Source organism: Sphingomonas sanguinis NBRC 13937 (assembly GCF_001591005.1).
Lineage (GTDB): Bacteria > Pseudomonadota > Alphaproteobacteria > Sphingomonadales > Sphingomonadaceae > Sphingomonas > Sphingomonas sanguinis.
In genome coordinates this window covers 1-57,047 of the sequence record NZ_BCTY01000008.1, presented here as the reverse complement: position 1 = coordinate 57,047, position 57,047 = coordinate 1, and the positions used below count along the sequence as shown (strand labels likewise).

At 67.5% G+C, this 57,047-nt stretch carries 52 protein-coding genes and 1 riboswitch (1 of these 53 running past the window's edge); of the genes, 28 read left to right on the top strand and 24 right to left on the bottom strand.

The annotated features are described in order from the left end of the window. The 16 genes from fliF to SSA01S_RS06065 form a co-directional block, all read left to right on the top strand. A protein-coding gene (gene fliF / locus SSA01S_RS06140; protein WP_061779654.1) for a flagellar basal-body MS-ring/collar protein FliF crosses the window boundary here: on the top strand, nt 1–1,604 show its 3' portion. 247 nt of this gene lie to the left of the window's left edge; 1,604 of the gene's 1,851 nt are visible here — the last part of the coding sequence; its start codon lies off the left edge, out of view; it ends in the stop codon at nt 1,602–1,604. Further along, entirely contained in the window at nt 1,601–2,623 is a 1,023-nt protein-coding gene (gene fliG, locus SSA01S_RS06135) for a flagellar motor switch protein FliG (protein WP_272867545.1), read from the top strand. The genes fliF and fliG overlap by 4 nt, the downstream gene beginning before the upstream one ends. Then, nucleotides 2,616–3,419 (top strand): FliH/SctL family protein, encoded by an 804-nt coding sequence (locus SSA01S_RS06130; protein ID WP_061779653.1) that lies wholly within the window; start codon nt 2,616–2,618, stop codon nt 3,417–3,419. The genes fliG and SSA01S_RS06130 overlap by 8 nt, the downstream gene beginning before the upstream one ends. Beyond that, nucleotides 3,413–4,750, top strand: coding sequence for a FliI/YscN family ATPase (locus SSA01S_RS06125; protein WP_061779652.1), 1,338 nt, complete (start codon nt 3,413–3,415; stop codon nt 4,748–4,750). Before SSA01S_RS06130 ends, SSA01S_RS06125 begins: the two co-directional genes overlap by 7 nt. 17 nt (nt 4,751–4,767) lie before the next feature. Beyond that, entirely contained in the window at nt 4,768–5,208 is a 441-nt protein-coding gene (locus SSA01S_RS06120) for a hypothetical protein (protein ID WP_061779651.1), read from the top strand. Between the two features lie 132 nt (nt 5,209–5,340). Continuing rightward, entirely contained in the window at nt 5,341–6,915 is a 1,575-nt protein-coding gene (locus SSA01S_RS06115; protein ID WP_061779650.1) for a flagellar hook-length control protein FliK, read from the top strand. Nucleotides 6,916–6,926: 11 nt separating this feature from the next. Further along, nucleotides 6,927–7,634, top strand: coding sequence for a flagellar basal body-associated FliL family protein (locus tag SSA01S_RS06110; protein ID WP_061779649.1), 708 nt, complete (start codon nt 6,927–6,929; stop codon nt 7,632–7,634). Nucleotides 7,635–7,706: 72 nt separating this feature from the next. After that, complete coding sequence (locus tag SSA01S_RS06105; protein ID WP_244885585.1) at nt 7,707–8,618, top strand: flagellar motor switch protein FliM; 912 nt, start codon at nt 7,707–7,709, stop codon at nt 8,616–8,618. Further along, on the top strand, nt 8,615–8,905 hold the full coding sequence (fliN, locus tag SSA01S_RS06100; protein ID WP_007406148.1) for a flagellar motor switch protein FliN: 291 nt from the start codon (nt 8,615–8,617) through the stop codon (nt 8,903–8,905). Before SSA01S_RS06105 ends, fliN begins: the two co-directional genes overlap by 4 nt. 8 nt (nt 8,906–8,913) lie before the next feature. After that, complete coding sequence (locus tag SSA01S_RS06095; RefSeq protein ID WP_058717966.1) at nt 8,914–9,267, top strand: FliO/MopB family protein; 354 nt, start codon at nt 8,914–8,916, stop codon at nt 9,265–9,267. Next, nucleotides 9,264–10,157 (top strand): flagellar type III secretion system pore protein FliP, encoded by an 894-nt coding sequence (fliP, locus tag SSA01S_RS06090; RefSeq protein WP_058733631.1) that lies wholly within the window; start codon nt 9,264–9,266, stop codon nt 10,155–10,157. The genes SSA01S_RS06095 and fliP overlap by 4 nt, the downstream gene beginning before the upstream one ends. Before the next feature lie 299 nt (nt 10,158–10,456). Further along, on the top strand, nt 10,457–10,726 hold the full coding sequence (gene fliQ / locus SSA01S_RS06085; RefSeq protein WP_058717964.1) for a flagellar biosynthesis protein FliQ: 270 nt from the start codon (nt 10,457–10,459) through the stop codon (nt 10,724–10,726). 4 nt (nt 10,727–10,730) lie between these two features. Next, nucleotides 10,731–11,504, top strand: coding sequence for a flagellar biosynthetic protein FliR (gene fliR / locus SSA01S_RS06080; RefSeq protein ID WP_058733632.1), 774 nt, complete (start codon nt 10,731–10,733; stop codon nt 11,502–11,504). Next, nucleotides 11,504–12,628, top strand: a complete 1,125-nt coding sequence (locus tag SSA01S_RS06075) for an EscU/YscU/HrcU family type III secretion system export apparatus switch protein (protein ID WP_061779648.1) — start codon at nt 11,504–11,506, stop codon at nt 12,626–12,628. The genes fliR and SSA01S_RS06075 overlap by 1 nt, the downstream gene beginning before the upstream one ends. 100 nt (nt 12,629–12,728) lie before the next feature. Next, on the top strand, nt 12,729–14,192 hold the full coding sequence (gene fliD, locus SSA01S_RS06070) for a flagellar filament capping protein FliD (protein ID WP_061779647.1): 1,464 nt from the start codon (nt 12,729–12,731) through the stop codon (nt 14,190–14,192). A gap of 1 nt (nt 14,193) precedes the next feature. After that, nucleotides 14,194–14,610: a flagellar export chaperone FliS gene (locus tag SSA01S_RS06065; RefSeq protein ID WP_058717960.1), complete on the top strand. Its 417-nt coding sequence runs from the start codon at nt 14,194–14,196 to the stop codon at nt 14,608–14,610. A 43-nt stretch (nt 14,611–14,653) separates the two neighbouring features. Here the strand turns inward: SSA01S_RS06065 and SSA01S_RS06060 are convergent, their stop codons facing one another. From SSA01S_RS06060 to argH, 5 genes are all read right to left on the bottom strand, one after another. Continuing rightward, a complete protein-coding gene (locus SSA01S_RS06060) occupies nt 14,654–15,607 on the bottom strand; it encodes a zinc transporter ZntB (protein ID WP_061779646.1) in 954 nt (317 codons plus the stop codon). Next, the gene (locus tag SSA01S_RS06055; RefSeq protein WP_061779645.1) at nt 15,604–16,377 is read right to left on the bottom strand and encodes a precorrin-2 dehydrogenase/sirohydrochlorin ferrochelatase family protein; all 774 of its coding nucleotides are present in this window, start codon (nt 16,375–16,377) and stop codon (nt 15,604–15,606) included. Before SSA01S_RS06055 ends, SSA01S_RS06060 begins: the two co-directional genes overlap by 4 nt. A gap of 141 nt (nt 16,378–16,518) precedes the next feature. After that, nucleotides 16,519–17,781, bottom strand: a complete 1,263-nt coding sequence (gene lysA / locus SSA01S_RS06050; protein WP_061779644.1) for a diaminopimelate decarboxylase — start codon at nt 17,779–17,781, stop codon at nt 16,519–16,521. Next, nucleotides 17,781–18,017: a hypothetical protein gene (locus SSA01S_RS06045; protein ID WP_042487426.1), complete on the bottom strand. Its 237-nt coding sequence runs from the start codon at nt 18,015–18,017 to the stop codon at nt 17,781–17,783. Before SSA01S_RS06045 ends, lysA begins: the two co-directional genes overlap by 1 nt. Beyond that, nucleotides 18,014–19,381: an argininosuccinate lyase gene (gene argH / locus SSA01S_RS06040; RefSeq protein ID WP_082794955.1), complete on the bottom strand. Its 1,368-nt coding sequence runs from the start codon at nt 19,379–19,381 to the stop codon at nt 18,014–18,016. The genes SSA01S_RS06045 and argH overlap by 4 nt, the downstream gene beginning before the upstream one ends. Before the next feature lie 16 nt (nt 19,382–19,397). On the opposite strand from argH, the gene SSA01S_RS06035 reads away from it, so the two are divergent. The 3 genes from SSA01S_RS06035 (at nt 19,398) to mdoH (ending at nt 23,784) form a co-directional block, all read left to right on the top strand. Then, nucleotides 19,398–20,000 (top strand): TlpA family protein disulfide reductase, encoded by a 603-nt coding sequence (locus SSA01S_RS06035; protein ID WP_061779643.1) that lies wholly within the window; start codon nt 19,398–19,400, stop codon nt 19,998–20,000. A gap of 455 nt (nt 20,001–20,455) precedes the next feature. Then, nucleotides 20,456–21,976: an OpgD/OpgG family glucan biosynthesis protein gene (locus tag SSA01S_RS06030; RefSeq protein WP_061779642.1), complete on the top strand. Its 1,521-nt coding sequence runs from the start codon at nt 20,456–20,458 to the stop codon at nt 21,974–21,976. Continuing rightward, on the top strand, nt 21,973–23,784 hold the full coding sequence (mdoH, locus tag SSA01S_RS06025) for a glucans biosynthesis glucosyltransferase MdoH (RefSeq protein WP_240954533.1): 1,812 nt from the start codon (nt 21,973–21,975) through the stop codon (nt 23,782–23,784). Before SSA01S_RS06030 ends, mdoH begins: the two co-directional genes overlap by 4 nt. 18 nt (nt 23,785–23,802) lie before the next feature. Here the strand turns inward: mdoH and SSA01S_RS06020 are convergent, their stop codons facing one another. Next, the gene (locus SSA01S_RS06020; RefSeq protein ID WP_061779641.1) at nt 23,803–24,801 is read right to left on the bottom strand and encodes a ligase-associated DNA damage response exonuclease; all 999 of its coding nucleotides are present in this window, start codon (nt 24,799–24,801) and stop codon (nt 23,803–23,805) included. 19 nt (nt 24,802–24,820) lie between these two features. Between SSA01S_RS06020 and SSA01S_RS06015 the strand changes: the two genes are divergently transcribed. The 4 genes from SSA01S_RS06015 to SSA01S_RS06000 all read left to right on the top strand — a co-directional run bounded on the left by SSA01S_RS06015 (nt 24,821) and on the right by SSA01S_RS06000 (nt 32,454). After that, on the top strand, nt 24,821–27,232 hold the full coding sequence (locus tag SSA01S_RS06015) for a ligase-associated DNA damage response DEXH box helicase (RefSeq protein WP_170171302.1): 2,412 nt from the start codon (nt 24,821–24,823) through the stop codon (nt 27,230–27,232). A 152-nt stretch (nt 27,233–27,384) separates the two neighbouring features. Next, on the top strand, nt 27,385–29,484 hold the full coding sequence (locus SSA01S_RS06010; protein ID WP_061779640.1) for a RelA/SpoT family protein: 2,100 nt from the start codon (nt 27,385–27,387) through the stop codon (nt 29,482–29,484). Between the two features lie 527 nt (nt 29,485–30,011). Continuing rightward, nucleotides 30,012–31,427 carry a M48 family metalloprotease gene (locus SSA01S_RS06005; RefSeq protein WP_061779639.1) on the top strand — a complete coding sequence of 472 codons (1,416 nt, stop codon included), beginning with the start codon at nt 30,012–30,014 and terminating at the stop codon, nt 31,425–31,427. Between the two features lie 34 nt (nt 31,428–31,461). Further along, nucleotides 31,462–32,454, top strand: coding sequence for a glycosyltransferase family 2 protein (locus SSA01S_RS06000; RefSeq protein WP_061779638.1), 993 nt, complete (start codon nt 31,462–31,464; stop codon nt 32,452–32,454). A 3-nt stretch (nt 32,455–32,457) separates the two neighbouring features. Here SSA01S_RS06000 and SSA01S_RS05995 read toward each other — a convergent pair whose 3' ends face one another. After that, nucleotides 32,458–33,606, bottom strand: a complete 1,149-nt coding sequence (locus SSA01S_RS05995; RefSeq protein WP_061779637.1) for an AAA family ATPase — start codon at nt 33,604–33,606, stop codon at nt 32,458–32,460. 128 nt (nt 33,607–33,734) lie between these two features. On the opposite strand from SSA01S_RS05995, the gene SSA01S_RS05990 reads away from it, so the two are divergent. Beyond that, the gene (locus SSA01S_RS05990) at nt 33,735–34,526 is read left to right on the top strand and encodes an alpha/beta hydrolase (protein WP_206378799.1); all 792 of its coding nucleotides are present in this window, start codon (nt 33,735–33,737) and stop codon (nt 34,524–34,526) included. Nucleotides 34,527–34,803: 277 nt separating this feature from the next. On the opposite strand, the gene pnp is transcribed toward SSA01S_RS05990, so the two are convergent. The 4 genes from pnp to SSA01S_RS05970 all read right to left on the bottom strand — a co-directional run bounded on the left by pnp (nt 34,804) and on the right by SSA01S_RS05970 (nt 39,208). Then, nucleotides 34,804–37,143, bottom strand: a complete 2,340-nt coding sequence (pnp, locus tag SSA01S_RS05985; RefSeq protein WP_061779636.1) for a polyribonucleotide nucleotidyltransferase — start codon at nt 37,141–37,143, stop codon at nt 34,804–34,806. A gap of 247 nt (nt 37,144–37,390) precedes the next feature. Next, nucleotides 37,391–37,660 carry a 30S ribosomal protein S15 gene (gene rpsO, locus SSA01S_RS05980; RefSeq protein ID WP_007406197.1) on the bottom strand — a complete coding sequence of 90 codons (270 nt, stop codon included), beginning with the start codon at nt 37,658–37,660 and terminating at the stop codon, nt 37,391–37,393. Nucleotides 37,661–37,672: 12 nt separating this feature from the next. Next, a complete protein-coding gene (gene truB / locus SSA01S_RS05975; protein ID WP_061779635.1) occupies nt 37,673–38,572 on the bottom strand; it encodes a tRNA pseudouridine(55) synthase TruB in 900 nt (299 codons plus the stop codon). A 27-nt stretch (nt 38,573–38,599) separates the two neighbouring features. Continuing rightward, nucleotides 38,600–39,208 carry a thymidine kinase gene (locus tag SSA01S_RS05970; protein WP_061779634.1) on the bottom strand — a complete coding sequence of 203 codons (609 nt, stop codon included), beginning with the start codon at nt 39,206–39,208 and terminating at the stop codon, nt 38,600–38,602. A gap of 54 nt (nt 39,209–39,262) precedes the next feature. Here SSA01S_RS05970 and SSA01S_RS05965 point away from each other — a divergent pair, with 54 nt between their 5' ends. Then, a complete protein-coding gene (locus SSA01S_RS05965) occupies nt 39,263–39,844 on the top strand; it encodes a YceI family protein (protein ID WP_061779633.1) in 582 nt (193 codons plus the stop codon). 327 nt (nt 39,845–40,171) lie between these two features. Here SSA01S_RS05965 and rbfA read toward each other — a convergent pair whose 3' ends face one another. The 6 genes from rbfA to rimP all read right to left on the bottom strand — a co-directional run bounded on the left by rbfA (nt 40,172) and on the right by rimP (nt 46,769). After that, nucleotides 40,172–40,579, bottom strand: coding sequence for a 30S ribosome-binding factor RbfA (gene rbfA, locus SSA01S_RS05960; RefSeq protein WP_061779632.1), 408 nt, complete (start codon nt 40,577–40,579; stop codon nt 40,172–40,174). Nucleotides 40,580–40,684: 105 nt separating this feature from the next. Then, nucleotides 40,685–43,540 carry a translation initiation factor IF-2 gene (gene infB / locus SSA01S_RS05955; RefSeq protein WP_061779631.1) on the bottom strand — a complete coding sequence of 952 codons (2,856 nt, stop codon included), beginning with the start codon at nt 43,538–43,540 and terminating at the stop codon, nt 40,685–40,687. Continuing rightward, entirely contained in the window at nt 43,537–44,340 is an 804-nt protein-coding gene (locus SSA01S_RS05950; protein WP_240954589.1) for a DUF448 domain-containing protein, read from the bottom strand. The genes infB and SSA01S_RS05950 overlap by 4 nt, the downstream gene beginning before the upstream one ends. Further along, the gene (locus SSA01S_RS05945; protein WP_061779630.1) at nt 44,321–44,557 is read right to left on the bottom strand and encodes a tautomerase family protein; all 237 of its coding nucleotides are present in this window, start codon (nt 44,555–44,557) and stop codon (nt 44,321–44,323) included. Before SSA01S_RS05945 ends, SSA01S_RS05950 begins: the two co-directional genes overlap by 20 nt. Next, on the bottom strand, nt 44,557–46,191 hold the full coding sequence (gene nusA, locus SSA01S_RS05940) for a transcription termination factor NusA (protein WP_061779629.1): 1,635 nt from the start codon (nt 46,189–46,191) through the stop codon (nt 44,557–44,559). Before nusA ends, SSA01S_RS05945 begins: the two co-directional genes overlap by 1 nt. Continuing rightward, nucleotides 46,191–46,769, bottom strand: a complete 579-nt coding sequence (gene rimP, locus SSA01S_RS05935) for a ribosome maturation protein RimP (protein WP_061779628.1) — start codon at nt 46,767–46,769, stop codon at nt 46,191–46,193. Before rimP ends, nusA begins: the two co-directional genes overlap by 1 nt. A gap of 172 nt (nt 46,770–46,941) precedes the next feature. Between rimP and SSA01S_RS05930 the strand changes: the two genes are divergently transcribed. Both SSA01S_RS05930 and SSA01S_RS05925 read left to right on the top strand, forming a co-directional pair. Further along, nucleotides 46,942–48,144, top strand: coding sequence for a PQQ-dependent sugar dehydrogenase (locus tag SSA01S_RS05930; protein WP_061779627.1), 1,203 nt, complete (start codon nt 46,942–46,944; stop codon nt 48,142–48,144). Between the two features lie 163 nt (nt 48,145–48,307). Then, complete coding sequence (locus SSA01S_RS05925; RefSeq protein ID WP_244885581.1) at nt 48,308–49,555, top strand: ROK family transcriptional regulator; 1,248 nt, start codon at nt 48,308–48,310, stop codon at nt 49,553–49,555. A gap of 114 nt (nt 49,556–49,669) precedes the next feature. On the opposite strand, the gene SSA01S_RS05920 is transcribed toward SSA01S_RS05925, so the two are convergent. Both SSA01S_RS05920 and SSA01S_RS05915 read right to left on the bottom strand, forming a co-directional pair. After that, nucleotides 49,670–51,112, bottom strand: a complete 1,443-nt coding sequence (locus tag SSA01S_RS05920) for a sugar porter family MFS transporter (protein ID WP_061779626.1) — start codon at nt 51,110–51,112, stop codon at nt 49,670–49,672. A 168-nt stretch (nt 51,113–51,280) separates the two neighbouring features. Beyond that, entirely contained in the window at nt 51,281–52,348 is a 1,068-nt protein-coding gene (locus tag SSA01S_RS05915; RefSeq protein ID WP_058717344.1) for a LacI family DNA-binding transcriptional regulator, read from the bottom strand. An 87-nt stretch (nt 52,349–52,435) separates the two neighbouring features. After that, nucleotides 52,436–52,545: riboswitch (SAM-I-IV-variant riboswitch) on the top strand. A gap of 46 nt (nt 52,546–52,591) precedes the next feature. On the opposite strand from SSA01S_RS05915, the gene SSA01S_RS05910 reads away from it, so the two are divergent. After that, a complete protein-coding gene (locus tag SSA01S_RS05910) occupies nt 52,592–53,659 on the top strand; it encodes a threonine aldolase family protein (RefSeq protein WP_061779683.1) in 1,068 nt (355 codons plus the stop codon). A 35-nt stretch (nt 53,660–53,694) separates the two neighbouring features. On the opposite strand, the gene SSA01S_RS05905 is transcribed toward SSA01S_RS05910, so the two are convergent. From SSA01S_RS05905 to SSA01S_RS05885, 5 genes are all read right to left on the bottom strand, one after another. Next, nucleotides 53,695–54,036: a hypothetical protein gene (locus SSA01S_RS05905; RefSeq protein WP_061779625.1), complete on the bottom strand. Its 342-nt coding sequence runs from the start codon at nt 54,034–54,036 to the stop codon at nt 53,695–53,697. A gap of 59 nt (nt 54,037–54,095) precedes the next feature. After that, nucleotides 54,096–54,476, bottom strand: coding sequence for a hypothetical protein (locus SSA01S_RS05900; protein WP_061779624.1), 381 nt, complete (start codon nt 54,474–54,476; stop codon nt 54,096–54,098). 39 nt (nt 54,477–54,515) lie between these two features. Further along, the gene (locus SSA01S_RS05895; RefSeq protein WP_156477687.1) at nt 54,516–54,980 is read right to left on the bottom strand and encodes a hypothetical protein; all 465 of its coding nucleotides are present in this window, start codon (nt 54,978–54,980) and stop codon (nt 54,516–54,518) included. 77 nt (nt 54,981–55,057) lie between these two features. Continuing rightward, a complete protein-coding gene (locus SSA01S_RS05890) occupies nt 55,058–55,627 on the bottom strand; it encodes an OmpA family protein (RefSeq protein ID WP_240955015.1) in 570 nt (189 codons plus the stop codon). A 117-nt stretch (nt 55,628–55,744) separates the two neighbouring features. Further along, nucleotides 55,745–56,824, bottom strand: a complete 1,080-nt coding sequence (locus SSA01S_RS05885) for an AI-2E family transporter (protein ID WP_061779682.1) — start codon at nt 56,822–56,824, stop codon at nt 55,745–55,747. Nucleotides 56,825–57,047 lie beyond the last annotated feature (223 nt).

Sequence of the window (57,047 nt, the reverse complement as noted above, 5' to 3'; positions counted from 1 at the left end):
CCTCGGCGCTGTCGACCGCGAACATCAAGAGCAAGATCGACGACGGCACCGGCGCGTTGACCGTCAACGAAGAGGATTATTCGCGGGCCCGGATGCTGCTGGCCAGCCAGGGGCTGCCGAAACAGGCCCCCGGCGGCTATGCCATTCTCGACCAGTTACCGATGGGCGTCAGCCGCGCGGTCGAGGGCGAACGCCTTCGCCAGGCGCGCGAGAGCGAACTGGCCCGCTCGATTCAGGAGATCGACGCGGTGGCGGAGGCGCGCGTGCACCTCGCCACGCCCGATGCCTCGCCCTTCATCCGCGACAAGTCCTCGCCCTCGGCTTCGGTGGTGCTGAAGCTGAATGCCGGGCGCTCGCTGTCGGAATCGCAGGTCCAGTCGATCGTCAACCTCGTCGCCTCGTCGGTGCCGGGCATGAAGCCCGAGGACGTGACCGTGGTCGACCAGATGGGCGGCCTTCTGTCCAAGAAGGGCGCGGACGGCGCGAGCGGCGACGATCGCCGCATCGAGTTCCAGCGTCGCCTGGAAGAGAAGTACCGCACCCAGCTGATCCAGCTGCTGACCCCGCTGGTCGGCGCGGGCAACTTCACTGCCGAGGTGCAGACCGAGGTCAATCTCGACGAAACCAGCGCGACCCGCGAACGCTATGACAAGGACGGCGCGCTGCGCGCCGAAACCGGCAACTGGACCGGCAACCAGAAGGACCCGACCACGCCCGGCGGCATCCCCGGTGCGCTGTCCAACACGCCACCGCCCGCCAGCACGTTGCAACAGCCGCAGCCCGCGAACGGCGCGAACGGTGCGCCGCCCGCCGATGGCAAGCCGGTCGCCGGTGGCCCGGGCGTCAATCCCGAGAAGCAGTCCGATGCCTTCCAGCGTGCCTATGACCTGAACAAGGAAGTGTCGGTCACCCGCGCCGCGCCGGGTTCGATCAAGCGGCTGACCGTCGCCGTCCTGCTGCGCGATCCCGCCACGGGCAAGCGCAGCCAGATGGAGATCAACCAGATCTCCGACCTGGTGAAGTCGGCGGTCGGCTTCGACCAGCAGCGCAACGACAATGTGACCGTGATCAGCCGCAAGTTCGCCGATGCCGGCGTCGAGGAAAAGCGCGCCTGGTACGACAATAGCTGGATGCCGGTGGCGGCGCGCAACGCGACCGCGCTGGTCATCGCGCTCCTCGTCCTGCTGCTGGGCGTGCGTCCGCTGGTCAAGGCGATGACGAAGAAGAAGGACGAGGCCGATACCAAGGCGCTGCCCATGGGCGCCGCCGATGGGGCGACCGGCCTGCCCGGCCAGATCATCACCACGCCGGATGGCTCGAAGATGGTCGTGAATCCCGAGGGCGCGGCCGTGCCGCTCGACGCCGCCGCGCTGGCTGCGCTGACCGCCGCGGGGATCGACGTCGCCAAGATGAACCCCGCGCTGACCCAGGATGGCGTCGAATATATGGCGCAGCTGCGGCCCGTGACGCTGGACGATATCGAACAGTCGACCCATCTGAACGAGCGTATCGTCAAGGTGCGCGGGTTCACCCGCGACAATCCGGCCCGCGCCGCACTCGCCATCCGTGACATGATCCGTACTTCGGAAGAGGAAGCCGCGTGACGACTGGTGCCGACTCCCCGCGCAGCTATACCGGTGTCGAGCGGGCCGCTGTCCTGATGATGCTGGTCGGCGAGGCCGAGGCCGCCGCCATCCTGCAGAAGCTGGACCCGGAGGAAGTCCGCGAGCTGGGCCGCGCGATGTATTCCATCGCCGATGTCAACGAGAGCGAGGTCGACGCCGTTCTCGACAATTTCGTCGGAGCGGCCCGCGCCCGCAACTCGATCGCATTCCAGCCCAAGCCGATCGTGGAAAAGATGATGAACCGCGCGCTCGGCCCCGAACGGGCCGACAGCGTGCTGTCGCGCATCACTCCGGCCGAGGCGCAGTGCGAGATCGACATGCTCAAATGGCTCGACGCCGGCGACATCGCCAAGATCGTCGAGAAGGAACATCCCCAGATCGGCGCGGTGATCATCGCCAATTGCGATCCGGCGGTCGCGGGCCAGGTGCTCGAACTGCTGCCCGAGGTCATGCAGCCCGACATCCTGCACCGCGTCGCCCGGCTGGGCCCGGTGACGCCGCAGGCGGTCGAGACGCTGAACGCGGTCCTGCAACGCCGTAGCGGCGGTGGCGGCAATGGCGGCGGCAACGGCCTGGCCATGGGCGGATCGCGCGAAGCCGCCAAGATCCTGTCGAGCGCGCGCAAGGCGACCGAGCAGCGTGTCATGCCCAAGCTGTTCAAGATCGACCGCGACGTCGCCAAGCAGATCGAGGAGGCGCTGTTCATCTTCGAGAACCTGCTGGAGATGGACGACAAGAATCTCGGCACCCTCATCCGCAATGTCGATGGCGAAGTCCTCATCCGCTCGCTCAAGGGCGCGGACGAGGCGGCGCGCGAACGCTTCCTGGGCTGCATGTCGTCGCGCGCGGCGGCGGGCATCCGCGACGAAATGGAAGGTCGCGGGCCGATGAAGTTGTCGGAGGTTCTGGAGGCGCAGAAGGCGATGATCGCCGTCGCGCGCAACCTGGCCAAGGAAGGCACCATCATGATGGGCGGCGGGGAGGACGATTATGTCTGATTTCGTCGCGGGCTTCTCGGCCCGGCAGAATGCGGCCGCCGCCGCGCTGCAACAGGCCTTCACCCCGCCGGGCGGCTTTGCCCGCACCGACTTGCCGGGTCTGGCCGGTCTGGGCATCGACCTGGGTTCGGGGCCGATCTCGTTCCGGGCGCGCTCGCCCATGCCGGGCGGCCAGTCTGCCGCCGAACCGGCGGGCGAGGTCAAGCCGCGCCACTTCCACCCGGTCAACCGCGCCGAGGACCCGACCGACGGCTGGGACCCCTTTGCCGCGTGCGAACCCGGTGCCGATCCTGCCGCCGATCCGATCGCGATGGCGCGCGCCGCCGGTCATGCCGAGGGTTATGCCGAGGGTGTCGAGGCCGCGACCGCCGAGTTCCAGGCGCTCGCCGCCGGGCAGGCGCGCGATGGCCAGCTGCTCGACGGCATCACCCAGGCGCTGGCCGCACGCATCGACCGCGAGCTGATCGCGGGACAGCTGCGCCACACGGTCATGGCGCTCGTCACCCGGCTGGTGGGCGAGATCGGTATCGATGCCGACCGGCTGACCGCCCGGATCGAGGGGGCGGTCGACCTGCTGACCGATGCACAGGAATCGGCGATGTTGCGTGTCCACCCCGAAGACGTCGCGCTGCTCGACGGTCGCCTGCCGCAGACCATCTTCCCGGTCGGCGACCCGACCATCGAGCGCGGCAGCTTCGTGCTGGAAAGCGCCTCCACCATCGTCGAGGACGGCCCGCGCCTGTGGCTCGACCAGCTCGCCGCCGTCATGGACAAGGTGCCCGTTCCCCAATGCTGAACCGCTTCGCCGCCGATTATCTGGATACGCTGGCGAGCGCGCATTTCGCGCCGCGTGCCGCGGTCTGCGGCCGCCTGTCGTCCTATGACGGGCTGTTGATGGAAGCGGTCGGCCTGTCGCTGCCGGTCGGTACGGTCTGCGCCATCGGCGACGATGCCGAGACGCGCGTCGAGGCCGAGGTGATCGGGTTCCGCAACGGCCGCACGCTCCTGATGAATCTGGGTGGTCCCGCCGCGCTCCTTCCCCGTGCGCCGGTGCGTCCGCTCGGCGCTCCGGGTGAGGCCGAGGTCGGCGCGGCGATGCTGGGCCGCGTGGTCGACGGGTCGGGCAAGCCGATCGACGGCCTGGGTCCCATTCGCGGCGCGGGCCGCTGGCCGCTGGCGGGCAAGATGCAGTCGCCGCTCGATCGCGGCCGGGTGCGCGAGCCGCTGGACGTCGGGGTGCGCGCGATCAACGGCCTGCTGACCATCGGCCAGGGCCAGCGCGTCGGCATCATGGCGGGCTCGGGCGTCGGCAAGTCGGTGCTGCTGGGCATGATGGTCCGCGCCGCGCGCGCCGACGTCATCGTCATCGGCCTGATCGGCGAGCGCAGCCGCGAGGTCGCCGACTTTCTGGAGACCAAGGTCGCAGGGGAGGCCCGCGCGCGCTCAGTCGTGGTCGCGGTGCCCGCCAACCACTCGCCGGTGCTGCGCATTCGCGGCGCCCTGCGCGCCACGGCCATTGCAGAAGCATTCCGTGCCGAGGGCAAGAAGGTCCTCCTCATCATGGATTCGCTGACCCGCGTCGCCCATGCCGGTCGCGAGATCGGGCTGGCGCTGGGAGAACCCGCCTCCGCGCGCGGCTATCCGCCGTCCGCCATCGCGATGCTGCCCAATCTGATCGAGCGGGCGGGCGCGGATGCGCATGGCACCGGTTCGATCACCGCCATCTACACGGTGCTGGCGGACGGCGACGACGGCAATGATCCGGTCGTCGACTCGGCGCGCTCGATCCTGGACGGGCATATCGTGCTCAACCGCCATCTGGCCGAGCGCGGCGTCTATCCGGCGATCGATATCGGTCCCTCGGTCAGCCGTGTGATGACCGATATCGTCGGCAAGCCGCATGCCATGGCCGCGCGCACGTTGCGCCGTCACCTGGCGACCTATGAGGAAAATCGCGACCTGGTGCTGATGGGTGCCTATCGCGCCGGGGCCGATCCCGCGATCGACGCCGCCATCGCCTGCCACCCGGCGGTGATGGAATATATCCGCCAGGACGCCGACGAGATCGTGCCGCTCGACCATGCGGTCGAGGAGCTGGTCGGCGTGTTCGGCCAGCCCGGCCTCTGACCCGAAGGTAAGCTGACATGGCCTCCCGGCAACAGACGATGCTGAACCGGCTTCACCGGGTCCGCACGCTGCAACTCAACCTGACCCGCGCCGACGAGGCTCGCGCGCAGGAGCGGGTCGCGACCGAGCAGCAATTGTCGCAGCGTATCGCTCAGCTGGTCGAGGCGGTGTCGCCCATCGCCGCGCCCGCCACCGCCGCCGCTTCGTTGATGGCAAGCGCGCATTTTCGCGGCCGCCTGCTCGAATCGGCCGAGGCCGCAGCCTCGCGCGTCAGCGTTGCCGAGCGGCGCGCGGAGCAGGCCGCCGAGCAGACGCGCGAAGCCAAGCGCGATCAGACCGCCGTCGAAAAGCTGCTGGAACGCGCCCGTGCCGCCGCGATCCGTGCCGAAATGCGCGCGCTGGAGGACATGCCCGCCGCCGGTCCGCGCCGCTCGCAAAACCGGCACGATCCTTGCTGATGCGGGCCTGTCATGTCAGCCATTTCATCTTTCCTTGCGCCCGACGCACCGCCGCCCAGCCGGACGGCATCGGCCCGAACGCGGCCCGATAGCGGCACGGCGACCGGCCAACCCACCAGTTTTGCTGACTTTTTGAACGCCAAGTCGAATGCGGCCATCCCGACCGACGACAAGGCCGTCCATATCGTCGGCCGGGCGCTGGCCGATGACAACACGGATCGGGACGACACTCCGGCAACATCTGACGGTGAAGCGGCAGCGCAACCCGGCAACGTCTTGCCGACACCAACCTTGCCCCTGCCCTTGCCGGTCATAGCCGATCCAGCCGCACCTGTGGTGGCGGCGGATAGCCCGGTAACGGTGACGGTCGCCAGCGCCACCGTCGCGGTCACGACGACCCGCGCCGCGCCATCGCTCGCTCCGCAGCCTGTCTCTGCGTCACCATCGCCGGGCGACGCGACAGGTTTGCCATCGTCCGACATGGCCCTTTTGCTGGTCGACGGCGCACCAGTCCGTCCGGCCACGAACCCCATTGACGCGCAGCCTGTGCAGCCGACCGACGCAGCTCCGCCCTTGGTTGAGTCCACGACAGCGCGTCCGGCCGTCAGCCCCATCGACGCGCTGCCCGTGCCGCCGTCGATGGTTGTCCCGCTCGACGCCAGCACCACGGCCAAGCCCACAATCGACCCGACGATTCTGCAAACACTGCGCCAGACGACGGCATTGCCGACCACCACCACCGCCCTCGCGACGCCAGCGACGACGCCTGCGTTCCGGCTGGTCGCGATGCCGATGGCAGCGACAACCGAGCCAACGGCACCACCCAGCCTGCCGACCGGTCCCCTGACCGTGACCCAGCCTGCCCAGGCCAGCGCGACCATCGGTTTGCTGGCGACGGTGATGCCCCGGACCGTGCCGCCCGCCACACCGCCCGCGCCGGACGCCACGCTGACCGTGGTCGCACCGGACCGCGCGGGCGCGACGCTCGACAGCCAGACCGTCACGGCAACCACCCCGCCGCTCGCCATGACGCCCCTGCCCAGCGGTCCGTTGACCGTGACTCAGCCGGGCCAGGCGTCCGCAATGGTCGGGATACTGGCGGGGGCGCTGCGCGACCGGTCGACAACCAAGGCGCGCGACGAGGACCCGATCGACGGTCTCACGACCGCCACGACCAGCACCTTCGATCCCACCGCGCTGGCGACCGGCGAGCTGGCGCGTCCCGTGACCGCCGCCGGCGCGACCGATCAAAAGCCGCTCGACATGACCCAGGCGCATTGGCCGCAGGGCATGATCGAGCGCATCCACCGGATGCGCGAGGATGCCGCCACCGCCGACACGCGGATTCAGCTGTCACCCGACGCGCTGGGCGGGATCGCGGTCGCGATTCGCCATGACGCGGGCGGCACGCATCTGCACTTCACCGCCGAGCAGGCGCAGACCGCCACGATGCTGGCCGATGCCCATGCGACGCTCGCCCGGCTGGCCGAGGACAAGGGGATGCGGCTCGGCGACACGGCCGTCGCGACGGGCGGCATGGCGGGGTCCGATATGGGCCAGTCGATGCGCGACCAGCGCGCGCCCGCGCAGCCCATGCCCGTGATGCCGACCCGGCCGCGCAGCCCGGATACCAGTCTTTCCGACGAGGCGGAGGCCGGATCGTCCGCCACCACCTCTCCCACCACCCCATCCACCCGAATCGCCTGAGGAACTGAGCAATGAGCGACGCGAAAGACACATCCGCCGAGGACGCGCCCAAGAAGAAGAAGGGCAAACTCGGCAAGATCATCATCATGGTCGTCGGCGTGCTCGTCCTGCTGGGCGGCGGTGTCGGCGCGGGCCTCTATGCCGCCAGCTCCGGGCTGATCGGCGGCCATGGCAGCTCCGAGAAGGACAAGGCCGCCAAGGAGGAAGCCGAGGCCGATGCCAGCCATCCGGGGCCCAAGCTGGTTCCCAAGTCCGAGCAGAAGCGTGCCGGCGCCGAGGGTGAGGGCGGCGAAGGCGGTCATGGCGGCGGCGAAGGTGGCGGCCATGGCGAGGGCGGCGAAGGCGGCGACACGCACGAGAATGTCGGCATGAAGACGCCCGTCGGCGACGGCGGCGAGCGTTATGCCTCCAACTACTACCAGCTTCCCAAGGACTTCACCTCGAACCTGCGCGACTCGGTGCATATCGTCCAGGTCGGCCTCGCCGTCTCGACCCCCTATGACGATACGGTCATCAATAATCTGAAGACCAACGACCTGGCGGTCCGCTCGGCGATCCTGCTGACCCTGGGCGATGCCAGTGAGGACATGGTGACCTCGGGCGAGGGCAAGCGCCAGCTGCAACGCCGCCTAGTGGACTCGATCAACGAGATTCTTCGCCAAAAGGAGGGATTCGGCGGCATCGCTAACGTCTACTTTACCAATTTCGTTGTTCAGTGAGGCATGGTTAACGCCGCCCCTCAGGTTGAACGACGCGAACGCGCCCGTGATCAGTATGTCGCTGATCACGGCGTGCTGGGTTCGCACAAGATCAATCCGTTCGGCGACCTTCACACGATGCAGCATCTGTCCGCGCGCCTGGCGCGGACGTTGCGTGGATTGTTCGAATCGCTCCTGCGCGAGGAACTGCGCTGCTGGGCCGAGCCGCTGGTCGTCCAGCGCTTTTCCGATTACCGGGCCGAACGTGGCGACGGCCTGAGCGCCTGGCTGCCCATGGTCATGACGTCGATGAACGGCATGACCAACGATGCCCAGGCCCTGATCGTCATCGAGGGCGGTTTCGGCCTGTCCCTGATCGACCTGTTCTTCGGCGGCACCGGTGCGGTGCCCGATCCGCTGCCGCCCGAATTCTCGCCCGCGGCCGAGGCGATGGTGACCCAGCTGGGCGACATGATGGCGACGCCGATGCGCAACGCCTGGGAATCGCTCGCTCGGCTCGACTTCCGCGCCGGTCGCCCCGAATCCTCGCCCGCCCTGCTGTCGGGGATCGAGGCCGAGGACGCGATGATCGTCACCCGTTTCGGCATCGCGCGACAGGATCGTCGCCCCTCGATGCTCGACATCCTCTATCCGGTCAGCGCGCTGAAGCCGCATGGCTCCGCCCTGACCGGCAAGGTCGTCGACAAGCAGGGCGAGGCGCATCCCACCTGGCGCGGCGACCTGACCCGTGCGGTGATGACCGTGCGCTTCCCGGTCCGCTCCGTGCTGGCCGAACCCGTCGTGCCGCTCAGCCGCCTGATGGAGCTGAAGACCGGTGACGTGATCCCGATCAGTTTCGGCCCGGAAGTGCCGGTGATGGTCGGTGGCGACTTGCTCGGCACGGGCACCGTCGGCACCTCCAACGGCCGCGCCGCGGTCCAGCTTACCTCGCTCGCCCGGCCGCCCGAGGCGATCGCGCAATCCTACGAAGGACATCACGAATGAACGACATGGCCGGGGGTTTCCCCGTCGACACATCGGTCGCGGCCAATTTCCGGCTGCTCCAGGATGTCGACGTCAAGCTGACCGTAGAGATCGGCTCGACCCAGCTGTCGCTGCGCGAGCTGCTGGCGCTGTCCGAATCGAGCGTCATCGAGCTGGACCGCCAGGCCAATGAGCTGCTCGACGTGCTGGTCAACGGCACGCTGATCGGCCGCGGCGAGGTGGTGACGGTCGGCGACCGCTTCGGCGTGCGCATGACCGAGCTGGTCAACCCCGACAAGCGCGGCTGATCCATCCCATGCTCTGGTCCTACATCCTGAAACTGGTCGTCCTGCTGCCGCTGATCTGCGGCCTGATGATCGGGTGCCTGTACCTCTGGCGGCGGCTGGAAAGCCGGATGCCGGGGCGGCCCGCGACGCGGCTGATCCAGGTGCGCGAGACGATGATGATCTCGCCCGGCCTGCGCCTGGCGGTCATCGAGTTCGAGGGGCGCAACCTGCTCGTCTCGGTCGGCCGCGGCGGTGTCCAGCTGGTCGACAAGGTCGAGGGCAAGGGCCCCGCGACGCCGGTCACGCCGACGCCGATGGAGCCGATGACCGCGCGCGGCCGTGACTTCGTGTCGCGCTTCGCACCCAAGAAGTTCGACCAGTGAGCATTTCCGTCACCCGCCGGGGCACCGGCCCCGCGCTGATCCGCACGCGCCAGGACGCACGCCCTTCGCGCAGCCTGAAGCCGCTGTGGATACTCCTGGCCCTGCTGCTGGCCTTCGTCATCGCGATGCCCGCCTTTGCCCAAGCGACGCCCGCCGCCGCACCGGTCGCGGCTCCGGCCGCCGCTCCGGCTCCCGGAGTAGGCGACGCGGTCGATCGCGCGATCGGCCAGCTGGGCGGCGGCGCCAATGGCGGTTCGGGATCGCTGAGCCTGTCGCTCCAGGTCCTGATCATCATGGGCCTGCTGACGATCCTGCCGGGCATCATCCTGATGATGACCAGCTTCACCCGGATCGTCATCGTGCTCGCCATCCTGCGCCAGGCGCTGGGCCTGCAACAGACCCCGCCCAACCAGGTGCTGATCGGCCTGTCGGTCTTCCTGTCGCTGTTCATCATGGCGCCGACCATCAACCAGATGAACACGCAAGCCATCCAGCCCTATGCCGAGGGCAAACTGCCCGGCACCGAGATGATCAAGGCGGCCGGCGCGCCGCTCCACGCCTTCATGGCCAAGCAGACCCGGATCAAGGACGTGACGATGTTCGCCGAAATGGCGAAGTCGGGCCCCTATGCCAGCCCCAACGACATTCCCTATTCGGTGCTGCTGCCCGCCTTCGTCACCTCGGAGCTGAAGACCGCCTTCCAGATCGGCTTCCTGATCTTCCTGCCCTTCATCGTCATCGACCTGGTGGTCGCCACCGTGCTGATGGCGCTGGGCATGATGATGCTGTCGCCCTCGATCATCTCGCTGCCGTTCAAGCTGCTGCTGTTCGTGCTGGTCGATGGATGGGCACTGACCATGGGCAGTTTGGCCAACAGTTTCGCGACGTAGCGGGGGCTTAAGCGGCACGGCCCTTATTCCTCCCCTTGCAGGGGAGGGGGACCATGCGCAGCATGGTGGAGGGGTGTCACCGCTTGCGAGGATGGACCTCGAGCGCGAACCGGGACACCCCTCCGTCAGGCCTACGGCCTGCCACCTCCCCTGCAAGGGGAGGAATGAGTCGAGGCTGAATTCCGGCATTTCGGCGTCGCGTGGCAGGCCTTCGTTAACCAATCTCAACCATAATCCGTGTCAGCCCGAAGCCATGCCAAGGGTCATGCAAACACCCCCTATGGGACGAAGACCGCATCATGGACGCCGAATATTTCCTGACGCTGGCCAACCAGACCATGTGGGTGCTGGCGCTCGCCGCCGCGCCGATCCTGTTGCCGGTGCTGGTGTCGGGCCTGGTCATCGGCATGGTGCAGGCCGCGACCTCGATCAACGAGCAGACCTTGTCCTTCGTGCCCAAGCTGATCGTCGTCGCCGTGTCGATCCTGATCTTCGGCAGCCTGATCATGGGCCTGCTGAGCGACTTCACCGTCAGCATGTTCGAGCGCATCCCGGACCTGGTCAAGTAATAGCATGCTGGGCTTCGGCCTCTCGATCGAGCCGCAGGCCTGGGCGATCCTGTTCATCATGATCCGGGTCGGGGCGGCGTTCATCACCGCGCCGGTGTTCGGCGCGGTGTCGATCCCCCTGCCGGTGCGCATCAGCCTGGCCGGGGCCATCGCCTTTCTGGTCAACATGGCGCACCCCGTCGTGCCGCCGCCCGTGATCTTCGCGGTCCCCACCATCATGGCCGTCGTCGCCGAGGCGATCGTGGGCCTGGCGCTCGGCCTGATCCTGCAGGTCGCCTTCACCGCCCCCCTGGTCGCCAGCGAGCTGATCGGCGGGTCGATGGGCATCAACTTCGCCGCCACGATCGATCCGCTCAACGGCCGCTCAACCCAGGCGCTGGGCCAGTTCTTCACGGTGATGCTGACCCTGTTGTTCCTGTCGGTCGACGGGCACCTCGTCCTGGTCGACACGATCGTCAAAAGCTACACCGCACTCCCGCCCGGCCAGGCATGGATGGGTCCGGCGCAGTTCCGGGCGATCGCGCTGTTCGGCTCTTACGCATTCCTGGCGGGGCTGTTGCTGGCGCTGCCGGTCGGGTTCCTGCTGCTGTGCCTGAACCTCGTCATGGGGATGATGAGCCGCGCGGCCCCCTCGCTCAACCTGTTCTCGGTCGGCCTGCCCGCCTCGCTGACCATCGGCGTCATCGCCATCGCCATCGCCTTCCCCGCCATGGGTGACTATATGCTGGTCATCATCCGCGAGGGCCTTGCCGCCACCGAAACGCTGGTGCTCGGCTGATGTCGGAGGGCGGCGAAAAGACAGAAGCCCCAACCCAAAAGCGCCGCCAAAAGGCGCGCGAGGATGGGCAGATCCTGCGCAGCAAGGACCTTGCGGCGGCGCTGGTGATGATGGCGGGCATCGCCTGGCTGATGTTCGCAGGGCCGACGCTAATCGGCGCGTGCAAGGCGGTGATGGCGACGAGTTTCCAGTTCACCCATGCCGATGTCGAGGATTTCGAGCCCTTCCGCCCGCTGGTCGAGGCGGGGTGGAAGATCCTGCCCTCGATGGCTTCGCTGTTCGCGGTCACCGTCGTCGCGACCATCGCGTCGCAGGCGGGCCTCGGCTCGCTGCAATTCAATCCTAAGGCGATCGCGCCCAAGCCGTCCAAGCTGAACCCCGCCTCGGGCCTGAAGCGAATCTTCGGGCCGCAGGGGTGGATCGAACTCGGCAAGTCGCTGGTGAAGGTCGTGCTGCTCGGCGCGATCGGCGCGTATATGCTGTGGCGCACCACGCGCCCGACGCTGGGCCTGGCGCAGAGCGACATCAACGGTGCGATCGGCGAGCTGGGCGGCACCTTCATCACCATCCTGCTGGTGATGGGGTTCGGCCTAATCCTGATCGCCGGGTTCGACGTGCCGATCCAGATCTTCCAGCTGTTCTCCAAGCTCAAGATGACCAAGCAAGAGATCAAGGACGAGCATAAGGAAGCCGAAGGCAGTCCCGAGGCCAAGGGGCATATCCGCGCCAAGCAGCGCGAGATGTCGCAGCGGGCGGTGCGCGCGGCGGTCAAGGAAGCGCATGTCATCCTGACCAACCCGACCCATTTCGCCGTCGCGCTGCGCTACGAGCGCGGCCAGGACGAGGTGCCGGTGGTCGTCGCCAAGGGACGCGGCGCGACCGCACTAGCCATTCGCGAACTCGCCGCCGAGCTGGATACGCCGGTGCTCGAATATCCGCAGCTGGCTCGTGCGGTCTATTATACCAGCCGCGAGGGCCAGGAGGTACGCCCCGACCTGTATCAGGCGATCGCGGTCGTCCTTGCCTTCGTCTTCGGCCTCAACGCCGGGGCGGGCGGCACGTCGCAGCCGCCGGTCGAGGTGCCGGTCGGCGCCCGCTTCGACGAAAACGGCGTCGCCCAGTGACGGGTTCGCTCCCCCTGAAACCGTTCGGTTCGTCGCATCCCGCTAAATCTTCTCGCCGGCGGGCCGTTAACGATGGTGAACCCGTGTCGGAGCCCCGTCGATGACCACCATTTCCTCGACTTCCTCAGCGTCGTCGACCCCGACGCCGACACCATCGACGACCGATGCGACCAAAACCGCCGCCCAGGCGCTGTTCAATTCGTTGCAGGCCGGTTCGGGCATCGACCTGTCCACCTTGGTCCCCGGCCTGATCCAGGCCCAGTTCGCCAGCCGCAACGCCGCCCTGAAGGCGAAGGCGGACACCTTGACCGCGCAGATTTCGGCGACCTCGACGATCATGAGCTCGATCACCGACTTCGCCAGCTCGCTCGCGTCGATCGCCAGCGGCGGCACGCTCGCGACGCAGGCGACCAGCAGCAATTCGTCAGTGCTGAGCGTGACGACCCAGGCGGGCGCGAAACTGTCCGGCCTGTCCAAGTCGATCACGGTCAGCGCGCTGGCGACCGCGCAGACCAGCGTCACCAAGAGCAGCTATGACCGGACCGCCTCGATGGGCACCGGCAAGCTGACCATCCAGGTCGGATCGAACACGGCGGTCGACGTCAGCTTCGCGGACGGATCGAACCCGACGATCGACCAGGTCGCGTCGCAGATCAACGCGGCCAAGACCGGCGTGACCGCCTCGGTCATCTCCGACGTCGATGGCAAGGCCTATCTGTCCTTCACCGGGCCCACCGGCTCGGCCAACAGCTTCACCATCAGCGCGACGGAGGGCGATCAGGCCGGCCTGTCCAATTTCGCGGTGGGCAATAACGCGACCACCACGAACAACGTCTCCACCGCGGCCAATGCTCAGATGAAGGTCGATGGCGTGTCGATTCAGCGCGCCAGCAACAGCTTCAGCGATCTGGTGCCGGGCGTCGTCATGACGCTGAACGCGGTGTCGACCTCGGCCGTCTCGCTGACCGGCACCACGCCGACCGACGCGCTGACCTCGATCGTCTCGCAGTTCGTAACGACCTATAACGACAAGATCGGCGAGCTGAACAAGGAGCTCGATCCCCAGAATGGCGACCTGCGCTCCAACGTGGCGGCGCGCTCCCTGGCCGTGTCGCTGGGGCGGCTGACCACGGCGAAGATCGTACCCGGCGACCCCAATTCGCCGGGCCCGAAGACGCTGGCCGATCTGGGCGTGGGCACCAACAAGGACGGCACGCTGAAGGTCGATGCGACGCGGCTTTCAAAGGTAATGGCGCAATATCCCGATGCGGTGGAACAGATGTTCCAGTCGAGCGGCGACAATCTGATCGGCCTGTCGGCGCAGCTGAACAGCATCCAGATGTCGGCGACCAGCACGATCTACGGCCTGGGGGCGACGGCAAGGCAGTTGAACCAGGATCAAAGCGCCAACACGCTGGCCCAGAGCAATCTGGCCGATGACCAGAGCAGCGCCCAGGATCGGATGACCGCGCAGTTCTCGGCAATGAACGCGCGCGTCGCCAGCTACAAGTCGACGCAGAGCTTCATAGACCAGCAGGTCAAGATGTGGACGAAGAGCAACTGATATGGGCTACGCAACCGGACTGCTCGCCGATCCTGCGGCCACCTATCGCCAGATCGACGTCGTCGGCCGCACCGCGACCGCGGACGGGCCCGAGCTGGTCCAGCTTCTGTACGAGGAACTCATCTCGTCGCTCCGCTCGGCCGCCTGGGCGACCGAACATGGCCAGCTCGCGCGCAAGAGCGAGCGGGTAACGCGCGCCACCGCGATCCTGTTCGCGCTGGAGGCCGGGCTCGATTTCGAGAATGGCGGCGACATATCGATCACCTTCGCCAAGCTTTACACGGGCGCGCGGCGGCAGATCGTCGAGGGTTCGCTCGACCAGAATCCGCAGGTGTTCCGTGACGTCGCCGCCAGCATCGCCGACATCGCCGAGGCGTGGGAAACCGTGCGTCAGATGAACAAGAAGAAGGCGGTATAAGGGGCGGCTCCGTTCCGCGCGCGAGGACCGTCGGCCCCGGCCCTTACCGCCGGAACCAGTGGCGCTGGACGAAATAGATGACGATCCCCGCCGCGATGGCGGCGCACGATCCCAGGATCGCGTCGAACGCCCAGGGCTCCTCGGCATAGGGCAGGTTCTTGACGTTCATCCCGTATAATCCGGTGATGAAGGTCAGCGGCAGGAACACCATCGCGACGATCGAGATGAGCAGCGCGCGATTGTCGATCTGTTCGGCGCGCATGTCGCTGAGCGTTTCGTGGATCAGCGCGGCGCGTTCGCGGATCGATTCCAGCTCCTCGGCCATGCGCGCCGCCCGGTCGGCGGCGGCGGACAGGTGCAGCCGGTCGTCATCGGCCAGCCAGTCGCCTGGCAGCGCCGCCAGCTTTTCCAGCGCCGCCCGCTGCGGATTGAGGAAGCGACGATAGCCGATCGCGGCGACGCGCACCCGGCTGACCGTGCGGCGCAACTGGAAGACGCGGTGCTCGTCCAGCTGCTCCTCGCATCCGTCGAGTTCGTCGCCCAGATTGGCGACATCCGGGTCCATGTCGCTGGTGATCGCGGTGGCGAAGGCGGTGATCAGGTCGCCCGGATCGGCGACCCGGCCCTCCTCCACCTCCTTGCGCACCGTATCGACCGCCACCAACGGGCGGCGGGTAACCGAATAGACCTTGCCCTTCGCCGCCCAGATGCGGACCGAGGCAAGCATGTCCGACCCGTCCAGCGGCTCGCTGCTCCGCCCGCGCAGGTTCAGGAACGCCCCCTCGCCCACCGCCTCGCAGCGCGGCCGCGTCTCGGTCGCGGTCAGCGAGTCAATGACATAATCCGCCAGATGCGCCGAATCGCGCAGCCAGCGCTGCGCCACCGCATCATTGGTTTCCAGATGTACCCAGACCAGTCGCGCCTTGGCCTCCACCGCCTCGCGGATCGGGATGGGGGCGGCATGGCCTTGATCGATGCGATAGGCAAAGCCGGTCATGCGGAAACGTCCATGGCGAGGTCGACGATCTGCCCCTCGCCCGGTTCCGCCGGAAGCGCGTCGCAGGCGATCCGCACCGCATCGGCGCGGGCGCGATCAAGGATAGCGGGCGGCACATCGGCGCGGTGATAGACCCGGTCGGCCGCCGCCAGTGCCCGCGCCTGGCGCAGGGTCAGGTCGTCGGGATCGGTGGAGGTGAGGACGAACGCCGCGACCTCGGCCGCCGGACGGTCGGCACGCGCCAGCCAGCCCGCGACATCGGTCTGTCCCGCCAGCGGATCGAGTGCACCGCCCGGCGACAACGCTGCACCGATCGCCCGCCGCCGCTCCGCGCCATCGGGAAAGCGGGCGCGCAGGGCGCTGCGGGCGGCATATAGCCCCTCGGCCAGGATACCCAGCCCGGCGGGGAGCAACGTCTCCAGCCGCTGGCGGAGCGCCGCCGCCAGCCCGGCCGACACGCCGCCGGTGCCGATCGCGACGATCACCGGCCCGCGCTCGACGATGGCGGGCAGCGTGAAGTCGCACGCCGCCGGACGGTCGACCGCGTTGACCAGCACGCCGCGCGCCTTCAGCCGGGCGATGGCGGCTTGCGCTTCGTCCTCATCCTCGATCGCGACGATGGCGAGCGCGGCCTGCGCGTCCTCGCCAACGACCTGCGCCCCGGCGCGGTCGAGCAGACGGCGCTTGGCCTCGGCGGGTTCGCCCTCGCCCAGCAGGATCACCGGGCGGCCATTCAGCCGGACGAACAGCGGCAAGCTGGCGAGGCTCACGTCACTATTCCTCCCCTATAAGGGGAGGGGAACCAGCGAAGCTGGTGGAGGGGTGTCCTGCTATCGAGAGGGGTGACACCCCTCCGTCAGGCCTGACGGCCTGCCACCTCCCCTTACAGGGGAGGAAGGCAGCATATGCCGTCACTTCTTCAGCCACTCCGGCACGCGCTCGGCGGCGATGATCGTCTCGGCGGCGATGCGGTCGGCCACGACGGCGAAGCGGTCGCCCTCGACCATGACTTCGGGGACGAGCGGACGGCTGTTATAGGTCGACGCCATGGTCGCGCCATAAGCCCCGGCGGTACGGAACACGGCGAGGTCGCCCGACTTCACCGCGTCGATCTCGCGGTTCATGCCGAAGGTATCGCCCGTCTCGCACACCGGCCCCGCGATATTCGCCATCATCGTCTCGCCGGTCGGCTTCACCGCGACGAAATCGTGATGCGCGTCATAGAGCGCAGGCCGCATCAGGTCGTTCATCGCCGCATCGACGATGACATACGGATTGGCGACGCCGGGCTTCACCCAAACGACTTCGGTCGCCAGCACCCCGGCATTGCCCGCGATCACCCGGCCCGGCTCGAACATCAGCTCGACGTCCCAGTCCTTGGTCACGCGCGCGACCATCTCGCCATAGGCGGCGGGCGCGGGCATGACGTCGCCAGGCTTGTACGGCACGCCCAGGCCACCGCCCAGGTCGACGCGGGTGATGCGATGCCCTGCCCCGCGCAGTTCCGCGACCAGCTCGCCGACGCGCTTATAGGCGGCCTCCAGCGGCGCGAGGTCGCCCAGCTGGCTGCCGATGTGGCAGGCGACACCCTTCAGGTCGATGCCGGGCAGCCCCGCCAGACGGTCGAACATGCCCAGCGCCTGGTCGATCGGCACGCCGAACTTGTTTTCCTTCCGGCCCGTGGAAATCTTGGCATGGGTGCCCGCATCGACGTCCGGGTTCACCCGCAGCGTGGCGGGCGCAACGAGACCACGCTCATGCGCCAGCTCGGCAAGGACCGCGCCCTCTTCCTCCAGCTCCAGGTTGAACTGGCCGATCCCGGCTTCCAATGCGGCGACCAGCTCGGCGCGGGTCTTGCCGACGCCCGAGAACACGATGTCCTCCGCCTTCATCCCCGCCGCCAGCGCCCGGCGCATCTCGCCGACCGAGACGACGTCCGCGCCGTACCCTTCATCGGCCAGCACGCGCAGCACGGCAAGGTTCGGGTTTGCCTTGATCGCATAGGCCAGGTGGACGCGCGGCAGGGCGCTCAGCCCCTCGCGGAACACCTGCGCATGACGGCGAAAGGTCGAGGCGGAGTAGATATAGACCGGCGTGCCGACTTCGGCGGCGATCCGGGATACGGGCACATCCTCCACATGGAGTTCGCCGTCTTGGAAATGAAAATGGTCCATCAGCGGGGGGGCAAATCGAATTCGTCCGAACGCCGATCCTGCGACTGGGTCATCAGTTCGTCGGAGCGTTGCGGGCGTTGTTGGGGGGTGGCCGTCAGCAATTGCTGCGGCGTCGGGGTCGCGGTGGCGCCGCGCGGCGCGACCGGCAGGCTCTCGCCCTTGGCCGGTTGCAGCCGGTTGGCCGCGCCACAGCCGGTCAGCGCCAGCGCGACCAGCAGGGCGAGCGCGGGCTTCATGCCCGCAGACCCCGCGCGGTCGCGATGGCGGCGCGGACATTGGCGGGCGCGGTGCCGCCGAAGCTGACCCGGCTGGCGACCGAGGCATCGACCGACAGCACGTCATAGATGCTGTCGTTGATGCGCGCGTCGATGCCGGTCAGGTCGTCGATCGACAGCTGGTGCAGCATCACGCCCTTCTCCTCGGCCAGCTTCACCGCACGACCGGTGATGTGATGCGCCTCGCGGAAGGGAATGCCGCCGACCCGCACCAGCCAGTCGGCCAGGTCGGTCGCGGTCGAGAAGCCCGCCTCCGCCACGGCCCGCATCCGCTCGGTGCGGAATGTCGCGCTCTCGACCATGCCAGTCATCGCTGCGATCGACAGCGCCAGCAGGTCGTGCGCCTCGAACACCGGCGGCTTGTCGTCCTGCATGTCCTTGGAATAGGCGAGAGGCAGGCCCTTCATCGTGACCATCAGGCTGGTCATGCAGCCCATAATGCGGCCCGCATGACCCCGCACCAGCTCGGCCGCGTCAGGGTTGCGCTTCTGCGGCATGATCGAGCTGCCGGTCGACCATTGGTCGGACAGCGCGACGAAGCCGAAGGGCTGCGACGCCCAGAGCACGAACTCCTCGGCCAGCCGCGACAGGTGCAGCGAGCAGTTGGTCGCCGCCTGCAGATAGTCGATCGCGAAGTCGCGGTCGCTGACCGCATCCAGCGAGTTGCGCGTTGGCTCGTCGAAGCCCAGCGCCTGCGCCGTCATGTGCCGGTCGACCGGAAAGCCCGTCCCCGCCAGCGCCGCCGAACCCAGCGGGCACTGGTTCATCCGTGCCCGCGCCGCGACGAAGCGGCTGGCATCGCGCACGATCATCTCGTGATAGGCCATCAGGTGATGACCCAGCGTCACCGGCTGTGCGGATTGCAGGTGGGTGAAGCCCGGCATCACGCTGTCGGCATGGTCCTCGGCCCGCGTCAGCAATGCATTCCGCAACGCGCCGAGTGCGGCCAGCGTCTCGTCGATCGCGTCACGCACCCACAGGCGGAAATCGGTCGCCACCTGGTCGTTGCGCGACCGCGCCGTGTGCAGACGCCCCGCGACCGGGCCGATCAACGCCGCCAACTTCGCCTCGGTCTGCATATGGATGTCTTCGAGGGTCAGGTCCTCCGACACGCCGTTGGCGGCATAATCCTCGGCGACCTGGTCCAGCCCAGCGGAAATCGTCGCGGCGTCCTCCGCCGAGACGATGCCCTGTTTGCCCAGCATCGCGACATGCGCTTTCGACCCGGCGATGTCCTGTTTCCACAATCGCTTGTCGAAGGGAATGGACGCGTTTATCTCGCGCATCACTGCGGCGGGACCTTCTGCGAAGCGCCCGCCCCACATTGCGTTGGAGCCGCCCATGTCGTCGCGTACCGTGATCGCCTGTCTCCTGGGGCTGATGGTCGCCGGGTGCGATAAGCAAAGCCCCGCCCCGGAGCAAGCCGCCAACACTACCAGCGGGGAAGTTTCGAGCGGCGAAGTCACGGGGGGCGAGGTCGCTTCCTCCACCCCGCAAGCCCCCAAGCCCGCCGGAGCGGTCGACCGCAGCCACAAGGGCGAGGCCGCGCCAACGCTGGGCTTCACCACGCTGGACGGCAAGCCCGCGACGCTGGCCGATTTTCGGGGCAAGCCGGTGCTGGTCAACCTCTGGGCGACCTGGTGCGGGCCGTGCATCGCCGAGATGCCGACGCTGGCCGCCACCGCCGCACGGCTGAAGGGCAAGGTCGCAGTCATCGCGGTCAGCCAGGACCTGGACGGGTCGAAGGTCGCGTCCTTCCTGTCGGGCAAGAAGCTCGATGCGCTGCCCGTCTATCTCGACCCGAAGATCGGGCTGAGCACCCATTATCACGCCAACCTGCCGACCACGATCCTGTTCGACAAGACCGGCCATGAACTGTGGCGCGTGACCGGCGGCTTCGACTGGGCCGGGGCCGAAGCGGGAAAATTATTGGCCGAGGCCTGAAAAACGGCGGAACCAATGCAGCAAAGCGGCGTTTGACGTCGCTTGAGCGCCGTACCCGATACCTAAAAAAAGCCCCGCCCGGCCAAGGCCGAGCGGGACAGGCTGGGGTAAACAGTCTCGTAATCGGGTCGGGGCGGCGCTCATGGCGGCACCATGCTCCGCACGGCGCCCCTACGGGCTCTTTTTGACGAACGCGCGACACATGGCCGCTCCCGTCATCCGGTGAGTGAAAATCAGTCGCGCAGCAGGCAAGGAACGCCACTGCACCATAGGATCATTCAAGGCCCCCCTCGCGATCTGATTGATGGAATATCATAAAATCGGACCTTCGTCCATTATAATATACCATTTTTAGCAACTGAAGGCGCTGTCGCAACCGATCGCCGCATGTTGCGTTGCACAACAGCCCGAACATGCGAAGCGCTGTCCGGCCTTGTCCGCCATGAGAGGTGCCGATGCACGCCAATCGTCGAGAACTGGTTGCGGCCTTTGCCGCCTTGGGCCTCGCGCCCGCCATTGCCGGTCGCGCCCCCGCCCAGGCCGCGCCCGCAGGCGTCAAGCTGGGCAAGCCCGAGCCCTTTTCCTGGGACGCCCTTCAATCGCGCGCCGAGTCGCTTGCGCGACGCCCCTATCGCCCGCAAGCCAAGGTCGAGGCCGCCGCCGCGATCGACTATGACGCGGTCGGCACCATCCGCTACCGCGACGATCAGACGCTGGCGGGCGGCATCCGCCTGTTCCCGCTCGGCCGCTACGCCCCCAACCCGGTCGGCATCCATATCGTCGAAGGCGGACAGGCCCGTACCGTCCCCTTTTTTCCTTCGCTCTTCACAGCCGAGGCAGGCCACGCGCCGCCGCTGGGCATTGCCGGTTTTCGGGCGATGACGGCGGACGGGAAGAGCGACTGGCTGGCCTTTCAGGGCGCGTCCTATTTCCGCACGGCGGGCGCGCAGGACCAATATGGCCTGTCGGCGCGGGGTATCGCCATCGACACCGGCATCGACGGACGTGAGGAATTTCCCGCCTTCACCGACTTTTGGATCGAGCGGACGGGGGCGCAAAGCTACACCGTCCACGCGCTGCTCGACGGGCCCAGCGTCACCGGCGCATACCGCATCGAGTCGGCCAAGGGCGCGGGCGGGGTGGAGCAACGCATCTCCGCCGTCCTGTTCTTCCGCCGCGATGTCGAGCGGCTGGGCATCGCGCCCGCGACCAGCATGTTCTGGTATGGCGAGGGCAACCGCGCGGGCGGCAGCGATTGGCGGCCCGAGATTCACGATTCCGACGGCCTGGCGCTGCTGACGGGTGCGGGCGAGCGGCTGTGGCGGCCGTTGGTCAATCCGCCGCGTCCCACGCTCGACAGCTTCGCCGATACCAACCCACGCGGCTTCGGCCTGCTCCAGCGCGACCGGGCGTTCGACCATTACCAGGATGACGGCGCTTTTTACGACCGCCGCGCGAACCTGTGGGTGCAGCCGCAGGGCGATTGGGGCCGGGGCCAGGTGATGCTCTATGCCTTTCCCACCGCGTCCGAGACGGTCGACAATATCGTCGCCTTCTGGAACCCCGCCGACGCGCCCAAGGCCGGGCAGAAGCGGCAGTTCGATTACCGGTTGAGCTGGGGATCGACCGACCCGACCGTCGGGCCCGCGGCCGCCCATGCGGTCGACAGCTGGACCGGGGCCGCAGGACGCCCGGGTGCCGAGCCGACGCCTGGCGCGCGCAAGCTGGTCGTGGATTTTATCGGCTCGGTGCTCGCCGGGCTCGACCGGCAGAGCGGCGTGACGGCCGAGATCGGGGTGTCGCGCGGCAAGCTGCTGACCCAAGCCGCCTATCCGGTGGTGGGGCAGGCCAATCGCTGGCGCGTCACCGCCGATATCGCGCCCGAGGGTCAGGGACCGGCGGACGTTCGCCTGTTCCTGAAGCGCGGTGACACGGCACTGACCGAGACGGTGCTCATGCCGGTGTTCCTGCCATGAGCGGGCGGCACGGCGTGATGCCGCCGATCATGCCCGATCCCGCGCCGCTGGACATGCCGGTACAGCGGTTCGACGGCCCGCCCCCGCCGCACAACGCGCCCGAGCCGCGCCCCGGTGTCAACCTGTCGCCCGACGACATCCTGACCCGGCGACTGCTGCTCATCCTGCTGACGGGCCTGCTGGCGACCGCCGCCTCGGCTTCGGTCAAGGAGGCGCTGCTCAGCGACGGGTTCAGCCTGCTCGACGGGCTGCTCCTGCTGTTGTTCTTCCCGCTCTTCGCCTGGATTTCGTTCGGCTTCGTGACGGCGGCGATCGGCTTCATCCTGCTGATCTCGGGTGCACATCCGGGCATCACGCCTGCGCCGCGCGGCAGTAGCCCGCCCTCGGCCCGGACGGCGGTGCTGGTGCCGGTGCATAATGAGGATGTCGATGCGGTGTATGACCGGATCGCGCGCATGGCGACGATGATCGACCGTGCCGGAGCCGCCGACCGCTTCGCCTTTTTCGTCCTCTCCGATTCCGGGCAAGCCGCCGAGGCCGAGGAGCGTGCCGCCTGGGAACGGCTGGCCCCCCGGCTGCGGGTGCCGCTTTATTATCGCCGCCGGACCGAGAATGTCGGCCGTAAGCCGGGCAATGTCGCCGAATGGGTGCGCAACCATGGCGGCGCGTACGACTTCATGCTGATGCTCGACGCCGACAGCCTGATGGGCGGCGACACGATCGTCGGCATGGCGCAGATCATGGAGCAGCGCCCCTCGATCGCCCTGCTCCAGACCGTGCCGATGATCATTGGCGCGACGACCTTCTTCCAGCGCTGGATGCAGTTCGCCAGCCGTTTCTATGGGCCGATCTCAACCGCCGGGCTGGTGTGGTGGTCCGGGTCGGAATCGACCTTCTGGGGGCACAACGCGCTGATCCGTATCCGCGCCTTTGCCGAAAGCTGCGGCTTGCCCGATTTGCCCGGAAGCCCGCCCTTCGGCGGCACGATCATGAGCCATGACATGGTGGAGGCGGCGCTGCTGCGGCGGCGCGGCTGGCGGCTGCACATGCTGATGGTCGAGGATAGTTTCGAGGAGTTTCCGCCCACCCTGATCGACCAGGCGGTGCGCGACCGGCGCTGGGCGCAGGGCAATATCCAGCATCTGAAACTGCTGGGTGCGAGCGGTTTCCACCCGACCAGCCGGATGCAGCTACTGATCGGCGCGTCGGCCTATCTGATGTCGCCCGCCTGGCTGGTCCTGATCGCCACCTCGATCGCGCAGAGCCTGTCCGACGATGCCGCGACGGTCCATGCCGTTACCTCGGCGCGGGTGCTGGCGGTGACCCTGGTGCTGCTGTTCGGGCCGAAGATCCTCAGCATGATCTGGGCGATGGCCGACCGCGACCGCCGGGCAAGTTATGGCGGGGTGCGCGGCATTCTGTCTTCGGTCGCGCTCGACGTGCCGCTCTCGATCCTGACCGCGCCGGTGATCGCGCTGACCCAGACGATCGACCTGATCAACATCGTGCGCGGCAAGCCGTCGGGCTGGAACCCGCAGAGCCGGGTGCGTGACGGGCTGGCGGCGGCGGATGCGATGCCGCGCTATTACTGGCATTGGGGCGTGGGTTTGGTGCTGCTGGGCGTGTCGTTCCTCAACCCGGTGTTGGGGGCGTGGTTGTCGCCGGTGACGCTGGGGCTGTTGCTCGCGCCATGGCTGGCAATGGAGACCGCAAAGGTTCGGCCGGGCGAGCAGTTGGCGAAAAAGGGGGTATTCGCCGTACCGGGATCGGCAGTGGCGGAACCGGCGCGGCCCTTGGCTTTGGCGTAGGCCCAGCGCTACAGCCGCTCAATCATCCTCATCCTCGAACCCCACCAGCGCCAGGGCCCGCGCCTTCATCTGCCGGGTCTCGCACCAGTGGACCAACGCTTCCTCGCGTCCATGGGTTACCCACACCTCGCGCGGGGCGATCTCGGTCAGGGTCTGGGTCAGCTCGTCCCAATCGGCGTGATCGGACAGGATCAGCGGCAGCTCGACATTCTTCTGCCGCGCACGCTGGCGCACCCGCATCCAGCCGCTGGCCATCGCCGTGATCGGATCGGGCAACCGCCGCGACCAGCGATCGTTGAGCGCGCCCGGCGGGCACATCACGACATGGCCCGCCATCTCGGCCTTGGGCGTGTCCGCGACCATGCGCAACTCGCCCAGGTTGACGCCCAGCTCCTGATAAAGCGCGCATAGCCGCGCCAGCGCACCGTGGAGATAAATGGGCGCCTCATGCCCGCGCACGCGAAGTTCGGCGATCACCCGCTGTGCCTTGCCCAGCGCATAGGCACCGACCAGCACGCAGCGCGTCGGATTGGCGTGGAGGCGGGCGATCAGCTTGTCGATCTCGTCCCCCGTCTCTGGATGGCGGAAGACAGGCAGTGCGAAGGTCGCCTCGGTGACAAATACGTCGCACTTCACCGGCTCGAACGGCGTACAGGTCGGGTCGGCGCGGCGTTTATAGTCCCCCGACACCACCACCCGTTCGCCGCGATAGTCGAGCACGATCTGCGCCGATCCCAGCACATGGCCCGCAGGCACGAAGCCGACATCCACCTCGCCCAGCCGGATCGTCTCGCCATAGCCGACGCCGACACCGTTCTGCGGGCCGTAGCGCGCTTCCATGATCGCCAGCGTATCGGGGGTCGCCCAGACCGTGCCGTGCCCGCCGCGCGCATGGTCGGCATGGCCGTGGGTCACCAGCGCCTTGGCCTCCGGCTCGGACGGATCGACCCACACATCGGCGGGGGCCACGTAAATCCCATGTTTATGGGGCTGTATCCAGTCGCCGAGCTTGACCATGATACCTATATCCTTCGGGATGCCCCCCGGTTCCCTTCCCCCCGCCCTGACCGACTGGTTCGCCGCCAAGGGCTGGTCGCCACGCACCCATCAGCTGGCGATGCTGGAGGAAGCGCGCGCAGGCCGCCACGCGCTGCTGGTCGCGACGACGGGTGCGGGCAAGACGCTGGCGGGGTTTCTGCCGACCCTGACCGAACTGATCGAAGCCCCGAGCGAGGGTCTGCACACGCTCTATGTCTCGCCGCTGAAGGCGTTGGCGGTCGATATCCGCCGCAACCTCGTCACGCCGATCGAGGAGATGGGCCTGGACATCCGGGTCGAGACGCGGACCGGCGACACCTCGTCGGACAAGAAGGCGCGGCAACGGGTGAAGCCGCCACAGATCCTCCTCACCACACCGGAATCGCTGTCGCTGCTGCTCAGCTATTCCGATGCGGAGACCATGTTCGCCGGCCTGAAGACCATCGTCGTCGACGAGGTCCACGCCTTCGCCACCGGCAAGCGCGGCGACCTGCTGTCCTTGTGCATGGCGCGGTTGCAGCGGCTGTCCCCCGATCTGCGCCGCGTCGCATTGTCGGCGACGGTGGCGGACCCGGACGGCTATCGTGCCTGGCTGGCGCCCGATGGCGATATCGATGCGGTCGGCCTCGTCACCGGCGAGCCCGGTGCGCCGCCCGACATATCGATCCTGCTGCCCGAGGACCGCGTCCCCTGGGCAGGCCATTCCGGTCGCTATGCCGCCGCCCAGGTCATGCGCGTGATCGAGGCGAACCGGACCACCATCGTCTTCTGCAACACGCGCAGTCTGGCCGAGCTGATCTTCCAGGATCTGTGGAAGGCGAACGACAAGAGCCTGCCGATCGGCGTCCATCACGGCTCGCTCTCGCTGGAGGCGCGGCAGAAGGTAGAAGCCGCGATGGCGGACGGCAAACTCCGCGCGCTGGTCGCGACCGCCAGCCTAGACCTGGGCGTCGACTGGGGCGATGTCGATTGCGTGATCCAGATGGGCGCGCCCAAGGGCTCGTCGCGCCTCCTCCAGCGGATCGGCCGCGCCAATCACCGGCTGGACGAATCGAGCCGCGCGATCCTGGTCCCCGGCAACCGCTTCGAATATCTGGAGGCGCGCGCCGCGCTCGATGCGGTGGAGGCGGGCGAGCTGGACCCCGACATCTTCCGCCAGGGCGCGCTCGACGTGCTGGCGCAGCATGTCATGGCCTGCGCCTGTGCCGCGCCGTTCGAGCAGGGGGCGCTGCTGGACGAGATCCGCTCGGCCATGCCCTATTCGGCGCTGGACGATGAGACGTTCGACCGGGTGCTGCACTTCATCGCGGACGGCGGCTATTCCTTGCGCGCCTATGACAAGTTCAAGCGGCTGGTGCAGCAGCCGGACGGCCTGTGGCGCGTCACCCATCCGCAATTCATCGCCCAGCATCGCCTGAACGCCGGGATCATCGTCGAGGCGACGATGCTGAAGGTCCGTTTCCGCAACGGCCGCCAGCTGGGCCGGGTCGAAGAAGGCTTTGCCGCGACCCTGGCGCCGGGCGATACCTTCTTCTTTGCCGGATTGAGCCTGGAGGTGGAGTCGATCGACGGCGAGGATCTGATCGTCCGCGCCACTTCGCGTCCCGCCCGCATCCCGACCTATGGCGGCAGCCGGATGCCGCTGTCGACCAGCCTTGCCGACCGGGTGCGCGAATTCCTCGCCGACCGGCGCGCATGGGATCGTTTCCCAGAGGACGTGCATGACTGGCTGGAGATGCAGGACCGCCGCTCGGTCCTGCCCCGCCCCGGCCAGCTGCTGGTCGAGACCTTCCCGCGCGAGGGGCGGCACTATATGGTCGCCTATAGCTTCGAGGGGTGGAACGCGCACCAGTCGCTGGGGATGCTGATCACCCGGCGGATGGAGGCGCAGGGGCTGAAGCCGCTCGGCTTCGTCGCCAGCGACTATGCGCTGGCCTGTTACGGGCTGGAGAAGGTGACCGATCCGGCCAGCCTGTTCTCGCCCGACATCCTCGAAAACGAGTTCGTCGATTGGGTGCAGCAATCGCATCTTCTGAAGCGCGCCTTTCGCGAGGTCGCGGTGATCGGCGGGCTGGTCGAGCGCCAGCATCCCGGCAAGCGCAAGACCGGGCGGCAGGTGACCTTTTCGACCGACCTGATCTACGACGTGCTGCGCAAATACGAGCCCGGCCATCTACTGCTCCAGGCGGCATGGGACGATGCGCGGGCGCGGATGACCGATGTCGGGCGACTGGCGAACCTGCTCGACCGGGCGGGCGGCACGATGCTGCATGTCGATCTGGAGCGGGTGAGCCCGCTCGCCGTACCCGTGCTGGTGCTGATCGGGCGGGAGAAGGTGTCGACGGGGAGCGCGGATGACGATCTGTTGATCGAGGCGGAGGCGTTGGCGGCGGAGGCGATGGGGGAGTGAGGTGAAGTCTTACCCTCACCTCTTGCCCCTCCCCAACCCCTCCCCCTGCCGGGAAAGGGGCTTGAAGAAGAAAAGGGCTTAAGAAGGCCTCGATCACCCTGATCGCATCAAAAATGTTGCAATGCCCAACGCCGCCAAGCAAACCTGATCCCGTGCTCCGCCAGTATGAACTCGTCGACCGCGTGCTCGACTATGACCCCCAGGCCGATGAGGCGCTGCTGAACCGCGCCTATGTCTTCTCGATGAAGGCGCATGGCAGCCAGAAACGTGCCTCGGGCGATCCCTATTTCAGCCATCCGATCGAGGTCGCGGGCATCCTGACCGACCTGCATCTGGATGACGAGACGATCGCGACCGCCATCCTGCACGACACGATCGAGGATACCGTCGCCACCTATGACGAGATCGAGCGGCTGTTCGGTCCCAATGTCGCGCGGCTGGTCGACGGCGTGACCAAGCTGTCCAAGATCGAGGCGCAGACCGAGAACGAACGCGCCGCCGAAAACCTGCGCAAGTTCCTGCTCGCCATGTCGGACGATATCCGCGTCCTGCTGGTGAAGCTGGCCGACCGGCTCCACAATATGCGCACCCTCCATCACATCGCGAAGCCGGAAAAGCGCCGCCGCATCGCGAAGGAGACGATGGACATCTATGCCCCGCTCGCCGAGCGGATCGGCATGTACGAGTTCATGAAGGAGATGCAGATGCTCTCCTTCCAGCAACTCGAACCCGAAGCCTATGAATCGATCAGCTTGCGCCTCGCCCAGATGAAGGAAGGCGGCGGCGACCGGATTTCCAAGATCGCCTCGGGCCTGAAGCTGCTGATGTCGCGCGGCGGCGTCGAGGCGGACGTGACGGGGCGCGAAAAGTCCGCCTTCTCAATCTTCCGCAAGATGAACGAGCGGCATATCAGCTTCGAGCAGCTGTCCGACGTCATGGCCTTCCGCGCGATCGTGCCGACCGAAGAGGATTGCTATCGCGCGCTGGGGCTGATCCATCGCCGCTGGCCGATGGTGCCGGGGCGGTTCAAGGACTATATCTCGACGCCCAAGCGCAACGGCTATCGCTCGCTGCACACCAGCGTCATCCATGCCGACAATGCGCGTATCGAAATCCAGATTCGCACCCCCGAAATGCACGCCGAGGCCGATTTCGGCCTGGCCGCGCATTGGACCTATAAACAGGCGACCCGCCACGATGCGCAGGTCAGCTGGATTCGCGATCTGGTCGAAATCCTGGACACCTCGGACAGCCCCGAAGAGCTGATCGAGCATACGAAGATGGCGATGTATCAGGATCGCATCTTCGCCTTCACCCCCAAGGGCGAACTGATCCAGCTGCCGAAGGGCGCGACGCCGATCGACTTCGCCTATGCCGTGCACACCGATCTGGGCGACCAGGCGGTGGGCGCCAAGCTGAACGGGCGAGTGGTGCCGCTGTCGACCGTCATCTCCAACGGCGACCAAGTGCAAATCCTGCGCTCGGCCGGACAGACGCCGCAGGCCAACTGGCTGAACCTGGCGATCACCGGCAAGGCGCTGGCTGCGATCCGCCGCCACCTGCGCCATGCCGAGCGCGCCGAGCAGGTGACGCTGGGCACCAAGCTCTATGAGGATATCGTTCGCCGCCTGCCCGCCCAGATCGGCGCGGATGCGCTGACCCATGCGCTGCAACGATTGAAGATGCCCGACGAGGCGCATCTGATGATCGCAATCGCCAGGCGCACCCTGTCCGACGCCGCCGTGATGGAAGCGCTGATGCCGGGCTCCGCGGGCGCGGACGTCGCCGCGCTGCCGCCGCAGTCGAGCGCCATCTCGATCAAGGGACTGACGCCGGGCGTCGCCTATGACCTGGCGCAATGCTGTCACCCGGTGCCGGGCGACCGCATCGTCGGCCTCCGCCGTCCCGATGCAGGGATCGAGGTCCACGCCATCCAGTGCCCGGTGCTCGCCGAACTGGCCGACCGCACCGACGAGGAAACCGACTGGGTCGACGTGTCCTGGGGCGACGACAGCGAGGGCGCGACCGCGCGTATCTCGGTCATGGTCAAGAACGAACCCGGTGCGCTGGGCATCCTGGCGACGATCATCGGCCAGCATAAGGCCAACATCATCAACGTCCGACTGGATACGCGCGACACGCGCTTCCACACCAACCTGATCGATGTCGAGGTGCACGACCTGCAACATCTGATGCGCCTGATCGCGGCGTTGCGCGCGGCGGATGTGGTGAGTCTGGTGGAGCGGGTATGAGGGCCGTTCCTTACGCTCGGCCGCGATAGAGCGTTTTGTTCGCGCAGAGGCGCGGAGGACGCAGAGAAGGGTGCGTGGCGCGGAATGCGTTCTCCTCACCGCTGAATCTATTCCTCCCCTTGCAGGGGAGGTGGCAGAGCGAAGCCCTGACGGGGGGGTGTCCCGCTATCGAGAGGGGGGCCACCCCTCCACCAGCTTCGCTGGTCCCCCTCCCCTAACAGGGGAGGAAAGTGCAGGACGAGACCAGCATCGGCAGCGAGGTCAGGCACCTCTGCGTCCTCCGCGCCTCCGCGCGAACCAAATCTTCTTCCCCGGCGAAGGCCGGGGCCCAGTTGCGGTGAAGGACCGAAGGCGCAAGACCGGTGCCTCCCCCGCATCGTTTCGCGCGCTATCGACGGCGAGGAGATTGGGCCCCGGCCTTCGCCGAGAAACGGAACCATGACGCCGAAATGACGCCTCCGTAACAAAAGGCTGGAACCCGCGCCCGCCACGCGCTTTGAAAAGCGCGAACAGGGAGTCCCTCACCGATGCGTTTCGCCACCGCCGCCGCCATGCTCGCGCTCGTCGCCGCCCCCGTTGCGGCGCAGACCACGCGTTCCATCTCCGCCTCCGACAAGGCGCAAGGGGCGCAGGCCAATCCCGAACTCGTCAAGCAATATGGCGGCCGCTACACCGGACCCCAGGCCGCCTTTGTCGAGCGGGTCGGCAAGCGGGTCGCGGTCCAGTCGGGCCTGTCGAACGCGCAGGGCGACTTCACCGTCACCACGCTCAATTCACCGGTCGAGAACGCCTTCGCCATCCCCGGCGGCTATATCTATGTCACCCGCCAGCTTCTCGCGCTGATGAATTCAGAGGCGGAACTCGCCTCGGTGCTGGGCCATGAGGTCGGCCATGTCGCCGCCCGCCATTCGCAGAGCCGCAACACCCGCTCGACCATCGGCTCGATCCTGGCGGCGGGTGCAGGGCTGCTGACCGGCAGCAATGTCGCGACCCAGCTCGTCGGCACGGGGGCGCAGCTCTACACGCTGAAATATGGCCGCGATCAGGAATATCAGGCCGATGGCCTCGGCATCCGTTACATGACGGCGGCGGGCTATGATCCTTATGCCTCGGCCGACATGCTCGCCTCTCTGGCGGCATCGAGCAACCTCGCCGCGCGCACATCCGGCAAGGACGCCAACGCCATCCCCACCTGGGCCTCGACCCATCCCAACAGCGCCGACCGCGTGCGCCGCGCCGCCGCACTGGCGCAACAGACCGGCCGCGCGGAAACGACGCCACCGCAGGACACGGCGTTCCTGCGCATGCTCGACGGCCTGCCTTATGGCGACGATCCCAAGGAAGGCGTGGTCGACGGCCAGACCTTCCGCCACCCCGGCCTGAAGCTGAAATTCACCGCGCCCAGCGGCTATGCCATCGCCAATGGCAGCGACGCGGTGAGCATCGTCGGCCAGGGCGGCCAAGCCGAGATGCGGCTCGGCCAGGGCAGCGACCTGGGCCAAGCGATCGCCCAACGCTTTTCACAGCTTGGCACCGGCACCCCGACCGGTCAGCTTCAGAACGGCACGGCGAACGGCATTCCCTATGCCTATGTCACTACCCGCGCCGCCGCGAACAACCGGGCGGTCGATGCGACGGTGGTCGCCTACCGCTTCCCCTCGGCGACCTATACCTTCACGCTGGTGACGCCCGCGGGCTCGGGCATCGGGCCGTTCCAGCCGCTGCTCGCCTCGGTCGCGCCGCTGTCGACCACCGAAGCCAACGGCATTCGCGGCAAGACAATCCGCATCGTCACCGTCCGTCAGGGTGACACGATCGACAGCCTGTCGGCGCGCATGGCCTTTCCCGATTACCAGCGCGAACGGTTCGTGACGCTGAACGGACTCGACCCGGACCAAGCATTGGTGCCGGGCCGTTTGGTGAAGTTGGTCGTCAAGGGGTGACGGACGGCTTCGACGCCGCTAAACCGGCGGCGTCATGAAGCGCCCTGCCCTTTCCGTCGTTGTCCCCTGCTATAACGAAGCCGACTGTCTGGACGTGCTGCACGCGCGCATTTCGGGCGCGGCGCGCGCGGCAGTGGGCGAGGATTATGAGATCGTCCTGATCAACGACGGGTCGAAGGACGATAGCTGGCCGGTGATGCAGCGGCTCGCCGCCGCCGACCCGCATCTGGTCGCCATCAACCTGTCGCGCAACCATGGCCATCAGCTGGCGCTGACCGCAGGACTCGACTTGTGCGCGGGCGAGCAGATCCTGATCATCGACGCCGATCTTCAGGACCCGCCCGAACTGCTGACCGACATGCGCGCGACCATGGCGGCACAAGGGGCGGACGTGGTCTATGCCGTGCGCCGCAAGCGGGCCGGGGAAACGCTGTTCAAGAAGGCGACGGCGGCGGTCTTCTATCGGATGCTCGACCGGCTGACCGATACGCCGATCCCGCTCGATACCGGCGATTTCCGGTTGATGAGCCGTCGCGCGCTCGACGCGCTGCAGTCGCTGCCCGAACAGGCGCGCTTCATTCGCGGCATGGTTGCCTGGGTCGGCTTCCGCCAGGTCCCCTTCCCCTATGACCGCGCCGAGCGTCATGCGGGCGAGACCCATTATCCGCTCGGCAAGATGATCGCTTTGGCTTTCGACGCGGTAACCGGCTTCTCCACGGCACCGCTGCGTTGGGCGAGCCATATCGGCCTCGCGCTGACCGCCGCGTCGCTGCTGCTGATCGTCTATATCGCAATCGGCTGGCTGACCGGCTCGGCGGTACAGGGCTGGACCTCGACCATGCTGGTCACCGTCATCCTGGGTGCGGTGCAGATGTTCGTGCTGGGCATGATCGGCGAGTATCTTGGCCGGCTCTATATCGAATCGAAGCGGCGGCCGCTCTATCTGGTCGCCGATGTCGCGGGGCCGGTGCAGGGCCATGCCCGGCTGGGCTATAGCGCGCATGAGGGGGCCAAGGACCCGGCCTGACGCCTATCGCGCAGGCCAGCTCCAGCGCGGGCGCTCGACATCCTCGACCAGCGTCTCGCCCATTTCCTTGCGCAGGCGGATCGATCGCGCCTCCAGGCTCCGTTCCAGCGCGTCGACCAGCAGCGCGGCATGCGAGACGACGACGATCTGACACCGCGCCGAGGCCCTGACGATCAGCCGCGCGAGCGGCGCGAGCAGATCGGGATGCAGGCTCGCCTCGGGCTCGTTGAGGATCATCAGCTCGGGCGGGCGCGGCGACAACAGGGCGGCGGCAAGCAGGATGTAGCGCAGCGTCCCGTCGGACAGCTCGGCCACCGAAAGCGGGCGCAGCAGGCCATATTGCCGCATCATCACCTCGAACCGCTCACCGACCTGCAGCGTCGCCCTGTCAAAGGCATCGGCGATGGTGTCGGCCAGCGCATCGCCCTCGCCGATCTCGAAGATGGTCTGGATCGCCGCGCCGATATCGCCGCCATCGCCCGCCAGGACCGGGGTGAAGGTGCCCACCTGTGGCCGCCGTGCGGGCGCATCGCGATCGGTGCGCAGATCGTCATAGAAGCGCCAGCCGCGCATCCGCTCGCGCAGGGTCAGCAGCTCCAGTCCGTCGCCGCCATCGGCCCAGTGGGTGACCATCGAGTCGAACGACGCCATCGCCCGCCCGTCCGTACGCCAGGTGCCATCGCCGGCCCGGCGCACCCGCGCATGATCGCCGCGCCGCTCCGCGATCAGGTTGGCCCGTCCGATGGCGGGGCCCATCCAGAGTGCCTCCACCTTGATCTCGGGGTCGTGCATGAACCGCGTCGAGCCCGGGATGGGCAGCCCCAGGTCGATGGCATAGCCATAATCGGCGGACGCAAAGCCCAGTTTCAGGCTGACCGGTCCGTCGCGCCGCGTCCCCTGCACCGGCACATCACCGCTCTTCATCTCCCGGCTGAACTTTTCCGGCCCCGCCCATAGGGTCGAGTTCAACCCGCCCTCCGCCGCCAGCGAGGCGATCACCCTCCCCTGCGCGACATCGGACAAGAGGCGCAGCGCCCGGTAGAGGCTGGACTTGCCGCTGCCGTTGGGGCCGGTGACGATGGTCAGCGGTGCCAGCGGCACGACCACATCGCGCAGCGAGCGATATCCCGAAATGGCCAGCGTCTCGATCATGCCTCGCCCCTCTTGCCCTCTTGTCCAGCCTAGGGGGCGCTCGCTCCCCCTGTCCAGCGGGGCATGATCAGCCTCTGTTCAGCACGCGCATCGCTTACATTTGATCCCGAACGAGAAAGGTCGTGGTGATGCGTTGGGCGAAGTGCGCGGTGATTGCGGGACTGTTGGGCATGTCCGGGATGGCCGGGGCCCAGGGGCGTCCGCTCACCATTCGCGTGCTCGACATGCCCCGACCGAACGGTGCGGTGCAGCGCGTGCTCCTGTCGATTCCGGCCCATCCGCGCGGGACCATCGTGATGCTGCCCGGCGGCGCGGGCGATATCGGCATCACGCGCGACGGAAGGCTGACGCATGGCGACAATTTCGTCGTGCGGACGCGCGCGCTATGGAATGCCAAGGGTTATGGCGTCCTGATCCCCGATGCGCTGGCCAGCGATACCATGCGCGGACGGCGGAGTTCGCCCGGCTATGCAAGGGTCATCGGCGATCTGGTCGCGCTGGCGCATCGGCAGGGGACGGGACCGGTCTTCCTGCTCGGCACCAGCCAGGGATCGATTGCGGCGATGAATGGCGCTGCCCATGCTGCGCCGGGAAGCGTCGCGGGCGTCGTGCTGACCGAGTCGGTATCGGTGATGGGGGGCAGTCATGAGACGGTGTTCGACGCCGATCCGGCACAGGTGACGGTGCCTGCGCTGATCGTTGCCAATCGAGACGACCGGTGCAACGTGGCGCCACCCGCCGATGCCCCGCGCATCGCGGCGGCGATGACGCACAGCCCGGGGGTGAAGGTGCTGACGGTATCGGGCGGGGTCACGCGGTCGAAGAAGGACTGCGGGTCCCTGACCCCACATGGCTATTATGGAATCGAGGATAAGGTGGTGGACGCGATCGCACGTTGGCTGGACGCGCATGCGCAGTGAAGCTCTACACGTCGCTCTGTCTGAACGATGGCTGGAAGGCGGATTGACGTGACGATGTGAAGATGTGTTGGCGCAGAGGACGCGGAGGCGACGGGTTTCTGCCGCAGCGGCACCAAGTCGCAAGAACACTCTCCGCGTCCTCTGCGCCTCTGCGCGAACCCGATCCCGATCCCAACCGCACGGCGTTCAGGCGCATCCAAGAACGCGCAAATCCTTTTCCAACGAAAAAGGGCCCGGGGTTTCCCCCGAGCCCTTGTCCGTCATCCGACGATCAGGATCAGTCGCGATCACCGGTCAGGAAGGCCGGAGCGGCGAATTCGGGCGAACCGCCCTGCTCGCCGCCTTCGCGACGGGGACGGTCGCCACGGTCGCGACGCGGGCCGCTGCGGCCTTCGCCACCACGATCACCACCGCGCTCGCCGCCACGGTCACCGCCATCACGGCGCGGACCGCGACCGCCTTCACGCGGACCACGGTCGCCGCGCGGTTCACGCGGTTCGCGGGCCGGGCGGTTGTCCTCCAGCTCGGCACCGGTTTCCTGGTCGACGACGCGCATCGACAGGCGGACCTTGCCGCGCGGGTCGATCTCGAGGACCTTGACCTTGACGTCCTGGCCTTCGGTCAGGACGTCCGAGACCTTCTCGACACGCTCGTTCTTGATCTCCGAGACGTGGACGAGACCGTCCTTGCCGCCCATGAAGTTCACGAACGCACCGAAGTCGACGAGGTTGACGACCTTGCCGTTGTAGATCTTGCCGACCTCAGCCTCTTCGACGATGCCCTTGATCCAGTTCATCGCGGCTTCGATCTGCGCACCGTCCGACGAGCTGATCTTGATCACGCCCTCGTCGTCGATGTCGACCTTGGCACCGGTGGTGGCGACGATCTCGCGGATCACCTTGCCGCCGGTGCCGATCACGTCGCGGATCTTCGACTTGTCGATCGTCATCGTCTCGATGCGCGGCGCATGGGCCGACAGCTCGGTGCGGGTCGACGACAGCGCCTTGTTCATCTCGCCCAGGATGTGCGCACGGCCTTCCTTGGCCTGTGCCAGCGCGACCTTCATGATCTCCTCGGTGATACCGGCGATCTTGATGTCCATCTGGAGCGAGGTGATGCCCTCGGAGGTGCCCGCCACCTTGAAGTCCATGTCGCCCAGGTGATCTTCGTCACCCAGGATGTCGGACAGGACGGCGAAGTCCTTGCCTTCCAAGATCAGGCCCATGGCGATGCCCGAGACCGGACGCTTCAGCGGAACGCCCGCATCCATCAGCGACAGCGAGCCGCCGCAGACGGTGGCCATCGACGACGAGCCGTTCGACTCGGTGATGTCGCTGGTCACGCGGATGGTGTAGGGGAATTCCTCCTTGGTCGGCAGCACCGGGTGCAGCGCACGCCAAGCCAGCTTGCCATGGCCGATCTCGCGACGGCCCGGCGCGCCGAAGCGGCCGACTTCACCGACCGAATAGGGCGGGAAGTTATAGTGCAGCATGAAGTGCTGGTACGACAGGCCGTTCAGGCCGTCGATCATCTGCTCCGCGTCGCGGGTGCCCAGCGTCGTGGTCGCGATCGTCTGGGTCTCGCCGCGCGTGAACAGCGCCGAGCCGTGCGAACGCGGCAGGAAGTGAACCTCCGCTTCGATCGGACGGATCTGGGTGGTCGAGCGACCGTCGATGCGGCGGCCGTCCTTCAGGATCGCGGTGCGGACGATCTCGGCTTCCAGCTTCTTGACCAGCTTGGCGGCGACCAGCTGCTCCTGCGGGCTGCGCTCGGCCATGGCGGCCTTCGCCTTGGCGCGGGCCTCGCCCAGCGCGGTCTGGCGCTGCTGCTTGTCGGTCAGCTTGTAGGCCGCGGTGATGTCCTTGCCGACCAGCTTCTTCAGCTCGGCCTTGACCGCCTTCTGGTCGTCGCCGACCTTCAGCTCCCACGGGTCCTTCGCGGCCTGCTCGGCCAGGTCGATGATCGCGTCGATGATCTGCTGCGATGCCTTGTGCGCGAACATGACGGCGCCCAGCATCACTTCCTCGGACAGCTCCTTGGCTTCCGACTCGACCATCATCACCGCGTCGTGGGTGGCGGCGACGACCAGGTCCAGGTCACCGGCCAGCGCCTCGGCGTCGGTCGGGTTCAGCTGATACTCGCCATCGACATAACCGACGCGCGCCGCGCCGATCGGGCCCATGAACGGCACGCCCGAGATGGTGAGCGCGGCCGACGCGGCGACCAGCGCCAGGATGTCGGGCTCGTTCTCGCCGTCATACGAGAGCACCTGGCAGATGCAGTTGATCTCGTTATAGAAACCTTCGGGGAACAGCGGGCGGATCGGACGGTCGATCAGGCGGCTGATCAGCGTCTCACGCTCGGTCGCACCGCGCTCGCGCTTGAAGAAACCGCCGGGGATACGGCCCGCCGACGAGAACTTCTCCTGATAGTGAACGGTCAGCGGGAAGAAGTCCTGCCCTTCCTTCACATTCTTCGCGGCCGTCACGGCGCACAGCACCACCGTCTCGCCCAGCGTCGCGATCACCGCGCCGTCGGCCTGACGGGCCACCTTGCCGGTTTCGAGGGTCAGCGTCTTGCCGCCCCACTCGATGGCCACTTTCTTGGTATTGAACATGGAATATCCTTCACTCCGACGGGCCTATCCCGCCGGGGCCTATGGGTTGAGCCAAAATTGGCTCTGGAGGTCGACCGAATTGCCGATCCTCCGATCCTACCCGCACAGTTCGACGGGTTTCATGACATAAGGGCTTTGGGGAGGCGCATCCTTGCGCGCATCCGGTCGGCCGGGTGCTCTATACACCAGCCGATAAAAAAAGGGCACCCCGTGAGGGATGCCCTTTTTCGTGGCGTGTCGCCGTGGCTTACTTGCGCAGGCCGAGCTTGGCGATCAGCGCCAGATAGCGGTCGCCATCCTTGTGACGCAGATAGTCGAGCAGCGAGCGGCGCTTGTTGACCAGCATCAGCAGGCCGCGACGCGAATGGTTGTCCTTCGCGTGGGTCTTGAAGTGCTCGGTCAGGTTCTGAATACGCTGGGTCAGGATCGCGACCTGGACTTCGGGCGAACCCGTGTCACCCTCGGCGCGGGCATGATCCTTGATGATTTCCTGGCGGCGTTCAGCGGTGATCGACATCGTGATCCTTTCTTAATCGAGGTTGAAACCACGAACGACCCGGACCTGTTCGTCCAGCGCCTCTACCAGCGCCACCGGGGTATCCCCCAGCATCGCGAAATATTGGCCATCGTCCACGGCAATCCCGGCCAGCACACGCCCCTGACGGAGCGCCCCTGCCTGGTCGGGGTCGAGAGCAAGAGCCGGGATGTCGTCCAGCCCCGCCCTCAGCGGCAGGAGTATCTGTTCAAGGGTGCGCGCCTGCCCCATTTCGTTCAATTTGTCCAGCGATATCGCCGGGGCCAGCGTGAAGGGCCCGGCCTTGGTCCGGCGGAGCATGGTGACATGGCCGACAGTGCCCAGCGCGAGGGCGATGTCGCGGGCCAGCGAGCGGATATAGGTGCCTTTCGAGACATGCGCGGTGAGGGTGATGTCCTCCAGCGCGCCTGAGTCCGCCCCCTCCCCCACCGACAGCGAATGGATCGTCACCGCGCGGGCCGCCAGCACCACCTCTTCCCCGGCCCGCGCCAGGTCATAGGCCCGCTCGCCATCGATCTTCAGCGCGGAATAGGCGGGCGGCACTTGGGTAATCGGCCCAGTGAAGCGCGGCAGCACCGCCTCCAGCGCGTCGCGGGTCGGACGCACGTCGCTGGTCGCCACCACCTCGCCCTCGGCATCGAGCGTCGAGGTCTGCTCGCCGAACCGGATGGTGAAGTCATACACCTTGTCGCTGTCGAGCATCCGCCCCGCCAGCTTGGTCGCCTCCCCCACCGCGATCGGCAGGACGCCGGTCGCCAGCGGATCGAGCGTGCCGCCATGGCCGACCTTGATCCCCTTGCCATAGCCGCCCTGGCGCAAGCACCGCTTGACCGCGCTCACCCCTTGCGTCGAGCCGAGCCCCAGCGGCTTGTCGAGAATAATCCATCCATGCATCGCCAAGGCGTTAGTCGGGCTTGGCCCCTATCTCAAGGACGGCGCCTCAAGCACCGTCCCGCCCGCCAGCGCCTCTCCGAAATGGCGGCGGCACAGCGCGACATAGCGGTCATTGCCGCCGATCTCGGTCTGCGCGCCCTCGACAATCGCCTTGCCCTGCCCGTCGACGCGCAGGTTCATCGTCGCCTTTGCCCCGCACACGCAGACCGATTTGATCTCGCTCAGCGCATCGGCCAGCGCCAGCAGCCGCGCCGAACCGGGGAAAAGCTGTCCCTTGAAGTCGGTGCGCAGGCCATAACAGAGCACCGGAATACGATGCCGGTCGGCCAGCCGCGCGAGTTGGTCGACCTGTTCGGGCGTCAGGAACTGCGCCTCGTCGACCAGAACGCACGCCAGCGGCGTCTGCCCGTGCCGCTCCAGCGCGCAGACCTCCAGATCGGTGCCCATGTGAAACGGCGTCGCGGGCTGCGACAGGCCGATGCGCGAGGCGATGGTGCCATAGGCGAAGCGGTCGTCGATCGCGGCGGTGAACAGCATCGTGTTCATCCCCCGCTCGCGATAGTTGAAATCGGCCTGCAGCAGCATGGTCGATTTCCCCGCATTCATGCTGGCATAGTAGAAATAAAGCTTGGCCATGACGCGCCCTTATCGGAAGGGAACCGCCGTATCGAGCATGGGAATGCAGAGAATATGAGATTTTGGACGGCTCTGGCCGCGATGGCAACGTTGCCCTTGCTCGGCGCGGCGGCCCCGGCGGGAGCCATCACCTATCATATCGATCCCGCTCATGCGCAGGTGCAGGCCAAGGTCGGCTTTTTCGGCCTGGGCAGCAAGACCGCTCGTTTCCCCAAGCTGGAGGGTCGCGTGGCCCTGTCCGATCGGGATGCGCAGGCGGTGACGCTGGACGTGCAGATCGACGCGCAGGCGCTGGAGGCGGGGGACTCGCTCACCCGCTCGCGGTTGCGAGGGCCGGATTTCTTCAACGTCGATCACTATCGCCATGTGACCTTCCACGGATCGTCGATGACCCGCACCGGCCAACACAGCGCGCAGGTAGCGGGCACGATCTCGGCGCGCGGCGTGACGCGGCCCGCGACCCTGACGGTCGAGTTCTCGCAGCCCTTCGCCGCGATGACGGGGCGCGAGCCGGTGCACATCGCCGCCACGACCCGGATCGACCGGCGCGATTTCGGGATGACCGCCTATCCGCTGATCGTCGGGCGGCAGGTGACGATCGCGATCGACGCGGATTTGACGCCTTCGGGGGCGTAACTCCTACCCCGGTCGGTCGGAGCGGAGGCCACGGGATAATGTTCGCGCAGAGGCGCGGAGGACGCAGAGAAGGTTTCGCTAAACGCCCTCCCCTACCGCGCCACCCCGGCGGAGGCCGGGGTCCAGTTGCAGAGGGTGCGCGAGGGCGCAACGGACTCGCCTCCCCCGCCTTGGTGCAGCGCGCTATCGACGCCGAAGTTACTGGACCCCGGCCTCCGCCGGGGTGGCGCACCCTGATGAATGCAGGCTCTTCTTCTCCGCGCCCTCCGCGCCTCTGCGCGAACCTGAATCCCGTGGCCTTCGACTTTGCTCAGGCCGAACGGGATGTCAGTCCTCGGACGACTCACCTTCCGCCAGATCCTGCGCCACCTTGGGCGTACGCAGCAGCGAGTCGATATGGCTGCCCTCGTCGAAGCTCTCGTCCGCCAGGAACTTCAGCTTGGCGGCATATTTCATCTTCACCCGCGTCGCGACCTCGCGCTGCAAATACGCGGTATTCGTGCGCAGCGCCTTGATCACCACCTCCTCGTCCTTGCCCAGCAGCGGCTTCACGAAGACGGTCGCGTGGCGCAGGTCGGGCGACATGCGGACTTCGGTCACGCTGACCAGATGCCTGGCCAGCGTCTCGTCATGCACGTCGCCGCGCGCCAGGATTTCGGAGAGGATATGGCGCACCTGCTCGCCCACGCGCAGCAGGCGGACCGAGGGTTCGGCGGGGTTTTTGGGTTGGACCATGGTCAGTTTCTTCTCAAACGAAAATCGCGGCCGCCATACCGGCGACCGCGATCCATTCCGGCATGAAGCACGGGCGGCAGGATTGCTCCCGCCGCCCCGCGATCATCAGAGCGAACGCTCGCGCATCTCGACCTCGAAGGTTTCGAGATAGTCGCCCGGCTTGATGTCGGTGAAGTTCTGCGTGAACGTCACACCGCACTCCAGGCCAGCGCGAACCTCGGCGACATCGTCCTTGAACCGGCGGAGCGAGTTGATCTCGCCCTGGTAGATGATGACGTCGTTGCGCGTGATGCGGGCCTTGAGCGCCTTGCGGATGACACCCTCGGTGACCAGCAGACCGGCGGCCTTGCCGATCTTGCCCGCCGAGAAGACCTCGCGGATTTCGGCGCGGCCGACGACCGTCTCGAATGCCTCGGGGCCCAGCTCACCGGCCATGCCCGCGCGGATCTCGTCGATCAGGTCATAGATGACGTCGTAATATTTCAACGCCACCTTGTTCCGCTCGGCGATCTCGCGCGCCTTGGCGTTGGCACGGACGTTGAAGCCGATGATCGGCGCGCCGGAGGCGGCCGCCAGCGTCACGTCCGACTCGGTGATGCCACCGACGCCCGAGTGCAGGATGCGCGCCTTGATCAGATCCGACTGGATCTTGTTGATCGACGCCACGATCGCCTCGACGGTGCCCTGCGTATCCGCCTTCACGACCAGCGGATATTCCTTGGCCTGGTTCGCCTTCAGCGCCGAGAACATCGACTCCAGGCTGGCCGGGGCCGAGGTCGTGCGCTTCTGCAGCACCACGCTCTGGCGATATTCGGCGACTTCACGGGCCCGCGCCTCGTTCTCGACGACCTGCAACAGGTCGCCCGCCTGGGGCACGCCCGACAGACCGAGAACCTCGACCGGCATCGCAGGACCTGCCTGCTTCACCTGACGGCCCTTGTCGTCGACCAGCGCACGGACCTTGCCGCTTTCCGCACCGACCACGAACACGTCGCCGACCTTCAGCGTGCCGCGTGTGACCAGCACGGTCGCGACCGGACCGCGGCCCTTGTCGAGCTTGGCCTCGACCACGCTGCCCTCGGCGGCGCGATCGGGGTTGGCGGTCAGTTCGAGCAGTTCGGCCTGCAGCTGGATCTTCTCGATCAGCGTATCCAGACCGATCTTCTTGAGCGCCGACACTTCGACGTCCTGGGTCTCACCACCCATGTCCTCGACCTGCACGTCATGCTCGAGCAGACGCTCGCGAACGCGCTGGGCATTGGCGTCGTGCTTGTCGATCTTGTTGATCGCCACGATCATCGGCTTGCCCGCCGCCTTGGTGTGGTTGATCGCCTCGATCGTCTGCGGCATCAGCCCGTCATCGGCCGCCACCACCAGCACCACGATATCCGTGACGTCGGCACCGCGGGCCCGCATCTGGGTGAAGGCCTCATGGCCCGGCGTGTCGAGGAAGGTGACCTTCGACTTGTCCTTCAGCGTGACCTGATAGGCGCCGATATGCTGGGTGATGCCACCGGCTTCACCGCGCACCACGTCGGTGCCGCGCAGCGCGTCGAGCAGCGAGGTCTTGCCGTGGTCGACATGGCCCATGATCGTCACGACCGGCGGGCGCGGCTGAAGGCTCTCGGCCGCATCCTCGGTGGTGTCGAGCGCCAGGTCGATGTCGCTGTCGGACACGCGCACGATGTTGTGCCCGAATTCGGTCACCAGCAGCTCGGCCGTGTCCTGGTCGATGGTCTGCGTCATCGTGACGGGCATGCCCATCTTGAACAGCGCCTTGACCAGATCCGCGCCCTTTTCGGCCATACGGTTGGCCAGTTCCTGGACGGTGATCGCTTCCGGCACCTGCACGTCGCGGACCTGCTTGACCTGCGGCTCGCGCGGGCCGCCAAAGCCACGCTTTTCCTTTTCGCGGGCACGCTTCAACGCGGCGAGCGAGCGGGCGCGGGCGCCGTCCTCGTTCAGGGCGCGCGTGACGGTCAGCTTGCCGCCGCGACGCTCGTCACCCTTGCGGTCGCGCTGCTGCGGACGGCTGGGGGGAGCGTTGCGCGGGGTCGGCTGGCCCGAGGGCATGGAGCGCGGTGCGCCGCCCGAGGGAGCCGAAGCATTGCCCGACGGCGCGGACGCCGCCGGAGCCGCCGCTGCGGCGGGCGCAGGCGCGGGCTTGGGCACAGGCTTCGGGATTTCGGGACGCTGCACCGGCGAGAAGCGGCGCGGCGCGGGCATCGCGGGATCGCGACCCAGCACCGGCGGCGTCGGCACGACGGGCGCAGGGGCCGGCGCGGGCGCAGGCTTGGCCGCGACCGGAGCGGGCGCGGGGGCAGGCGTCGGTGCCGGAGCGGGTGCCGCGACCTTGGGCTCTTCCACCTTGGGCTCGGGCGCCGGGATCACCGGACGCTCGACCGGGCGGAAGGGACGCGCCTGGACCGAAATGGTCGGGGCCGCGACGACCGGCTCGCTCGGAGCAGCGCTCGGCGCTTCCGCAACGGGCTCAGGTGCCGGAGCGGGCGTCGGCTCCGGGGCGGGGGCAGGCGCGGCCTTGGCTTCCGCCTCGGCACGGGCACGTTCTTCGGCCCGGGCACGCTCGTCCTCGGCGCGCTGCTGACGCTCGGCGTCCTCGCGACGGCGAATCTCTTCCTGCATGGCGAGGCGCTGTTCCTCGGCCTCACGCAGCAGACGGGCCTGACGCTCCTGCGCCGTCTCGTTCGACGGCACGGGGCGCGGCGGGGCCACCGGGGCGGGCGCGGGCGCCGCCACGGGAGCCGGGGTCGGCGCAGGGGCGGCCGCTTCCGGCGCTCCACCCTGCGGGCCCAGGACGCGACGGCGCTTCGTCTCGACGATCACGGTGTTGGACCGGCCGTGGCTGAAGCTCTGCTTCACCTTGCCGGTCTCGACCGTGCGCTTCAGCCCCAGGGGCTGGCGCATTCCGAGTTTCGGCTTGTCGTTGTCGGTCTCGCTCACTCAAAATCCTCGTGTACGGTCACGGCCGTTCGGTCACCGGTAATGTCGGACGCCGATGCGCCTTGCGAGGCCGTTTCGCAAGGCGTTGCCACAGGGTCGGGTCCGATAAAATGCAGCCAGCGGTCGAGCGCTTCGCTCACCCGCTTTGCCGCGTTACGATCTGTCAGGCCGATGTGTACCACATTTTCGCGGCCCAACGCCATTGACAATATGGGGCGTGTGGCGGGCAGTGCCAACCCCTTGAGATCGGAACCTTCACGGTCCGACCCCACGCGCCACGCCTGCGCCAGCTTGCGACAGCCATCCTCGCCCGCATCGGACGCGTGATAGAGCGCATGCAATTGACCCGAGCGTGCCGCCGTTGCGATCTTGTCCGATCCGGTCAGCAACATACCCGAACGCGACTCGAGTCCCAGCCGGTCGAGCGCGTTGCGCTCCAGCGCGGCGGTGATCAGGTCCGGCAGGTCGTCGGGGATCGTGAACTCGCCCGTCTTGAACGCGCGCGCCAGTGCCCCCTTCAACTTCCCCTTGGCGATGGCCGTTTCCAGCTCGCCGCGAGTCACGCCGATCCAGCCGCCCCGGCCCGGCGCCTTCGCGCGGACATCGGGCAGCACCCGCCCGTCGGGCGCGAGCGCCAGACGGATCAGGTGCGGGCGCGCGTCATGCTCGCCCGACAGGATGCAGCGGCGGACCGGCCCGTCGATCGAGTCGCGGGCGGCCTTCGCCGATTCTCTGGGGCTCCGGCCCTTCCTGGCCGGAGCGCTGTTTACGCCACCGCGCTCATTGTCCCGGTTCCGCATGCGCGTCTCCCGGGGGTGTGGTGGTGGGCGCGTCACGGTCGGCGATCAGCTGACCGCCTGCCCCGTAATTCTCAGGCGAGACCTCCTCGATCACGATCTGGACGGCGGCCGGGTTCTTGCCCAGCCGCTCCACCAGCGAACGAGTCACGTCGGCGACGATCTCGGCCTTTTGCTGCTTGGAGGCGGTGCCCGCCAGACGGATCGAGACGAACGGCATCAGGCTTCGTCGCCCTCCGCCTGCTCTTCACCGGCGTCGGCGCTCTCGGCGGCGACGGGCTCTTCCTCATCGGTGAACCAGTGCGCGCGCGCGGCCATGATGATCTCGTTACCCTGCTCGTCGCTCAGGCCATATTCGGCCAGGATGCCGCCCTTGGGGGCCGCACGCGGGGTATCGTCGCCACGACGACGCGGCTCGGCGCGCTTCTTCTCGACCAGTTCGTCGGTGGCCAGGTCGGCCAGGTCGTCGAGCGTCTTGACGCCCGCCTTGCCCAGCGTGACCAGCATCGCCTCGGTCAGATACGGCATCTCGGCCAGCGCGTCGTCGACGCCCAGCGCGCGACGCTCGTCACGGGCGGCCTGTTCGCGGCGGTCCAGCGCTTCCTGCGCACGGCTCTGCAGCTCCTGCGCGAGGTCTTCGTCGAAGCCCTCGATCGCGGCCAGCTCGTCCAGCTCGACATAGGCGACCTCTTCCAGCGCGCCGAAGCCTTCGGCAACCAGCAGCTGGGCCAGCGTCTCGTCCACGTCCAGCTCGTTCTGGAACAGCTCGGAATTCGCGACGAACTCCTTCTGGCGCTTCTCGGACGCGTCGGCCTCGGTCAGGATGTCGATCGCCTTGGCGGTCAGCTGGCTGGCCAGACGGACATTCTGGCCGCGACGGCCGATGGCGAGCGACAGCTGGTCGTCGGGGACGACGACCTCGATCCGGTCCTCTTCCTCGTCGATCACGACGCGGCTGACATTCGCGGGCTGAAGCGCGTTCACCACGAAGGTCGCGGTGTCGGGCGACCAGGGGATGATGTCGATCTTCTCGCCCTGCATTTCCTGCACGACGGCCTGCACGCGGCTACCCTTCATGCCGACGCAGGCGCCGACCGGGTCGATGCTCGAGTCGTGCGAAATCACACCGATCTTGGCACGGCTGCCCGGATCGCGCGCGGCCGCCTTGATCTCGATGATGCCGTCATAGATTTCGGGCACTTCCTGCGCGAACAGCTTCTTCATGAAGTCGGGGTGCGCGCGGCTCAGGAATATCTGCGGCCCGCGATTCTCGCGGCGCACGTTCAGGATCAGCGAGCGGATGCGGTCGTTCACGCGGACGACTTCGCGCGGAATCTGCTGGTCGCGACGGATCACGCCCTCGGCGCGGCCCAGATCGACGACGATGTGACCGAACTCGACGCGCTTGACGACGCCGGTGATGATCTCGCCCTGACGGTCCTTGAACTCGTCATACTGACGGTCGCGCTCGGCGTCGCGGACCTTCTGGAAGATGACCTGCTTGGCCGCCTGCGCCGCGATGCGGCCGAATTCGATCGGAGGCAGCGGGTCGACGATGAAGTCGCCGATCGCGGCACCCTTTTGCAGCTTCTCGGCACCCTTCAGGTCGATCTGCTTGTAATAGTCGTCGACCTGCTCGACCACCTCGACGACGCGCCACAGACGCAGGTCGCCCGAATTGGGATCGAGCTTCGCGCGGATGTCGTTCTCGGCACCATAGCGGGCACGGGCGGCGCGCTGGATCGCGTCCTCCATCGCCTCGATGACGATGCCCTTGTCGATCATCTTTTCCGAGGCGACCGCATTCGCGATCGCGATCAGTTCCGCCTTGTTGGCGGAAATGGCGGTAGCCATCAGTGCCGTCCTTCCGTGGTGGCGCCGTCCTGTTCGGGCGCGTCCTGATAATAAACTTCTTCCGCGCCATCGAGGGACAGCGGCACCGTCGCGGCGATCAGCCGGTCGGTCATCACGAGCTTGGCGTCCTCGATCGCGGCGAAGGGCAGTTCGTGGCGAACCTCTTCCCCGTCGACGATGACGACATTCTCGCCCTCGACCCCGGCCAGATCGCCCTTGAACTGCTTGCGGCCGTTCAACTTCTCGGCCAGCGTGATCCGCGCCTCATGCCCCGCCCAGTCGGCGAAGTCACTCAGCCGGGTCAGCGGGCGGTCGATACCCGGCGAGGATACTTCCAGCCGGTACGCATGGTCGATCGGGTCGCGGCCTTCGGCTTCCAGCGCGTCCATCACGTCCGAGATGCGGCGCGACAGGTCGGCGCAGTCGTCGATGTTCAGCTGGCGCGTATCGGGACGCTCGGCCATCACCTGCAGCGTGGGGTCCGACGTGCCACCATACATCTTCACGCGCACGAGCTCGAAGCCGAGCGCCTTGGCCTCGGGTTCGATGAGTTGCGTCAGAAGGGCGATGTCCGCCATGAAAGCTCCAGATGTGCCGGATCGGTGCCGCGGAACCCGTCCCGCAGCCTCTTTCACCCGACGATGTAAGAGAATGGCACATTCTATACACGCTTCACCCGGATGAAACAAGCATCCATGCTGAGGCGTTGGCGGCCCATCGGGCCGTCAGGGTTCGCCGGGAGAGTATATCATGAAACTGCCGCTGCTCGCCGCCTTGCCGATGGCGCTGATCGCCTGTTCCGGAAATGGGCCTGCACCTGACGATACGGGCAATACGCCACCGGTCACCGTGGCACCGGGCGGCACGCCCACACCGACGCCCTCGGCCTCCGCCACCCCGCCTGCGACGGTGGTCAACGGCCAGCCCTTCGGCCGGACCGTCATCGCCGATTTCGACGCGCCCTGGGCGATGACCTTCCTGCCCGACCGGCGGATGCTGGTGACCGAGAAGGACGGGCGGATGCTGCTGGTCGGCGCGGACGGGCAGTCCAGGCAGACGATCGCGCGGATCGCGGTCGATTCGGCGGGCCAAGGCGGCCTGATGGACGTCGTCCTCGCCCCCGATTTCGCGCAAAGCGGCCGGGTCTATTTCAGCTATTCGGCCGCGACCGACGGCGGCAAGCATGTCGTGCTGGCGCGCGGTCGCCTACAGGAGGCGAACGGCGCCGCGCAGCTGACGGGTATCGAGACGCTCTGGGCCGCCAGCCCCGCCGTCACCGGCGATGGCCATTATTCGGGCCGCATCGCCTTCTCGCCCGACGGCCAGTATCTGTTCTTCACGGCGGGCGACCGCCAGAAGTTCACGCCGGCGCAGGACCCCAAGGCGACGCTGGGCAAAGTGCTGCGCCTGACCCAGGACGGCAAGCCCGCTTTGGGCAATCCGCTGGCTGCGCAAGGGTTTGACCCGGCCATCTGGTCCTATGGCCATCGCAACTTGCTGGGCATCGCGTTCGATGGCGCAGGGAATTTGTGGCAGCAGGAAATGGGGCCCAAGGGCGGCGACGAGCTGAACCTGATCCTGCCGGGGCGCAACTATGGCTGGCCCAACGCGTCCAACGGGTCAAACTATGACGGCAGCGACATTCCCGACCACCGCGCCGGCGACGGGTACGAAGCGCCCAAGGTCTGGTGGAATCCGGTCATCTCGCCGGGCGGACTGATGATCTATTCGGGATCGCTCTTCCCGCAATGGCGCGGCGATGCCTTTATCGGCGGCCTGTCGAGCAAGGCGCTGATCCGCGTCGACTTGAACGGCACCAGCGCCACCAAGGGCGACCAGTGGGACATGGGTGCGCGCATCCGCGAGGTCGAGCAGGGGCCGGACGGCGCGATCTATGTGCTGGAGGATGGCGGCGATTCGCAGGGGCGGTTGATCAGGCTGACCCCGGCCTGACAGCCCCTTGCCGCCCCGACATAAGCCTTGGAAAATAGGACCAATGTGTCGGGGCGGTATGGTCAGGTCTGACGATAGGTCTTGACCTGACCCGGCCTGCGCGCCGATCCTGTGGCAAAGACGGGCGATCCGGGTTCGCTCCACCATAGGAGACGAAAACCAGATGATGCGATCGACGCAGCCCATGCCGCCCGAGCGGGGGCCTGCCATCGAGGCGCATTCGCGCGATTCGCGTCTGTCGCGCGGACTGTCGGGCACCAATCTGGAGCGGGCGGGCGATTATAATCTGCGCACCGTCTTGCAGGTTATCCGGCTGCACCGAGAGACGACGCGGATCGCGATCGCCAACCAGACCGGGCTGACCCCGCCGACCATTGCGAACATCACCGGGCGGCTGATCGAGATGGGGCTGATCCGCACCGCCGGGCGGCTGCATCGCGGGCGCGGGCAGCCCGCGCTCAAGATCGAGCTGTGCCCCGATGGCGCATTCGGCATCGGCCTGACCATCGACCGCGACCATCTGGCCATCGCAATCCTCGACCTGTGCGGCACGGTGCGCGCGCGGGCGACGCGCGAGATCGCCTTTGCGACGCCGGACGACGTGCTGGCCTTTATCGGCGACACGCTGGAGCCTGCGCTGGTCGAGGGACAGGTCGACCGTTCGCGCGTGCTGGGCGTCGGCGTGGCGATGCCCGACGGCGTCGACCGCTCGCTGCCCAATCAGACGCGCGGCTATGACGCTTGGAACGGGGTCGACACGGCGGCGTTGCTCGCGCCGCTGCTGCCTTGGCCGATGTACCGCGACAACGACGCCGCCGCCGCCGCTTTGGGCGAGGCGCAGCACGACCATGATTTCGCCTGTCCCAGCTTTTTCTATCTGCTCATCACCGCCGGGCTTGGCGGCGGGCTGGTCATCGACCGGACCTATCATCGCGGCGCGCATCGCCGCTCGGGCGAGATCGGGCTGATCCCCGACCCCACGGCGGGACGGCCCGGTGCGATCGTGCAGGATACCGTATCGCTGGCGGGGCTGGAGGTACGGCTGAAGGCGGCGGGCTACCGCCTCGATTCACCCGAGACGCTGGGGGATGGCGACGACCCGATGCTGTGCGCGGTGATCGACCAGTGGATCGAGGATTCGATCGCCGCGCTGCTCCAGCCCATCGTGGCGGTGACGACGCTGTTCGATCCGCACGCGATCCTGATCGGCGGGCGCCTGCCCGACTGGCTGCTCCAGCGGCTGACCCAGGGTTTGAGCGACGCGCTGGCCGGAGTCGAGCTGCCCGCCCGCCCCGCCATTCGCCCCGCCCGCCGCGCGCAGGACGCCCCCGCCGTCGGTGCGGCGATGCTGCCCTTCATGGACCGGCTGTTGCCGTCCGACTCGATCCTGATCCAGGCGGGGCGAGGATAAGCCCCGCCCTCCGTTCAGCCTGAACGGAGGGCGGGAAGCTGACATAGAGGTGAAATGAAAAGGCCCGCCTCCCATGGGGAAGCGGGCCTGTCAGGCGTTCCAAGATCAGGACGATCAGCCCGCCATGTCTTCCAGCTCGCGGCCACGCGTCTCGTTGACCATGGCGCGGACGAAGAAGAACGACACCGCCGCGAAGAAGGCGTAGCCGAAATAGGTCACGCTCAGGCCCGGCGACACGGCGAGTGCTGGGAAGCTGACCGAGATGGCGGCATTGGCGATCCACTGGGCAAAGCCCGAGACGGCCAGGCCCGATCCGCGAATCTGGTTCGGGAACATCTCGCCCAGCATGACCCACATCACGGGACCCCAGCTGGCGTTGAAGAAGATGACGTACAGGTTCGCCGCGACCAGCGCGATCACGCCGTTATTGCCGGGCAACGACACCGCACCGTTCGCGCCGGTGACGGCGGTCGAAAAGGCATAGGCCACGATCGCCAGCGTCACCGCCATGCCCGCCGAACCGATCAGCAGCAGCGGCTTGCGGCCGATCTTGTCGACGGTCGCGATGGTGAACAGGCAGGCCGCGATCGACAGCACGCCCGACAGGATGTTGGTCTGGAGCGCGTAATCTTCCGAGAAGCCGACCGCTTCCCACAGCGTCGCGCCATAATAGAAGACGACGTTGATGCCGACGAGCTGCTGGAACACCGCCAGGCCGATACCGGCCCACAGGATCGGGCGGATCTTGCCGGTGGTCTTGTCGATCAGGTCGGACAGCTTCGGCTTGTGTTGGTCGCTGGCCAGCGAACCGCGAATCTCCGCCACCTTGCGGGTCGCCTCGGCATCGCCGAACAGCTTGGTCAGCACGGTGTGCGCCTCGGCATCGCGGCCCTTTGCGACCAGGAAGCGCGGGCTTTCCGGGATGATGGTCAGCGCGAGGAAATAGATCGCCGCCGGGATCGCCTGGAGCCAGAACATCCAGCGCCACGCCGGGAAGCCCAGCCAGAACTCGGCGGTTGAACCACCGGCATAACGCGCCAGCGCGAAGTTGGCGACGAACGCGCCGGTCAGGCCGGTGATGATCATCACCTGCTGCACGCTCGACAACCGGCCCCGGATCGAGGCCGGGGTGACTTCGGAGATATAGACGGGCGAGATGACGCTCGCCGCGCCGACGCCCAGGCCGCCGATGATGCGCGCGAAGATGAAGATCGCCGAGCTGCTCGCCGCACCCGCCAGCAGCGCGCTGACCAGGAAGAGACCGGCGGCCAGCATCATGACGTTGCGGCGGCCGATCGCATCGGCCAGGCGCCCCGCACCGAACGCACCGATCGCCGAGCCGACCAGGATCGCGCCGACATTGACGCCGACGCCGAGGCGACCGAGGTCGAACGCGGCCTCCAGCCCCTTCTGGGTGCCGTTGATGACCCCGGAGTCATAGCCGAACATGAAACCGCCGATGGTCGCGACAACGACGATCGCGGCGATGAATCCGTGGTTGACGCTTCCGGCGCCCCCACCCCTGGTCGTATCGGTCACTTCGGGCCCTCTCCTCATCCGTACGGTTCGCGTCTTCGCCTATCCGTACGACTCTGTCGTGTCACCGGCGCAGATGCACACGGCTCTCAAATGGTAACGCTATCTTAAATCATCGCGCCGTCAAGCGCCCGTGCAGCGCGGGCCATGCGGTTCGTCCCGGATCGACCTGCCCGCACGATCTTTGCATCAGATCCCGCGCGGACGGCGGCGCGGCGCGGCATCCGACTGGCGCCGGATCAGGCTGTAATCGAGCATCCGGTGCGAGGCGGCGTCGAGCTTCTTCTGCCGGATGACGGTCGCGGCCATCTCCACCGCCGCACGCGCCATATCGGCGATCGGCTGGTGAATGGTGGTCAGCTCGGGCCAGATCGTCGTCGACAGGGTGGTGTCGTCGAACCCGCAGACCGTCAGGTCGCTCGGCACGTCCAACCCCCGGCGATGCGCGACCGCCACCGTCGCCGCCGCCATGTCGTCGTTCGACGCGATGATCGCGGTCGGCGGCTCGGCCAGGTCGAGCAACCGTTCGGCGGCGTCGAGGCCTGAGCGATAGGTATAGAGCCCCGGCGCGACCAGATCCTCGTCGAACGGCACGCCCACCGCCTCCAGCGCGGCGCGAAACCCCTCATACCGCCGGGCGCTGGCCGACAGATTGGGATTGCCGCAGATAAAGCCGATGCGACGATGGCCCAGCGTCATGACGTGGCGGGTCATCTCCTCGGCCGCCGCGCGGTCGTCGATCTGCACCGCCATCGCGGTGTCGGGCATCTCGGCCGGCGGCTGGCCGGTCGCGACGACGACGGTCGGCACCCCCGCCTCGCGCAACAGCGACAGGATGGGCTCCGCCTCGCACAGCGGCGGCGGCAGGATGACGCCGTCGATCCCGCCCTTGATCAGGTGGCGCGTCACCTCGACCTCATGGTCGCCGATCTCGCATTTCTCGACCACCATCTGCACGTCCAGCCGCGATGCCTGGTCGAGCGTGCCGAGCAGGAATTCGCTCAGGAAGCCCTGGCTGGGGTTGCTGTAGAGCATGCCGATGCGGATCTGCGCCGCCCCCGCCAGGCTGCGCGCGGCGGGATTGGGCGCATAGTTCAGCTGCGCGATCGCCGCCTCGACCTTTTCGCGGGTGGTGGGACGGACATTGGCTTCGTTGTTGATGACGCGCGACACGGTCATCAGCGACACGCCGGCGGCGCGCGCGACATCGCTGATGGTGGGAGCGCTGCTGCCGCGGCGCGAGGTCCTGATATTCATGGGTATACGCTTCCACCTTTCGCGGGCGATGCGCAATGCTTTGCCGCCCGCTGCGCTTGCGAATCCCGTTACGGGGCGCTAATGCGCCGCCAGCATCAAGAGTCGGGCCAACGTCCGGCACCAACCTGCCCCCCGGCAAGGTGGTGCCTCTCCGCGTGGAGAGGGATGTGGCCGAACCGGCAACAACGGGACGAACCGCCACTTTCCTCACCCGGCTCGCGCCACAGGCACGAAGGAAATGTGATGAACGCGGCCCCTCAACACTTTGCCCCCCAGCAGTTCGCGAGCGACAATTATGCCGGCATCTGTCCCGAGGCGTGGGCCGCGATGGACGAGGCCAATCGCGGCTACGTGCCCGCTTATGGCGAGGACCCCTATACCGAACGCGCCGCCGACGCGTTCCGCACTCTGTTCCAGACCAAGTGCGAGGTCTTCTTCGCCTTCAACGGCACGGCGGCCAATTCGCTGGCGCTCGCCGCGCTCTGCCAGAGCTATCACAGCGTGATCTGTTCGGCCTCCGCCCATGTCGAAACCGACGAGTGCGGCGCGCCGGAATTCTTCTCCAACGGATCGAAGCTGCTCGTCGCGCAGACCGAGGACGGCAAGCTGACGCCCGAGGCGGTGCGCGCGCTCGCCACCGGCCGGTCGGACATCCACTTCCCCAAGCCGCGCGCGGTGACGATCACCCAGCCGACCGAGACGGGCCAGGTCTATACGATCCCTGAAATCCACGCTTTGTCGGCGGTGTGTCGCGAGTTGGGCCTGCGGCTGCACATGGACGGGGCGCGCTTCGCCAATGCCTGCGCTGCAATAGGCTGCTCGCCCGCCGACATGACCTGGCGCGCGGGCGTCGACGTCCTCTGCTTCGGTGGGACCAAGAACGGCATGGCGGTCGGCGAGGCGATCCTGTTCTTCGACCCCGTGCTGGCCGAGGATTTCGACTATCGCTGCAAACAGGCGGGACAGCTGGCGTCCAAGATGCGCTTCTTGGCCGCGCCGTGGATCGGGATGCTCGACAGCGGAGCGTGGCTGACCAATGCGGCGCACGCCAATGGCTGCGCGCAGCGGCTGGCAGCGCGGGTCGCGGGGCTGCCGGGTATCGCACCGATGTTCCCGGTCGAGGCCAACGCCGTCTTCCTCAGCGCACCGGAGGCGGTGCTCGACGGCCTGCGGGCCCGCGGCTGGCGCTTCTATACCTTCATCGGCGGCGGCGCGCGCTTCATGTTCGCCTGGGACGCCGATCCGGCACGGGTCGAGCAGCTGGGCAACGACATCGCTGCCGTGGCGGTGGAGGCGTTGCAGGCGGCGTAAAGCCCGTTCCTCCCCTCGCGGGGGGAAGAAAATACTTATCCCTCCGCCGCCAGACGATCGAGCCAGGCCTGCGCCTGTTTCGGTTCCCCCACCGCCTCGGGCCCGACCGGTCCGCGCGCGGCGAGGAATTCGGCATGGAGCGCAAAGGCGGAGAGGCCGAGTTGCGCCCGCGCGGCGTCGATCTCCTCGCCCATCTCGGTCAGCTGCGCGACGACCGGCGCCGCCGCAGCACGCGCGGCCCGGTCCTTGCGATGATCGAACAGCCCCCATTTGCCCGCCGCCGTGGTGCGCAACGCCGCGATCAGCGCCTCGCGATAGTCGCGTTCCATGTCCTCGCGGAGCGCGTCCAGCCGCGCCAGTCGATCACCTTTGGCCATGGTGCGGCCTTAAGCGGCCATGACCGGGTCGGCAATCGGCGGCCGCGACGCGGGTCCGCTTACCGTGCGTCCTCGCCGCGCCCGATATCTTCCAGCGCCCGGCCCAGATGACAGTCCTTGCCCGGCGTCAGCCGCTCGATACTCTCGACCAGCAGGATCGACTGGCCATCACGCTCGACATAGCGCGCCACCACCTCGCCATAAGCGGGCAAGCTCACTTTTCGCATCGCGGCCAGCGCCTGACCGCCGGGCGCGTCCTCCAGCAGGTAACGGTTCTCCACCAGATCGCAGCGACGCAAGACGATGGCGTGACCGTCCCGCTCCAGCGTCCCGATATAGATGTCTGCACCCGCCGGTTCCGTCTGTGCGGCGGCGGGCATCGCCAGCGCGATCAGGGCAAGGCAAAGCGACGCGCGGCCATGATGGCGAAGACGAACCATGGCCCGACCATAGCCGGTCACCATCCTACGGGTCGAGGCTCAGCTCGCCTGCGTCGCCGCCTTTGCGCCACCCGCCACCGCCAGGCCGAAAACCAGGTGGTTGAGCGTGTGCATTGCGATCGTCTTGCCATCGCTTTCCCACTCCGGCCGCTTCAGGCCCAGCGCCGGGCCCGCCACCCAATGCGCCAGTGTGTAAAAGGCCAGGCCGAAGCCGATGCCGCTCGGCACGATCGCGGCCTCATCATCGGTCGCGGCGGCATAGGCCATGCCTGCCAGCACCGACAGCAACAGGTGAGCGCCCTGGACGACCGCCTGTTCGCTCGCGTCGGGCAGCTGATCGGCGGGGGGCGGCGTGCGGCCGATCTTCGCGGCGGCGGCGCGTTCCAGCTGGGCCAGTTCAGAGGGCTCACCGCTCTTCCGCTCGCCCGCCACCAGCAGCGCCGTGATACCCAGCCCGGCGACCAGCCCGCCTGCGATCGCCCCTGCCCAGCGTTTACCGTTCATCACCGTCTCCTGCACCTCTTGTTGCGGGTCCAGCGGTTCAGACGGATCGTGGTTCCGCTACGGCGCGGCGGCGGACGTCAGGGAGCGCGGTCGAGCTCGATCTCAACCCGGCGGTTGCGCGCGCGCCCGGCGCTGTCGTCGCTGCCGTCGGGCTTGGCATTGGGGGCGATGGGGCGGGTCTCCCCCAGCGCGATAACGCTCATCCGGCTGCGCTCGAGCCCTTTGCGCGCTAGATAGTCGCGCACCGCCTCGGCCCGTTTGCGCGACATGATGCGATTGGCCGCGTCGTCGCCTTCGCTGTCCGAATGGCCGCGCAGGACGAGGCGGCCGCTTTTCACCGCCGGGTCGGCCGCAACCCGATCAAGCGCCGCCTTGGCCTCATCGCTCAGCCCCGCGCCACCTTGCGGGAAGCCGATGGTCGAAAGGGTCGCACCGGGGTTGGCGGCGATCTCGCCGGGCAGCGCATCGGACCGGGGGGCCTTGGCCGGGCCGGTACGGATCGACGGCGAAGCGTCGGGGATCGGCAGCTCGACCGTCGCGCCATGGGCCCCCGCCGCGCGCGCGACCGCATTCCCGCCATCGCCGCAGCCCGCCAGGGTAAAGGCCATGCCGGAGATGGCCACCCAGACCCCTGGTCGCATTCGCATTCCCATCCCCCTTCACGGGCCCGCACGACCCCGCCCGGCGGCGGACCATAGGGAGCGATTATTGCGCTGCAAACAAACTTCGTGCGCCGCCTTGTCCGAATTTAAACCCGATGGCTGTCAATTCGACGGCTCGGCGGGCTGGAAGATGCCCCGCTGCTCGCTCAGGATGCGCCAGCCCGCCAGGAACAGCGCAGCGGCGACCGGGCCGACGACGATGCCGCTCAGTCCCAGCAGTTCGATGCCGCCCAGCGTGGTCAGCAACACGATCCAGTCGGGCAGACCGGTGTCGCGCCCGACCAGAATGGGGCGCAGGATATTGTCGGCCAGCCCGATGACCAGCACGCCCGAGGCGACCACCACAGCTCCCTGCCATACCGCGCCGGTCGCGAGCAGATAGATGGCGACCGGGCCCCAGATAATCGCCGGACCGATGGCGGGCAGCAGCGCCGCGATCGCCATCAGCACGCCCCAGAGAAGCGCGGCAGGCACCCCGACGATCCAGAAGGTGATCGCCCCCAGCGCGCCCTGCACCAGCCCGACGATGACAGACCCCTTGATCGTCGCGCGCACCACTGCGACGAAGGTATCGACCAGCCGCGTCGCGACATTGCGGTCGAGCGGCAGGGCGCGCACGAAGCTGGGGCCCAGCCGGTCGCCATCGCGGATCAGGAAGAAGGCGACATAGAGCCCGACGCCGAAGGTCAGTGCAAAGGCGAAGGCATTGCGACCGATCGACAGCGCCTGCGTCGCGATCTGGCTCACGCTGCTGCTCAACGTGCGCGAGATACGCTGCTGCAGCCCCTCGAAACTGCTGATGCCGGAATTGTCCATCGCCTGGCGCAACCGCTGGGGCAGCGCGTCGCGGACCTGCTGGAAATATTGCGCGAAGTCGATCTGGCCGCTGCGCATCTTCAGATAGACGCCCGAGGCCTGGTCGACGACCATGCTGCCGATCACCAGGGTCGGCACCACCACCGCAAAGGTGATGATCAGCATGGTCAACCCGGCCGCGAGGCTGCGCCGCCCGCCGGTCTTGGTCAGCAGCCACTGGAACAGCGACCGGAACAGGATCGCCGCCAGCGCGGCCCAGAGCAGGGCGATCAGGAAGCTGGACACCACCGCGATCAGGCCAATGGTGATGAGTATGAGGAAGAGGATGAATCCTCCTCGTTCGATCTTCTGCCGGTCGATGGTCATCGGGCCCTCCCCATTCTGCATCGCGGCCTAACCGTCACGGCGGCGGAACGGTTCCGTGATTTGGGTTAAGGGGATGACGGGGATGTCATCCATGGGACCCATCTTTTCCTCCCCTGCAAGGGGAGGGGGGACCATACGCAGCATGGTGGAGGGGGCTGGCCGCCAGGGACGTCCCGTGCGGCCAGCCCCCCTCCGTCATCGCTTCGCGATGCCCCCCCCCCCC

Coding starts and splice junctions, on each gene's coding strand:
- SSA01S_RS05925 (WP_244885581.1), top strand. CDS start 48,308: ATGATGCGATCGACGCAGCCCATGCCGCCCGAGCGGGGGCCTGCCATC.
- SSA01S_RS05920 (WP_061779626.1), bottom strand. CDS start 51,112: ATGAGGAGAGGGCCCGAAGTGACCGATACGACCAGGGGTGGGGGCGCC.
- SSA01S_RS06045 (WP_042487426.1), bottom strand. CDS start 18,017: ATGAAGCCCGCGCTCGCCCTGCTGGTCGCGCTGGCGCTGACCGGCTGT.
- SSA01S_RS05965 (WP_061779633.1), top strand. CDS start 39,263: ATGAGATTTTGGACGGCTCTGGCCGCGATGGCAACGTTGCCCTTGCTC.
- mdoH (WP_240954533.1), top strand. CDS start 21,973: ATGAGCGGGCGGCACGGCGTGATGCCGCCGATCATGCCCGATCCCGCG.
- rbfA (WP_061779632.1), bottom strand. CDS start 40,579: ATGGTCCAACCCAAAAACCCCGCCGAACCCTCGGTCCGCCTGCTGCGC.
- SSA01S_RS06000 (WP_061779638.1), top strand. CDS start 31,462: ATGAAGCGCCCTGCCCTTTCCGTCGTTGTCCCCTGCTATAACGAAGCC.
- SSA01S_RS06130 (WP_061779653.1), top strand. CDS start 2,616: ATGTCTGATTTCGTCGCGGGCTTCTCGGCCCGGCAGAATGCGGCCGCC.
- SSA01S_RS05895 (WP_156477687.1), bottom strand. CDS start 54,980: ATGAACGGTAAACGCTGGGCAGGGGCGATCGCAGGCGGGCTGGTCGCC.
- fliQ (WP_058717964.1), top strand. CDS start 10,457: ATGGACGCCGAATATTTCCTGACGCTGGCCAACCAGACCATGTGGGTG.
- fliR (WP_058733632.1), top strand. CDS start 10,731: ATGCTGGGCTTCGGCCTCTCGATCGAGCCGCAGGCCTGGGCGATCCTG.
- SSA01S_RS06120 (WP_061779651.1), top strand. CDS start 4,768: ATGGCCTCCCGGCAACAGACGATGCTGAACCGGCTTCACCGGGTCCGC.
- nusA (WP_061779629.1), bottom strand. CDS start 46,191: ATGGCTACCGCCATTTCCGCCAACAAGGCGGAACTGATCGCGATCGCG.
- rpsO (WP_007406197.1), bottom strand. CDS start 37,660: ATGTCGATCACCGCTGAACGCCGCCAGGAAATCATCAAGGATCATGCC.
- fliD (WP_061779647.1), top strand. CDS start 12,729: ATGACCACCATTTCCTCGACTTCCTCAGCGTCGTCGACCCCGACGCCG.
- SSA01S_RS06065 (WP_058717960.1), top strand. CDS start 14,194: ATGGGCTACGCAACCGGACTGCTCGCCGATCCTGCGGCCACCTATCGC.
- SSA01S_RS06110 (WP_061779649.1), top strand. CDS start 6,927: ATGAGCGACGCGAAAGACACATCCGCCGAGGACGCGCCCAAGAAGAAG.
- SSA01S_RS05900 (WP_061779624.1), bottom strand. CDS start 54,476: ATGGTTCGTCTTCGCCATCATGGCCGCGCGTCGCTTTGCCTTGCCCTG.
- SSA01S_RS06005 (WP_061779639.1), top strand. CDS start 30,012: ATGCGTTTCGCCACCGCCGCCGCCATGCTCGCGCTCGTCGCCGCCCCC.
- SSA01S_RS06015 (WP_170171302.1), top strand. CDS start 24,821: ATGCCCCCCGGTTCCCTTCCCCCCGCCCTGACCGACTGGTTCGCCGCC.
- SSA01S_RS06095 (WP_058717966.1), top strand. CDS start 8,914: ATGCTCTGGTCCTACATCCTGAAACTGGTCGTCCTGCTGCCGCTGATC.
- SSA01S_RS05890 (WP_240955015.1), bottom strand. CDS start 55,627: ATGCGAATGCGACCAGGGGTCTGGGTGGCCATCTCCGGCATGGCCTTT.
- SSA01S_RS05990 (WP_206378799.1), top strand. CDS start 33,735: ATGCGTTGGGCGAAGTGCGCGGTGATTGCGGGACTGTTGGGCATGTCC.
- SSA01S_RS06075 (WP_061779648.1), top strand. CDS start 11,504: ATGTCGGAGGGCGGCGAAAAGACAGAAGCCCCAACCCAAAAGCGCCGC.
- SSA01S_RS06060 (WP_061779646.1), bottom strand. CDS start 15,607: ATGACCGGCTTTGCCTATCGCATCGATCAAGGCCATGCCGCCCCCATC.
- SSA01S_RS06125 (WP_061779652.1), top strand. CDS start 3,413: ATGCTGAACCGCTTCGCCGCCGATTATCTGGATACGCTGGCGAGCGCG.
- truB (WP_061779635.1), bottom strand. CDS start 38,572: ATGCATGGATGGATTATTCTCGACAAGCCGCTGGGGCTCGGCTCGACG.
- SSA01S_RS05905 (WP_061779625.1), bottom strand. CDS start 54,036: ATGGCCAAAGGTGATCGACTGGCGCGGCTGGACGCGCTCCGCGAGGAC.
- SSA01S_RS06020 (WP_061779641.1), bottom strand. CDS start 24,801: ATGGTCAAGCTCGGCGACTGGATACAGCCCCATAAACATGGGATTTAC.
- SSA01S_RS05930 (WP_061779627.1), top strand. CDS start 46,942: ATGAAACTGCCGCTGCTCGCCGCCTTGCCGATGGCGCTGATCGCCTGT.
- fliN (WP_007406148.1), top strand. CDS start 8,615: ATGAACGACATGGCCGGGGGTTTCCCCGTCGACACATCGGTCGCGGCC.
- SSA01S_RS05950 (WP_240954589.1), bottom strand. CDS start 44,340: ATGCGGAACCGGGACAATGAGCGCGGTGGCGTAAACAGCGCTCCGGCC.
- SSA01S_RS05885 (WP_061779682.1), bottom strand. CDS start 56,824: ATGACCATCGACCGGCAGAAGATCGAACGAGGAGGATTCATCCTCTTC.
- pnp (WP_061779636.1), bottom strand. CDS start 37,143: ATGTTCAATACCAAGAAAGTGGCCATCGAGTGGGGCGGCAAGACGCTG.
- SSA01S_RS05970 (WP_061779634.1), bottom strand. CDS start 39,208: ATGGCCAAGCTTTATTTCTACTATGCCAGCATGAATGCGGGGAAATCG.
- argH (WP_082794955.1), bottom strand. CDS start 19,381: ATGTGGGGCGGGCGCTTCGCAGAAGGTCCCGCCGCAGTGATGCGCGAG.
- SSA01S_RS05915 (WP_058717344.1), bottom strand. CDS start 52,348: ATGAATATCAGGACCTCGCGCCGCGGCAGCAGCGCTCCCACCATCAGC.
- SSA01S_RS06030 (WP_061779642.1), top strand. CDS start 20,456: ATGCACGCCAATCGTCGAGAACTGGTTGCGGCCTTTGCCGCCTTGGGC.
- rimP (WP_061779628.1), bottom strand. CDS start 46,769: ATGGCGGACATCGCCCTTCTGACGCAACTCATCGAACCCGAGGCCAAG.
- SSA01S_RS05945 (WP_061779630.1), bottom strand. CDS start 44,557: ATGCCGTTCGTCTCGATCCGTCTGGCGGGCACCGCCTCCAAGCAGCAA.
- lysA (WP_061779644.1), bottom strand. CDS start 17,781: ATGGACCATTTTCATTTCCAAGACGGCGAACTCCATGTGGAGGATGTG.
- SSA01S_RS06035 (WP_061779643.1), top strand. CDS start 19,398: ATGTCGTCGCGTACCGTGATCGCCTGTCTCCTGGGGCTGATGGTCGCC.
- SSA01S_RS05995 (WP_061779637.1), bottom strand. CDS start 33,606: ATGATCGAGACGCTGGCCATTTCGGGATATCGCTCGCTGCGCGATGTG.
- SSA01S_RS05910 (WP_061779683.1), top strand. CDS start 52,592: ATGAACGCGGCCCCTCAACACTTTGCCCCCCAGCAGTTCGCGAGCGAC.